Source organism: Kibdelosporangium aridum (assembly GCF_900176515.1).
GTDB classification, from domain to species: domain Bacteria; phylum Actinomycetota; class Actinomycetes; order Mycobacteriales; family Pseudonocardiaceae; genus Kibdelosporangium; species Kibdelosporangium aridum.
Map to the genome: position 1 here is coordinate 57672 of NZ_FWXV01000008.1, position 57671 is coordinate 115342.

Below are 57671 nucleotides of genomic sequence, written 5' to 3' on the forward strand. Positions count from 1 at the left end.
CGCCACGACCGTGAGACCGGCCAGCGGGTCCGTGGTGGTGGGGATGGAGCCGACCCGGAACGCGTCGGCGAGTGCTTTCTGGCCCTCGGTGAGCTGCCAGTCGGTGAACAGCATCGCGGCTGCGGGATTGCGAGCCGCTTTGATCAACCCGATTCCGTTGGGGCGCACCACGATCGGCTGTACCGGTTGGCCTGACTTCGGATGCCAGCTGACCGGCGCGCCCTTGTCGGCCGCTTTGTCGATGGTGTGGCTGTAGGAGGACACGGTGATCCCGAACTGGCCCGCGGACAGCAGTTCGCCCTGCGTGGTGTGGCCCTTGGCGATCTTCGAGTTCGCGGCGATCCGGGAGAACAGGTCACGGACCTCGGCGTCGGTCTTGCCCTGGCCGATGTAGTACTGGTACATCGCGGCGAACCAGTCGACGTCCCCGATCTCCATCGACACCTGGCCCTTCCACTTCGGATCGGCCAGGTCCTCGTACGACTTGGGCTCGTCGCCGGGTGCGACCTTGCTGGTGTTCCACCCGACGACGAAGACGTTGAACCTGGCCGCCGTCCAGCCGTCGGCCTGTCCTTGCTTGCGGACCTTGTCGCGCAGTTCGCCCTTGTACGGCGCGAGCAGGCCCTCTTTGTTCATGATGTGCAGTTCACCGGCGTTGGTGTCGATCACGTCGGTGCCGGGGTATCCGGCCTGCTGTTCCTGCAACACGCGCTGCAGCACGGTTTCCGAGTTCGCGCGGTAGACGCTGACCTCGATCCCGTACGCCTTCTGGAAACCCTCGACCAGCTTGTCGATGTCGGTGTTCGACGTGTAGACGGAGAGCTTGCCCTCCTGCTTGGCCAGTTCGACTAGCGTGTCGTGGCGCTGCGCTCCGGTGAGACCGTTGACCCGGTCGTACACAGCCTCGGCCGAACCACCGCCGCCGCGGTCACCGGATGCGGACGGCGAGGTGCCGCACGCGGAGAGGAGTAGCGCGGTGGCTGTCGTAGCCACCGCGGATAGGACGGCATGACGTCGCATGTGCGTCTCCGGCAAGGATCATCGGGCAGGCATCGTCGCCTGTCCGGGTGCACTGTTCCCCTGCTTCGTTCCCCAGTGCTGGTTCCCCCGCGTGGAGATCGCGGTGAGGAGGATCAGCCGGCGTCCGGGTCGCGAACCGGCTTGACGACCGAGTTGTGCTCGCTGATCCCGGTGTGCCCGCCGTGCACGGTCCCCTGCTCGATCGCGGCGCGCAGCAGTTCGGCGCCTTGGTCCGGGCTCAGCTGGACCGAGTGCCGCTCGATGTTGTGCAGGCGCATCGTGCGCAGCAGTCCGGTGTCCTGGATGGCGAGGTACCGGGACGTGTCGTTCTCGTCGAGGTTGAAGTGCTGGTGCCACGCCCATCGCGGCGGCGCGAACAGGGTGCCCTCCGACCACTCGACGACCTCGACGGGCTCGTCGTCGTAGTTGATCAGCGAGTAGCCGCTGCCCTTGACGATGTAGAGGTAGGCCTCGGTGGTGTGGCGGTGGCGCACGGACGCCGAGCCGGGCTTGAGCTCGGCGAGGTGAGCGTTGAGCACCTCGTAGTCGGCGAGGTCGAACCAGCGGCCGCGGTTGTTGCGCCACTTGCGCTCCGGAAGGTCCATCTTGCGAAGGTCATGCGGGACGACGAGGCCCTTGATCGGCGGGTGCTGCCGGTTGAACTCGTCCCGCGCGGCGATCTCGGACGCGTCGCGATTCTTCTTCTCGCTGGACAGAACGCCTTTTAGGTAGTCGTCGCGCACTATGGGCTCCTTCGGGTCGAGTAGATCTGAGTACACCTCAGCGGTGGACTAAAGGTCTAACCTTTTGACGGTAGGGTTACCGGAACGTTACCTCGATTCCTCGCCGTGCAATGGCCTGTCGGCGAGCAGGCCGGCCACGTCGGCGACAGTGATGCCGCGCATCACCTCGCGAGCGGTCTGTGCCATCGGAATGTCCATTCCGACCTCGTTGGCCAGTTCCGCGGTGTTCGCGAGGTCTTTCGCGTGCCACGTCAGGCGCATCCGTTCGAGCTCGCGCAGGGTCCGCGAGTCGGTTGGCCCGTCCATCAGCGCGCGGCGCAGTACCGGCACCGAGACGCCGCCGCGCCTCGCGAGTTCCAGCGCCTCGGTGATCGCGCAGATCTGCGCCCAGTGCACGAGGTTGTTGGCCGTTTTCCCGACCTGGCCGGCGCCAAGCGGGCCGAGGTGGTGCACGGCGGAAGTCCACGGTTCGAGCAGTGGGCGTACTCGGTCGAGTACCTCAGCGTCGCCGCCGACCAGAAGGTTCACCGCGCCCTCCTCGGCGCCGCGTACCCCGCCGGTGAGCGCCGCGTCGAGCACGTCGACACCGGGTGGTGCGGCAGCCGCCACTTTCGCACACGTTTCGGGTCGTAGCGAAGAGCAAAGCAGGACAACTGCGCCGTTTCGTGCGCCGGCGAGTGCGCCTGATCGTCCAAAGCAGACATCGAGGACATCTCGGTCGGTCGGCACGAACACTGCGATGGCGTCGGCTTGGCGCGCCGCGTCGGCCGCGCTCGCTGCCACGTGTGCGCCAAGCTCACGCGCGGCTTCACGCTTCGTGTCGTCGAGATCCTGGACGGTGACGTCGATTCCGGCGGCCAGAAGGTGCCGGGTGATCGGGAAACCCATCGCGCCGAGGCCGATCACCGCAACGGTTGCCGTCATGGGGCCACTCCTTTCTGGAGTGAGCTAAACATTATACCATTAATCCAATAGTGAGGAGGTGTCGTGCGGGCACGCAGGGCTGCCGGGCGCGTCTTTCGTTCTCTCGCCGTGCCCAACTACCGCTTCTTCTTCATTGGCCACGCGGTCAGCGTCGTCGGAACGTGGATGCAGCGAGTCGCCCAGGACTGGCTGGTGCTCGACCTGTCCGATTCGGCCGTGGCGCTCGGCATCGCGACCGCGCTGCAGTTCTTGCCCACATTGGTGTTCGGGCTGTGGGGCGGCGTTCTGGTCGACCGGCTCGACCGGCGCCGCACGATCATGGTCACGCAGGCAGTCAGCGCTGTGCTCGCCGCGGTCCTCGCCGGGGCAGTGCTGGGCGGGGTCGTGCAACTGTGGATGGTCTACGCGTTGGCGCTTGGCCTCGGCCTGGTGACGGTGGTGGATGTGCCGGCGCGGCAAGCGTTCGTCACCGAGATGGTCGCCCCACAGGACTACGTCAACGCGCAATCGCTGAACTCGACGGTCCACAACGCTGGACGCCTTGTCGGGCCTGCGATCGCCGGTGTGCTCATCGCGGCCGTCGACGTCGGCTTGGCGTTCGCGATCAACGCGGTCTCGTTCGCGGCTGTCCTCTATGGACTGGCTCGGATGGACACCTCGGCGTTGCATCGCGTGCCGCGGTCGACGCGGGCATCAGGCAAGGCGTTGCAGGGCATGCGTTACGTCTGGGAACATCCGGAGTTGCGAGCGTGCCTTCTGCTGGTGGCCGTGGTCGCCCTGATCGGCCAGAACTTCCGGGTCGTGCTGCCGCTGCTCGCGCGCGACACCCTCGGCGGCGGCCCGGAGGTCTACGGATGGCTCACGTCCGCGCTCGGCGTCGGTGCGGTGCTCGGGGCACTGGCCAGTGCCGGGCGCCGTGCGGTGACGTCGTGGTCACTGCTGCGCTGGACCTGGATTTTCGCGGGCGTCAACGCAGTCGCCGCGTTCGCGCCAGGGCTCGCCGTGGCGCTGGGCATGATGGTGGCGCTGGGGATCGCCAACATCTCGTTCAACACGCTCGCTCGCACCATGCTGCAGATCGGCACCCAACCGGAGATGCAAGGCCGGGTGATCGCCCTGCACAGCCTCGTGTTCCTGGGCAGCACGCCGATCGGCGGCCCGCTCACCGGATGGCTGTGCGAGCAGTGGGGTGCGGGCGCCGGGTTCCTGCTCGCCGGGGTGTCGTCCGCGGCAGCGGCGCTGGCGGTCACGCCGATGCTGCGCCGGTCCCGGTCGCTGAAGACGGATGTTCAGGAGGTCTGAGCGACGCGGTCCGCGGTGCGCTGCAGGTGCGTGCGCATGATCTCGGTCGCGGCCTCGACATCGCCCGCGGCGACCGCGTCGACGAACTTCGAGTGCTCAGTCGCGCCCTTGCGGCCCATCAGTGGTGCACGCGTCTTGGCTTCCTTGAGGGACATGAGCATCGGGCCGTGGAAGCTCTCGACCAGCATCTCGATAGCAGGGTTGTGGGTGCACGCCGCGACTTTGGTGTGGAACTCGGTGGACAGCGTGAGCGAGTAGGTGCCGTCCTTGAGCGCGGCCTTCTGCCTGGCGCAGATCTCGCGCAGCTCCTCGATGTCCTGCTCGGTGGCGCGCTCGACGACCATCGGCACGATGCCCAGCTCGAACACCATCCGCGCCTCGGTGACCTGCGCCGCGGTGAGCGGGCTGAGCCGAAGCAGGTCGGCGAGACCTTCACCGAGCCGCGAGTTGCTCGGCGTGGTGACGAAGGCGCCACCATGCGCACCGACTCGGATGGTGACCAGGCCGCTGGCTTCCAGCACGCGCAGGGCCTCGCGGACGGTCACGCGGCTGACGCCGAAGCGGCTGCACAGCTCACGCTCGCTGGGCAGGCGGTCACCGGGGTTGAGCTTGCCCTCGTGGATGAGCATCTTGATCTGGTCGACGATGACCTGGGAGACCCGCCCCAGTGAAACCGGACTGAACAGGTCAGGCTCCGTCGCCGGCTTGCCGGAGCTGGCCTTCTCCTCGACGGTCATGGCGCCCATCCTCCCTTATCGAGCCACATGGCGCGACGCTGGCTCGCGGTACGGCGGCTGGTGATCGCTCTTGACGACCTGGGGACTAACAACAACAATAATCATACCAATAGTCCAAATTTGGCTGGGGGATCTCTGAGAAGAACGCTCGCCTTGGCGTGTCGCATTCTGGCGAACGCCGGCCTGGCCGAGGACATTCTCGGCCATGTGAGCGTGCGTGTCGGCGACGACGCCATGCTCGTGCGTTGCCGAGGTCCTCGCGAAGAGGGCCTTCTCTTCACGCTCGACGAGGACATCCGCCAGGTCGATCTCAACGGTAGCGGTGCGGACCTGGGACAGTGGTCGGTTCCCGCGGAACTGCCCATCCACGCGGAGATCCTGCGGTCCCGTCCGGACGTGGACGCTGTCGTGCATTGTCATCCGCCGTCGGTGCTGGCTGCCGCGCTCGCCGGCGTCCAGTTGCGCCCGATCTTCGGTGCCTACAACATTCCCGCCGCCCGGATGGCGCTCGACGGAATTCCGATCTACCCGCGCAAGGTCCTGATCCGCAGCACGGAGCTCGGGCGCGAGTTAGTCGACGCGATGGGGGCAGGCGCCGGTCTGTGTGCTCGCAGGCCACGGCATCGCGACGGTCGGGTCGGGGGAGCACGCCGTCGAGCAGGCCGTGGTGCGCGCGCTGAACCTGGACGCGCTGGCCCGGGTCAATGTCGAGCAGGCGCTGCTCGGTGGCCGTGCATCTGATCTTGACGACGAGGACATCGCGGAACTGCCCGATCTGGGCTCGTCCTTCAACGACCTGAACCTGTGGCGCCATCACGTCGCGCGGCTGCGGCTCGCCGGGCTCGACCTGGACTGACCGAACACCACTCGCTTCACGTGGTTCCCGGACGGTCGTTCGCAAGGTATTATGGTTAGACCATTGGTCGTTCAGACGAGAGGACCCGACAGTGCCCAAGGTCACCTACGTCGCGATCGACGGATCGCGCACCACGATCGACGCGGTGGCCGGCGACTCGGTCATGTCGACGGCGGTCCGCAACGGCGTGCCCGGCATCGTCGGGGAGTGCGGCGGCAACATGTCCTGCGCCACCTGCCATGTCTACGTCGACGAGGAATTCACCGTGCGGGTCGGCCCGCCAGGCGACCTCGAGGACGCCACGCTTGACCTCGGCGTGTCCGATCGTCGCGCGACGAGCAGGTTGTCCTGCCAGATCAGCATGTCCGAGGAGCTGGACGGTTTGATCGTCGCCACTCCCGAAGAGCAGCCATGAACGGCGGGGCGCTGATCGTCGGCGCGGGCCAGGCCGGCGTGCAGCTCGCCGTGTCGTTGCGGGACAACGGATACGACCAGTCGATCACCCTGATCGGCGCGGAGCCACGGCATCCCTACCAGCGGCCACCGCTGTCGAAGGCGTTCCTCGCCGGTGCTGTGGACGACGCGTCGCTGGAGTTGCGCACCGAAGCGTTCTACAAGACACGGCGTATCAACGTGTGGCCCGCTGAACGGGTGACCAAACTGCACCTGCCCGCCGGGTCACATGGGGTTGTGCTGACCGATCACGGCTGCACCATGGTGTTCGACCGGCTCGCCCTCACCGTGGGCGCGCGGCCGCGACGGCTCGACGTGCCCGGCGCGGACCTCGACGGAGTCTGCTACCTGCGGACGGCCGACGACTCCGAGCGGCTCCGCGCACACCTTGCTTCGGCGAGCAACGTCGTCGTCATCGGTGGTGGGTTCATTGGGCTGGAAGTGGCGTCGGTGGCGCGCAAGCAAGGCAGCAACGTTACGGTCGTGGATGTGGCCGACCGGCTGATGTCCCGTGCGGTCGCGCCCGTGGTGTCGGAGTTCTACCGTCGAGCCCATGTCCGACGCGGCACCGCGGTGCGCCTCAACACTGGAGTCACCGCGATCGAAGGCGTGAACGGCCACGTCACCGGAGTTCTGCTCGACGATGGCACCCGCTTGCCTGCCGACGTGGTGCTGGTGGGCGTGGGAGTGGTGCCGCGGACCGAACTGGCCGAGCAATTGGGGCTGGCGTGCGAAGGCGGAATTGTCGTCGACGAATTCTCCCGCACCAGCGAACCTTCTGTCGTGGCGGCGGGCGACTGCACCGTCATGCCCAACCCGTTGACGGGACTGGGACTGGTCCGCCTCGAGTCGGCGCCCAACGCGATCAGCCAGGCCAGAACGGCCGCGGCGACGCTCATGGGGGCGCCGGCCCCCGAGCCCGAGGTGCCGTGGTTCTGGTCGGACCAGTACGACTTGAAACTGCAGATCGCCGGGATCGCCGACGGCTATGATCGGTACGAAGTGGACGGTGACCCGGACACGGAACGGTTCTCCGTGCGGTACTTCCGCGGCGAGAGGCTGCTGGCCGTCAACGCGGTCAACAGCGCAAGGGACTATCTGGTGGTACGCAAGGAACTCTCAGATCACCGCCGACTCGCATGACTCGGGCGCGAACAGCTCCTCGGGACTGAACAGTCGTTTCGACAGGCCCTGCGCGTGGTGATAACGCAGGAACGTCTCCAGTGTGTGACGGTCGGGACCGAGGCCGTAGGACCAGTAGTCGGCGCCCAGTTCACCGCTCGCCAGCATCTCCGCGAGCGTGCGTCCCGCTTCGATGCGCTCGACCTTGATACCGGGTGGCAGGTCAAGCGCCTGCTTCTCCACCCGTCCTTGCTGTTCCTGCCCGCCAGTCAGATGGGTCATCGAATCGACCGGGACACCGTGCCGCTCGGCCAGGATGCCCCGGATCCTGGTCATGTCACCTCGCAAGCAGCTTGTCGAGTCTCGGGTACACGCGCCGCGCGTTGCCCGCCATGATCTTCGCGCGGTCAACGCCGGACATGTCGAGATTGTCGATGTAGCGCTTGGTGTCGTCCCAGTGGTGCCCGGTCTCCGGGTCGATCCCCCGCACGGCACCGAACATCTCCGAGGCGAACAGGATGTTGTCGGCGCCGATCACCCGGTGCAGCAGGTCGATCCCGGCCTGGTGGTACACGCAGGTGTCGAAGAAGACGTTGGTCATCAGGTGCTCGGACAGCGGTGGGCGGCCCATCCGGTCGGCGAGCCCGCGATAGCGACCCCAGTGGTACGGCACCGCGCCGCCGCCGTGCGGGATCACGAACCGCAGCGTGGGGAACCTGCCGAAGAGATCTCCTTGCAGTAGCTGCATGAACGCGGTCGTGTCGGCGTTGAGGTAGTGCGCGCCGAGCGTGTGCGCCGCGGGATTGCACGACGAGGAGACGTGGATCATCGCGGGGACGTCGAGGTCGACCAGGGCCTCGTAGAGCGGGAACCAGTACTCGTCGGTGAGCGGCGGGGACGTCCAGTGCCCGCCGGATGGATCGGGGTTGAGGTTCGCTCCGACAAAACCCAGCTCCTCGACACAGCGCCGCAACTCGCTGACGGAGTCGTCGAGCGTCCCGCCAGGGGTCTGTGGCAGCTGGCACGCCCCGGCGAAGTGGTCTGGAAACAGCTCGACGACCCGGTGCACGAGGTCGTTGGACGCCCGTGCCCACTCCCGCGCGGTTACCGCGTCGGGCACATGGTGTTCCATGCCTGCCGCTCTAGGGGAGAAGATCATGAAGTCGCCGCCGCGCTGCCGAAGCATGGCGAGCTGCGTGGTCTCGATGCTGTCACGGATCGCGTCATCGCTGATCCGGGCCGGGTTCGGCGAGGGCATGCTCGGGTCGGCCAGCCGGGCGAGCTGCGCGTCACGGAACGCCTGGTGCTCGCCGGGCGCGGTGGTGTAGTGGCCGTGCACATCGATGATGAGTGCCGATGATTCGCTCGCAAGCTCGCTCATGCGTCCGGCTCCCCGTCGACGTATGTGAGTCCCTTGGCAGCGAGCCGGCCGCGCATGTCGGACACGTCGAGGCTCAACTCGCCCGCAAGGTAGCGGGCTCGTGACGCGGCTTCCTTCTCCTCGCGCGCTTTCGACGCGGTCAGGACGGTTTCGGCCGCACGCTGCGGGACGACCACTACGCCGTCGTCATCGGCCACGACCACATCACCCGGCCGCACCAGTTGACCCGCGCATACGAGGGGGAGGTTGACGTCGCCGAGCGTCTCCTTGACTGTGCCCGTCGCACACACCGCTCGTGACCACACGGGAAACCCCATCCGGGACAACTCTGCGACGTCCCGGCAACCCGCATCGATGACCAGTCCGCGTACTCCCCGAACCTGTACGGCCGACGCCAGCAACTCGCCGAAGTAGCCCGCGTCGGACGGCGATGTGGGTGACACGACAAGGATGTCGCCCTCCTGGCACTGCTCGACGGCCACGTGCAGCATCCAGTTGTCGCCGGGCGGAACGCTGACGGTGATGGCCGTGCCGCCGACGTGCGCGCCGGGGTAAATGGGGCGAAGCCGTGCCGCCATCAGACCGGTACGCCCCTGTGCCTCGTGGATCGTCGCCACGCCAAGGCTGCCAAGCTCATCCACAATGGACTTGTCGGTGCGGTGGACATCGCGGACGACGAGCCCGGTCACGGCAGCACCGAGACGTGAATCGCGTCCTCGTCGCCAGCACCTGCGACCGTCCTGATCGCACGATCCACATCGGATAGCCCGAAGGTGTGCGTTGTCAGGCGCTCCAGCGGGAACCGGCCGGACGCCAGCTGGGCCAGGGCGAGCTCGACGGCCCGATGGCTGTGCCCGCGTGCGCTCTTGATCGTGATGGCTTTCTCGGTGACCTTCTTGACCGGGAAGTCCGGGAACGCGGCGAGTTCACCTTGGATCACGAGGGTTCCCGCGCGGCGCTTGAGCGCTTCGATACCGAGCAGGACAGGGGTGGTGCCCGCGCCCGCGGTGCAGTCAAGGACAACGTCCACGCCCTTGCCGCCGGTGATTTCCCGGACCCTGGTGAGCGGGTCCTCCGCCTGCACGTCGATGACGTGGTCGGCGCCGAGCGCCTTCGCCAGTTCCAGGCGGGCGGCGTCCCTGGTCGTCCCGGTCACGATGATCAGCGAGGCGCCTGCCTGTTTGCAGGCGACCGTCTGCGCGAGCCCTTGCTGCCCGGGGCCTTGGATGAGCACTGTGGAGTCGTAGCCGACGCCCGCGTCGAACAGGGCCCACTCGATGCCGTTGGACATCGGGGTGACGATGCCCGCGAGCTCGGCTGACACGCCGTCCGGCACCTTGTGCACCACCGCGTTCCACGGCAGGTACAGGTGGCTGGCGAACCCGCCCCACAGGTGGTACTGGTTCTCCGCCGACGTGTAGCCGTAGCGGCGGGCGTCCGGGTTGGTCCGCCAGTCGGTCCACTCACAGTGCTGGTACTGGCCGAGGTGGCACCACTCGCAGCGCCTGCACGGGACGTAGTGCTGGATGAAGACCCGGTCGCCCTCTTGGAAGCCTTGGCGTTCGCGGAACGTGCGGCCTGCCTTCTCGATGACGCCGACGTTCTCGTGGCCCATGATCACCGGCTCGGTGATGACGGGCTTGGCGTACATCTTGACGTCCGTGCCGCAGATGCCCGCCACCTCGACACGCAGCAACGCGCCGTCGTCGGGGATCTCCGGCATCGGGTACTCGCGGTACTCCGTGGTGCTGGCGCCCGTGCGTACGGCCGCGAGAACGGTCTCAGTCATGGTCTTATGGTATAACAATTAACATGTCGAGGTCACCCGTTCTCAGGACTGTGACGAGAACTCAGGGCAACAACCGCGCCCTCAAGGACGGCGGTGTCACGCCACGCGGGTTCTCCTTCGAGTTCGAGGAGGTCCCTGTCCTCGTCGACGCGTTCCGCCGGATGGTGCGCGGCCTGGAGTTCGACGTCAGCGAGATGGCCTTCACCACCTACCTGTGCGCCAAGGCGTACGGCAAACCGATCACCGCACTGCCGGTGTTCCCTGTGCGCGGGTTCCACCACGGCGCAATCGTCCACAATGGAACCTCTGCTGTGTCCGAGCTCGAGGGCAGTCGCGTCGGTGTCAACCGGGGCTACACGGTCACCACAGGCGTGTGGGCACGCGGCATCCTGCAGGACTACTACGGCGTCGACCTGGACAAGGTGACGTGGGTACTGTCCGGCGACGAGCACGTCGCGGAGTACCGGCCGCCAGCCAACGTCGTACCCATGCCACAGGGCGGTGACCTGGCGTCGATGATGGCGTCGGGCGAATTGGCCGCAGCCATCGGGGTGAAGGGAGCCCCGCTCATCCCGGACGCGACCGAGGCGGCCTACGAGGCGCTGCGCCGCGACGGCCTGTACCCGATCAACCACTTGGTCGTCGTCCGTGACTCGGTTCTCGCGGAGCATCCAGGTCTGGCCGCTGAGGTGTTCGATGCGTTCGCGCAGGCGAAGCAGAAGTACGTGGCAGGCCTGGACACCATCCCGGACCCGGCACCGGCCGACGTGATGTACCAGCGGGTCAAGGAGATCACCGGTCGCGACCCGCTTCCGTACGGCATCGCGCCGAACCGCCCGATGATCGACAAGCTGATCGATCACGCACTGCGGCAAGGGATCCTCGACCGCAGGCCTGCCGTCGAGGACCTGTTCGCGGCCGACACGCTCGACCTGACAGCCTGAGGGGACATCATGCGTATCGCGATCGCGGCCGACCACAACGGCGTGCCGATGAAGAAGTACCTCACCGAATGGCTTGTCTCACAAGGACATGAGGTCGACGATCGCGGCACACACGACGTCGAAGTAGTGGACTACCCGCTGCTGTGCGCGGATGTTTGTGCCGAGGTTGTCGGCGGAACTGCTGAGCGGGCGATCGTGATCGGCGGCACCGGCGGCGGCGAGGCGATCGCGTGCAACAAGGTTCGCGGTATCCGCGCAGGCCTTGGCCATTCGGTGTTCCTCGCCGAAATCTCGGCTGCCCACAACAAGACGAACGTGCTGGTGCTCGGCGCGAAGGTGATCTCCGATCAGGACGCGGTGGAAATCACCAAGACGTGGCTGACGACCCCGTTCAAAGGTGACCGGCACCAGACGCGCCTCGACCAGATCGCGGCCATGGAAGCCGGGTTCTAAACCGAGCCGAGGAACTCCAGGATCCGTTTCGGCGCTGTCTGAGCCGTCTGCTCGGCGACTGGTGCGTCCCAGAACTCCGCGTGGGGCAAGCATTCCCGCAGATACCGCGCCGCCGACGGAGCGTGCGATACGTCCTCGCCCGGGACGATCAGCGTGGGAATGTCCAGCAGCATCAGGTCTTCCGGCTCAGGTCCGGGCACAGTGTCACCGTCGAACAGCAATCGCGACATACCCGTGACGATCACGGCGTACTTGGCGGCGTCGAGGGACGCGTAGTTCTCGGCGAACGCGGGATCCCGCCGGAGCACCGTGACCCATGGACCGACTCGCGGGTCCTGAGTGAAACTGCTGGAAGTGGTACGTGCCAACTCGACTACCGCCGCGAGACCGTGTTCGGCGACGTAAGCGAGGTGTCGGCCGAGGCGCGCGTGCTGGCCCATACGGTAGCGGGGACCGCCAGCGGGGGAGTAGAGCACCAGGCTCGACACTCTGCCGGGGTGGGCCACTGCCATCGTCGTGGCGATCGAGCAACCGATGCAGCCACCCATCAAGTGCGCTCTCTCGATGCCCAAGTGGTCGAGCAACTCGACGCCTTGCGTTGCATACGATGCCCAGCCGATGCGCTCGACGCGACCGCCTGACTCGCCCGTTTCCCGCTTGTCGAACGTGATGCACGTGTACCGCTCGGCCAGTTGGGGAAGCAGTTCGAGCTGCCGGTAGATGCCTTGCGTCCGCCAGGTTTCCAGCGATGCGTTGAACCCGCCTGGCGAGAACATCAACAACGGCGGCCCGTCGCCGACGATTTCGTAGCGGGTGAGGATCCCGTCGATGGTGGTTATGGGCACGGGTCACCTGCCCTTGATCTGGCGGCCACCGCGCACATCGTCGGCGTACGCGGTGATCGCGTCGAAGCTGATCCGCGCCACGTTGGCATAGGTGTCCCGGGGGTCGTCCAATCCGGACGCCGCGTAGCCGATTGCCGCGTGGGCCATCCGCATCCGGCCATCGAGCCACGGCCCGCCGCCGAAGCCGCCGACGACCGGGATGGACACCGCGCGGGCCACCTCGGCGCCGACGACCGGGCCCGAGTTGGTGAAGTTCAGCAGCACCGCCCCGGCCGCCTCGAGTGCTTTCGCCTCGGCGACGAGTTCCGCGGTCATCTCCTCCGGTACCTGCGCATTCGACGCTCCTGTGTACGGAACGCCATAGCGCAACGCGGTTTGCGGCGTGATGCCGAACTGGGCGAACACTGGAATGCCCGCGCGGGTGACTGCGGTGACAGCGTCGAGGTGGTCGGCCGCGCCGTCGAGCTTCACGAGATCGACGCCTGCCTCCTTGACCAGCCGGATCGCGGCACGCACTGCACTGTCCGGCCCTTCCTGCAACGGGCCGAACGGGAAATCGGCACTGACCAGCGCCCGCCGTACGCCCCGGCGAACCGCCTGGGTGACGATGATCATCTGGTCCATGGTCACTTCGAGCGGGTTCGCGTGGCCCCAGAGGTTGACGCCGACAGTGTCGCCGACCGAGACGATGTCGACGCCGGCCCGGTCGACGATCCTGGCCATCTGGTAGTCCCAGACCACCACGCCGACGATCTTCTGCCCGGCGGGCTTCATCGCCTGCAAGGCGGGCACAGTCACAGGATCCATTTCTCAGGCCCGCAACGCCGTGAGCACTTCGGACACGTCGTGCTCGTCGTAGGTCACCATGATCACTCTTGCGTGTGGGCGCAACGCCGACACGGCCGCCCCGGCGTCGTGGCCGCTGGCCAGCACAAGCCCGGCGGTCATGATCCCGCGCAGGGTGCAGGCGTCGCCGATCGCGGACGCCGCTGCGGCGCCGTCGTTCTCGGTCGCCACCATGACCGCCACGTCAGCGCCAGTGAGCACTTCGGACAGCCGCGACCGCGAGCCGTCCGGGGCGACCAGGACAAGGTCAGCGACATGCCCGTTGCCCGCCGGGGACTTGCACGTGAAGAACCGTGCGTCGGCCCACGGCTCCTGGGCGACGCGCTGGACCACGACTTCGGCGGCGTGGTCCAGCGCGACGACTCGGGTGGCGCGTGCCGGGGCGATCGGAGCGTCGATCCGGAACCGGGCCTCGGCTGTGGTCGAGGCACGCGCGCAACTGTTGAGCAGAATGGGTTTCATCGTCACACCGAGTGTTGCGGGACGCCGGGCTTGACAGTGACCGCGTCGCGGCTCGCTTCGAGGAACGACTCCTCCCGCGGCAGCAGAACGGCCGCGGACCGGACCCGGTGGTGCGCCGGATCGACGCCTGGCGGGGTGATGCCCTCGTCCCGTAAGGCGAGTGCGGCTTTCCGGAGTTTCTGACGTGCCTTGATGATGCCGCTGTCGGCGGCCACGAGTCGCTCCTTGCTGCGGTCGACGATCGGGCCAAGGCTCTCCTGCAATGACGCGTCCTGGATCGCGATCCCCCGTACACCCGAATAGTGCTCGCCGCGCCGCTGCGCGTCGCGGTCCATCTGGTAGTCGTTGTCCTTGTTCTGCACCGGGCGGTACGTGCCAGGGATGTTCTCGCTGTGCACCCCGAAACCGTCCATCATGGCCTGGCGCTCCGCGGGCGTCAGCGCGCGGACCGGGTGGTAGTCGAACGTGTAGACCCAGCAGTTCTCGTCGTCGATCGGTACCCAGAAGTGGCCGTGCACAGGGTGGTCACCGCGCGGCGGGACAAGCGTGAACGCCGGCATGACCCAAGGCGTGATGCGCCAGTAGTAGTTGCCGTCCTCGGCCGTGCGGCGCGCGCCGACGAACAGCCCGCCATCGGCCTCGGCGACTTCGAAGAACGGCTTGAGGTCGTTCATGTTGTACTTGTTGCCCTTGGCGCCCTTGAACAACGGGTCGCTCTTGAGTGCGCCGGAGTGCAGCCACGACACGTGGCTGGAGTCGATGCCGCCCTCCAGTGCCTGCAGCCAGTTGCTTTCCTGCCAGCGTTTCGAGGTGTAGGTCTGCTCCGGCGGGACGTGGATGAACTCGAACTCGGGCGGCGGTGGCTGCTTGGCCGGGTCGCCCATGTAGGTCCAGAGGATGTCACCGATCTTGACCAGCGGGTACGACGTCAGCTTGACGTTGGTGCAGAAGTTGCTGTTGTCCGGTTCGGACGGCACCTCGAGGCACTGGCCGGTGACGTCGTACTTCCAGCCGTGGTAGGCGCAGCGCAGCCCGCCTTCCTCGTTGCGGCCGAACCAGAGCGACGCGCCGCGGTGGGCGCAGAATTCGTCAACCAGGCCGTAGCGGCCGTTGCTGTCGCGAAAGCCGATCAGCCGCTCGGAGAGGATCTTGAGGCGCACCGGCGGGCAGTCGTCCTCCGGCAGTTCCTCGGCGAGGAACGCGGGGATCCAGTACTGACGGAAGAGGTCTCCCATCGGCGTGCCGGGCCCTGTCCGCGTCAACAGCTCATTGACCTCTCGTCTGAGCATGCTCGTTCCTCCCGACGCCTGAAGTGCTAACCGTCATACCATTAGACAATATCAGTCAACGGGCACGCGCACGAGAGCCTGTCTGGACCGGCCACGGTGGCTGGGTCGAGCCGGAGGTGCTCGGGCTCGACCGGTCACCTCACAATCCAGGCGGCTGCGCTGTCGGATTACTGCGACCACAGGAACCGCCGCCAGGCCAGCTGGCGGCGGTAGGTTTCCCGATGGAGGATCCGATGGCTTCGAACGAGTCCGGGCTCAGGACGTTCTTGGACAGCCGCGTCGATGCTTGCCAGACAAAGGACATCGACCGGCTCATGTCACACTATTCCGCCGACGTCGTCTATTACGATGTCGTCCCGCCGCTGCGGTTCGAAGGAACCGAGGAAGTCCGCCGCAACTTCGTGCGATGGTTTGACGAATACGACGGACCCATCGGCCTTGAAACGCATGAGCTGTCTGTCGTGGCCAACGGGGATGTCGCGTACGCGCACATGATCCACCTGGACAGCGGAACCCGCAAGAACGGAATCGACAGTGCGATATGGGTACGGTCGACCGTGTGTTGCAGGCGGTCAGGCGACAAGTGGTTGATCACGCACGAACACATCTCACTCCCGATTGACCCGGCCAACCTCCAGGCGTGGTTTTCACCGGGCCTGTGAGCCGGTAATCGGGTGGGACGGCGTGACGCCAATTATCGGGTTCCATTGCCGCAATGCGGTGACCGTCACCCCGGCAGTGGTGTAGTACGGGTCGGCAGCCATGATGGCTTCCACGCCCGCGCGGTCGGTGTCGAAGACCAGCAGTGCTCCGGAGTCGTCGTCCCACGGTCCGGCCATCGCCAGCATCCCATCGGCGTGCAGCGCAGCCAGCTGGCGTCGATGAGCCGGACGGGCGGCCAGCCGGCGCGGGTCCTCGTCGAAGGCCAATTCGAGTACGAACATGCCCGCGACCGTATGGCCACCGAAGGATCGAGCGCTGTATCAGGTGATACTGCCAATCATGACCGATCTGGACGCGTTGGCGGTTGTGCCCTTGTTCGCGTCGCTGGACCAGGAGCGATTGCGTGCGCTGGCGACACGGTCGACGACGCGTGTCCTGGACGCGGACTGTGTGGTGGCCGTGCGGGGCCAACCAGCGACTCGCCTGATCGTGGTGGAGAGCGGGACGCTGGCCGCCACCCACGACACTGCTGGTGGGCGGCGGCTGCGTCTGGGGGAGTTTCCGGGCCCGTGCACGGTCGACAAGGCGGCGGTGCTCGACGGCGGTGGTCACACCGCGACCTGGACGGCGGTGACGAGGGTGCACCTGCGGTTCGTGCCCGCTGGTGAGTTGCTGGCGGTCATCGACGACGTTCCGGCCGCGCGCCGTCATGTCTTGGCCTACCTTGCTCGCAACCTGCGCGATCAGCAGGACGAGCTGGTGCGTGCCGCATTCGCCGATGTCGTGACGCGGGTGGCCGTGTGGCTGGTGCGTACCGCGAAACGTTCCGGGACCACGGTTGTGTTGCCTGGCGCGCAGCATGGGTTGGCCGAGGCGATCGGCGCCACCCGAGTATCGGTCAACCGCGCGCTGAAGACACTGGCCGGGGAGGGGCTGGTATCAGTGGAGCCAGGTGCTGTGGTGATCCGCTCACCCGAACGGCTCGCCCGCCGCGCCAGCCGTGGCCAGCCTGACTGGTCCTGACCTATGTGGATCGACTGTCCTGCGCGAACAGGTTGAGTCCGACCATACTGGCGGAAAGCCCGTCCCAGGTGTGCACGTCCCATCCGGTGAGTTCGTGCCAGCGGGCCAAGCGGTACCGCACGGTGTTCGCGTGGATGTGCAGTGCGCGACTACGACGGTCCCTCGGTTGGCGCATCGCATCGTCCCTCGCCCGCCGCGGAAGTTGCCGCGCAGCGTGTTCAGGTCTTCGTCAGTCCATCCCACGGCGGACGAGCAGACGGCCTGGAATGTGCCCGCGGGGTCGAAGTTCAGCGCGTGGGCCAAATGCGTCAGGTCGCTGCCGGGTGAGGTGCCGGTGATGAGCCCGTCAAGAAATCGGTACGTGAGGTCCAGCTGAGCAGCATCCTGCGCGCGGACCGCCTCGCCGTACGCCAGATCGCGTGCTTGCGCTATTTCGTCCTGAGTGGGCGGTCTGCGCATGGCGAGTCCGGTGAGCAGGCCACGATATTCCTGTGTCACACCGCGTTCGTGCTCGGTGCGGTCAACCACGTGATATCCGGCGATTTCCTGCCTGATCCGGTCGGCGATCGCCGAGACAAGGCGTGGCAGGTCCGCGGCCACCGTCTGGCACAACTCGGCGACAGCTCGCCAATCGTCACGCGCCATCCTGCTCGCCTTTCTCCGGGCTGACAAGCCAAGGCTAGTCACGGTTTGTGGATTTCACAGCGCGGCTGGCTCGATGTTGTCGGTTCTCCGCATGACCGCGGCAGCTGTTCGCGCGGACGCTGGAATCATGAACTCATCAGCTGTGACCGTCGTGGAATACCTGCTGCGGCGCCTGGCCTCGCTTGGCGTCCGCCACTTGTTCGGCGTCCCAGGCGATTACAACCTCGCGATGTTGGACACCGTGCTGGCGCATCCGGACATCGAGTGGGTCGGCACGGCCAACGAACTGGGTGCCGCGTACGCCGCCGATGGCTACGCCAGGACGGTGGGATTTGGGGCATTGCTGACTACTTTCGGGGTGGGGGAGCTGAGCGCGATCAATGGCGTCGCCGGGAGCTATGCCGAGTACGTGCCGCTGGTCCACGTCACCGTTGGCCCTGCTGAAGCCGCGGAGCACAGAGGAGCCGTCGTGCACCACACCGCGGGTGACGGCGACTATGACCGATTTGCCCGTGCGCACGAACAAGTCACGTGCGCACAGGCCGTACTCCGCCGGGACAACGCCGCGGCCGAGATCGATCGGGTACTGGCAGCGGCGGTCCGGGAGAAGCGGCCCTGCTATCTCCGGCTGCCGTCTGATGTCGCATCCGCGCTTGTCGGGCCGCCCACCGGGTCGCTGCCCGATTCGTCCGATGTGGACGAGGTCAGTCTGGCCGCGTTCACCGATGTCGCCCGTGATCGGCTGGCGACCGCGACCACCGTGACCGTGCTGGCGGACTTCCTGGTCGACCGGTTCCAGGCACGCGATGAGCTGGCCGAGTTGCTCGCCGCAGGCGGTTTCCCCTACGCCACCTTGTCGATGGGCAAGACCGTCGTGGGCGAGGGCAACCCGCAGTTCCTCGGTGTCTACTCCGGCGCGTTCAGCGACCCGCGCACCCGGGTCGCCGTGGATGAGGCGGACCTGCTCATCCGTGCTGGCGTGCTGCTCGCGGACACCACCAGCGGTGGCTTCAGCCAGGGGTTCGACGTCCAGTCAGGTATCGACCTCGGCCCGCAGACGGCCACAGTGGACGGCAAACGGTTCGACCGGATTCCGCTCGCAGCCGCACTGGCCGCTTTGACCGAATTGGTTCACGGACGGGAGGCTGTTTCCCTTGCCGTGAGTCCCATGGAGGTGCCTCGCGGCGACGGGCCACTGACTCAAGATCAGCTGTGGGACATTGTGGCGGCCAGTGCAGTGCGGCCGACTACCACTGTGCTCGCGGAGCAAGGCACCTCCTTCTTCGGCGTGTGCACGCGGCGCTTTCCCGACGGGGCACGGTTCATCGGGCAGCCGTTGTGGGGCTCCATCGGCTACACGCTGCCCGCGCTACTCGGCGCGCAACTGGCCGACACCTCGCGACGTTGCCTGCTTCTCATCGGCGACGGCTCAGCGCAGCAGACCATCCAGGAGCTTGGCACCATCGCCCGGCACAAGCTCACTCCGGTCATCGTGCTCGTCAACAACAACGGGTACACAGTGGAGCGTGCGATCCATGGGGAACGCGCTTGCTATAACGACATTGCCACATGGGACTGGCCAGCCGTGCCGGCGGCACTTGGCGCGAAGGACGCACTGACCTTGCAGGCCCGCACGGCGAACGAACTCAGAGAGGCGCTCGCCGAAGCCGAACGTGTCACCGACCGTCTGGTCTTCATCGAGGCCCACACCGGTATGGACGACGTTCCCGAACTGCTCGGCCGAATCGCCGAAGGCGTCCAGGTCCGCAACAGCGGAGGAAAGTAGTCATCATCTCAGAGGAGTTCGTCGGCGAGTGCCTTGTAGACGGCGAACACGCGGTCGTCGTACACCTGGACCGTGATGTCCTTCGGCAGACCGGGGATCGTGGTGCGGTCGTTGGTCATCACCTGGATGGCGACATGATCGGCCCCGGCATCAAGGTGCTCAGTGAGTTTGCCGGCGACGGTGTTCACGTCGCCGTGTGCAACGAGCGCGTCGTAGAGCCGGTCGCTGCCGCGGCCGGTCACGTCCTCGTCGGTGAAGCCGACCCTGCGCAGGCTGTTCCGGTAGTGCCGCAGGTTGAGCATCGCCTCGATGTAGTCCCGATTGGTCTGCCGTGCGCGCACAGGGTCAGTGTCCAACACCACCTTGTGCTCGGGCGCGAGGATCCGGCGGGAACCGAGCGCGGCGCGGGCCCGCCGCGTGTACTCCGGCGTGACGCTGTACGGGATCGAGCCAACCGCCCGTTCCGCGGCCAGTGCGAGCATCTTCGGACCAAGCGCGGCAATTGCCCGGCCGTCAACCGGAACTCCTCCGGCGTCGAGCTCGTCGAGGTACTGAGTGATCGACGCCATCGGGGACTGGAACTCCTGGTTCTGTTCGGGATGCCCGGCCCCGATGCCGAGCAGGAACCGTCCAGGGAAACGCTCGGCCAGCCGGTGATACGAGGCCGCGGCGACCGTGGCGCCGCCGTGCCAGATGTTGAGGACGCTGGTGCCGATGACAAGCGACTCCGTCGCCTCGAGTAGCTCGTCGACACCGGCGAGTTCCGACGTCGCCCCGCTGACCCACAGGTTGCTGAACCCAAGACCCTCGACCTCGGCCGCCATCGCCGGAGTCGTCACCCGCAACGGCTGCCAGACACCGAACCTGCCCATCATGGTGGACTACCTCTCGCTGTGGCAAAGCTTGCGCCACCGATGGTGCCGACGAAAATTGGACCAGCAAGTCCACTTTTCGTGTTGTCCGTTTCCCGCTGCCGCGGTCGACGGGAAACCCCTCCCCGGCGCACACGCGGCCGCCACATGCTGGGCAGGACTGCGGACGACTGGAGGAGATCATGATCAGGAAAGTCATCGCCACGCTGGGGGTGGTGAGCGCGGCATTGCTGGGCGGGGTGGTGCCCGCTTCGGCACAGACACAGGCTGCTCCGCACTGCCAGTGGGGCAACACATACGGAACCATTGTCAAACCGCCCGTAGAATCGGTGTTCGCGGTGGTCGGAGGCGCCCGGGTCGGCTCCGTTGAGCTGTGCCGTGACAGCTCGTACAACTACTGGGGGTTCGCGATCTACGACACTCCGATGACAGCCAGCCAGTACGCGCAGGTCCTTCTGCAGATCTATCGGGACGGCGACTGGATCAAGGACGTCTCGTGCGACACCGATCTCGGCAACGGCAACAAGGGGAACGGTTACATAGCGCCAAACCAGACTCGGTGCTGGACGCCGAAGGTCGGCGGTGTCAGCGGCCACTACACCTTCCGTGCACGAACGGACAAGTACAGCAGCCACACCGGTGCGTTGCTGGCCTCGGGCCGGACCGTCGTCACCCGCTGACCCCCGCGGGGCAACCACGGCCGAGCGTGCTGTGGTTGCCCCGATCAGCGACTCACTGTCTACTTGGAACCCTTGGCACTCAGTGGTTCACGGCCGCAACCTGCCGGTGGTCAACACCCAGGCGGCGAGCACAGCCAGCGGGATGGTCGTGAGCGCCGTGACAGTCAGGACGCTCACGTCCGCCAGTAGGAACCCGACCAGCAGCGCAAGCACCATGTTGTTCCCGGCATGGGCCAGGCTCGCGGTCCACACGCTGCCGCTGCGCACGCGCAGCCAGCTCAGCAGAATCTCCTGGCACACGAACGACACCGTCCACATGGCGAGGCCTACCACGACGTTCTCGAACTCGATGTAGCCGACGAACGCGAGCGGGTAGTGCCACACGGCCCAGATCAGGCCGGTCGTCAGGGTCGCCGCAACCGGGCGGCCGGGGTACACGCGCTGCCTCAGATAGCTTGTCCAGCCGAACTCCTCGCCCCAGTAGATCGGCGTGAGCAGGGGGACGACGAGCAGCAGCACCGCGACCAGCGCCCATCCCGGCAGGCCGGCTATCTGGCCGTCCAATGTGGCCAGACGTGCGCCGGACAGCACAGCCACGGCAGCGGTGGCCGCGACGAGAGCGACCGGACCCAGCCATGCTGCAAGGTACTGCGGCCACGCCGCGCGTAGCCGCAACCGCAGTCCGGCGTCCGCGAATCCTTCGCCGGTCACCCACCGGCGCACGACGAAGGCGGCAATCGCGGGCGCGAAGGCGAACGGTAACTGCACCAACGGGTTCACCAACGAGAAGCCGAGCGCCCACGCGCCGATCATGCCCAGCCAGGCGAGGCCGAACGCGAGGCCGAGGAACACCGCCAGCCCGCTCATGCGGGTCTTCACCACGATCATGCCGCCAACAAGATCATCGCCAACGTGGTGTGGTCAGTGACAGCAAGGGGCCACTTGGAGGTAGTGGTAGGCATACCTCCCGACTATGGCGAGAGGGCGGGACGCGGCCGGTCGGCTCGGCTACCGTGGCCAAGGTGATCAGGGGGAAACAAAGAACACTGCGCGAAGCGCTGACCACAAGCCGGTTTCTGTTCAGTGCCTGGCCGTGGCGCGCCTACGGCCACATGCTCGGCACGCCGGTCGTCGCGTCCTTGGCGTTGGTGCCGCTGGCAGTACCGGCAGCCCCGTGGTTGCTTGCGGCGGCCGGTCTTCAGCGTCCGACGCCGATGTCATGGACGTGGGTGTTGGTGCTCACGCTCGTGGGCGCGCTGCTGCTCGCCGCGGCGCTGCCGTGGTTGGCCGCGCCGGTGGCTCGGCTGGAACGACGTCGCCTCCGGCTGGTCGACGGCCGTCCACTCGGTGACCAGCCACGCGGGCCGATCCAGTACACCGACCCCGCGACTTGGCGCGCTGTCGCGTACCTGGTCCTGCTCGTCACGGTGGGTGCGCTGCTGTCCGCGGCGACTTCTGGACTGCTGCTATTCCTTGTCCTGCTGGTCGTGTCGCCGTTCCTAGTGGACGGAACCTCGCTGGTATCGCTCGGGTTCGCGACCGTCGCAACCCCGGAAGCGGCAACTCCGTACGCGGTGGCCGCCGGTGTCGCCCTGCTGTTGTCGCCGTATCCGGTGGCTCTGCTGGCGTCGGCGCACGGCGCGGTGGCCCGTGCCCTGCTCCGCGATGACAGCGGGCCGCTGCGCTCCGAGTTGGTTGAGGTCGCGCGATCACGGGCCCGGTTGGTGGACCTGTTCGAGGCCGAACGTCGCCGCGTCGAGCGAGACCTGCACGACGGCGCGCAACAGCGGCTGGTCGGTCTCACCCTCCGACTTGGACTGGCCAAAGTGGACCTCGAGCCCGATTCACCCGCCTACGCGGAGGTGACGACCGCACACAACGAAGCCAAGGAGCTGATGACCGTGCTGCGCGAGCTGGTTCGCGGCATTCACCCCAGAGTGCTCACGGACCGCGGTCTGCCTGCGGCACTGGGGGAACTGGCCGACCGCGCGCCCATTCCGGTGAGCGTGCACGCCGATGTTCCCGGCCGCCTGCCCGCGGCAGTCGAGGCGATCGGATATTTCGTCGTGGCGGAGGCATTGACCAACGTGGCCAAGCACAGCGGCGCGGACACCGCCAGTGTCTCCGCTTCCCGGCACGCCGGGATGCTCGTGTTGGAAGTCGGCGACAACGGTGTCGGCGGCGCCGACCCGGTGCGCGGCACCGGGTTGACTGGGCTGGCCGACCGTGCGGCCGTGGTGGGCGGGCGGATGTTGCTGTCCAGTCCGCCGGGTGGTCCGACCGTGGTACGCGTGGAGTTGCCGTGTCAGTGATTCGTGTCGTGCTCGCGGAGGACGGTGTGTTGCTGCGAGCCGGGCTGGCCGGGCTGTTGGAGCGGTTCGGGTTCGAAGTGATCGCGCAAGTCGGCGACGCGGACGCGTTGACGGCGGCAGTCGCACAAACCCGACCGGATCTGGTGATCACGGACATCCGTATGCCGCCAGGGTTCACCGACGAAGGACTGCGGGCCGCCGTGGCGCTGCGCCGGGCCGACCCGAGGCTGGCGGTTGTCGCGTTGAGCCAATACGTGGAGCGCAGCTACGCGGCCGAGTTGCTGGACTCCGGCGACGGCGTCCGGGTCGGTTACCTGCTCAAGGACCGGGTTGTCGACGTGGAGGACTTCGTCGCGACGCTGCGCCAGGTGGTGGCGGGCGGCACGGTGGTCGACCCGCAGGTGGTCCGCCAGTTACTGGTCCGTCGGCGTGATCCGCTGGCCCGGCTGTCGGCACGCGAACACGAGGTGCTGGCCCTGGTCGCCGAAGGCCACTCGAACGCCGCGATCGCGGCCAAGCTGGTGGTCACCGAGGCGGCTGTCGGCAAGCACGTCGGCAACATCCTGGCCAAGCTCGACCTGCCACCGACCGAGGACACCAACAGGCGGGTGCTTGCCGTCCTGGCCTACCTGCGAGCCACAGCCTTTTGACGCCCAAGAACCGCGACACGACCCATTAGCTGCATTCGGATCCGACGTCAAGGCCTCGAACCCCCAGCTTGTCCGCGCAGGCAAGGGGGGTGTAGGGGGTTATAACCCCTGCGTTCCAGCAGGCATTCTGCTGGTCTCTTGGGGTGCGGTTTTGCCGTGCCCAACGAGGTAAATCGTGGGGGATGGGGATGCTGCGTACCGAACTGGTGCGGCCGTTACATGAAGTTGTTCGCGCACAGGCTTTGCGGTTCGGGCAGAAGATCGCTTTCCAGGATGACCGGCGTTCGGTCAGCTTCGCCGAATTGGAGCTTCGAACTCGTCGTCTCGCTGGACACTTGGCCGATCTGCGGGCCTATCCGGGCGACCGCGTGGCGATGTTGTTGGGCAACCGCGTCGAAATGGTCGAAAGTTACTACGCCGTCGCGCGCTCTGGAGCGATCGGCGTCCCGCTGAACCCGCGCTCGTCCGATGCGGAATTGGCGTACCTGCTGGATGACAGTGGTGCGAGCGTGATCATCACGGATTCGTTCCATGTCGATCGGGTCCAGCGCATGTCGCGGCCGATGACGGTTCTGGTCGTCGGTGACGCTCAGTATGGGAATTTGTCGTACGAACAACTCGCGACATCTGACCCGGTCTCGCCCGCTTACGACAATCTGGGGTTGGACGAGATCGCATGGATGCTGTACACGTCCGGCACAACGGGACAACCCAAGGGTGTTCTGTCCACTTCGCGTAACTGTTTGTGGTCAGTCGCCGCGTGTTATGCACCGGTGCTCGGGTTGTCCGAAGAGGACCGAGTGCTGTGGCCGCTTCCGTTGTTCCACAGTCTTTCGCATATCGCTTGTGTACTTTCCGTGATGGCGGTCGGTGCGACCGCACGAATCGTCGACGGCCTTTCCGCATCGGACGTCGTAGACATATGGAGCGATTCGCCTTTTACCGTCATCGCAGGTGTCCCGACCACGTATCACCATCTGCTCAGAGAGGCGGATGCCCGGGGGTTCACCGCGCCGGGTCTTCGCGTCGGCCTGGTCGGTGGGGCCATTACGACCGCGGCCCTGCGCCGGTCGGTTGAGCAGGCGTTCGGCGCGCCGTTGATCGACGCCTACGGCAGCACCGAGACGTGCGGGTCGATCACCATCAACTGGCCGTCAGGCGCCCGGGTTGAAGGCTCGTGTGGCGTGCCGGTCGTCGGCCTTGGCGTGCGGCTGGTCGATCCGCAGACCGGCCTTGACGTCGCGGACGGTACCGAAGGCGAAGTGTGGGTCCGCGGCCCGAACGTGATGGCCGGCTATCACAACCAGCCGGAGGCCACTGCCGAGGCGCTGCAGGGCGGCTGGTACCACACCGGCGATCTCGCCCGCCGCGACGAGGCCGGATACTTCACGGTCACCGGGCGGATCAAGGAACTCATCATCCGCGCAGGTGAGAACATTCATCCGGGCGAGGTGGAGAGCGTCCTGCGGACCGTGCCGGGCGTCGCCGACGTCGCAGTCGTCGGCAAGCCGCACGAGGTCCTCGGCGAGGTGCCGGTCGCTTTCGTCGTACCGGCCGCGGGTGGGTTCGACCCGGGTGAGGCGTTCGCGGCATGCCGAGATCGGTTGTCGTACTTCAAGATTCCCGAGCGGCTGTACGAGATCCGGGAAGTCCCGCGGACCGCGTCGGGCAAGATCATGCGCAGGCACCTGCTTGACGTGCCAACGCGGCTGTTGGCGGTGGGCAACTCGACCTTCGAGTCGCTGCTGCGGATGGATTGGGTTCCTCAGCCGACACGGCCCGATTCGGAACCGGGCAGTTGGCTGGCGCTTGGCGAACTGTCGCCCGAGACGCCCGCACCGGCCGCATTGGCGGACAGCCTGCCTGAGGTCGCGGTCCTGCAGATCCCGCACTCAGGCTCGGATCCGCGCGAGATCGCCGACCGGGTCACCGAATGCGTCCGGTGGGTGGAGACGTGGCTCGTAGACGACCGTCTCGCGGATTGTCTGCTGGTTGTGGCCACTCGTGGCGCGGTGGTGACAGACCTGGACGACAGCGCGGGCGATCCGGCACAAGCACCCTTGTGGGGATGGCTACGCGCGACGCAGGCTTCGTATCCGGGTCGGTTCGTCATCGCCGATCTCGATGACGAGCCCGCGACACAAGCGGTTCAGACGGCTGTCCGGTCGCGCGAACCCCAGTTCGCGGTGCGGTCCGGCGTCGTTTTGTTGCCACGGCTCACCCAGGTCGCTGTGGACACCGAGCGTGAGAACACCGCGTCGTTGGACAGCATTGACACGGTGATGATCACGGGCGCCGAGACCGAGCGCGCCGCGTCTGTGGCCCAGCACCTGGCAGGCACATACGGCGTCACCCGGCTCGTCTTGGTCACCGAACCCGGCAGCGGCGGGCTGGCAGGCGACTTGAGCGGCCACCTCGCGGACGCCGGAGCACAAGCGCCGGTTGTCGAGTGCGACCTCACCGACCCGCACGCACTGCGTGAGGTGTTCGCACGATTCAAGGTCAGTGCCGTCGTGCACGGCGTCGTGCCTGATTCGCTGGCCGCTGCGGTCACGAGTCTGCGTAACCTGGCCGAACTCGTGCCGGATCCGTCGGCTTTTGTGCTGTTCTCCGACGCCGTCGCAGTCACCGGGCGTGGCGACGTCGATAAGGCCGCATCTGCGGCGTTCACCGACGCGTTCGCTCATGACCTGCGCTCACAAGGCATTCCCACGCTGGCGCTGAGCTGGGAGTCAGACGACAACGCGACACTCAGCCGGCAGGAGGAACTGGACGCGTTCGACGCGGCTTTGACCTTGGGCCAGCCACATCTCGTCGCGATGGAGCTCGATCCGGCCGAGCTGCGCGGCTCGGTGCCACCGCCGATGCGAGATCTCGTCGAAGTCCCGACCGGCGTGACCGGCCACGATCGTGCCAGGCATCTGGTGGACTTGGTCCGCGAACAGGTCGCCGATCTCCTCGCGGTCTCCGATCCGCGATCGATCGCGGCCGACCGCGCGTTCACGGATCTGGGGTTCACCTCGTTGCACGCCGTGCAGTTGCGCGACCGCCTCGCGGTGGCGACCGGCCTGCGACTGTCGTCCACGTCGGCCTTCGACTACCCGTCGCCGCAAGCTCTTGGGCGGATGCTCGAGCGCAGGCTTTCCGGGAATACCGAGGACATCACCGAGCAGCCAGCAGCCCATGCGGTCGCGGCGGACGAACCGATGGCGATCATCGGGATGGCGTGCCGGTTCCCAGGTGGAGTCGCTGCCCCGGAGGACTTGTGGCGTCTCGTCGCCGAGGAGACCGACGCCATCACCAGGTTCCCGGATGACCGTGGCTGGGACCTGGAGAGGCTGTTCCACCCGGATCCGGATCACCCGGGCACCAGCTACGCAACCGAAGGCGGCTTCCTGCCGGACGCCGGGGATTTCGACGCCGGGTTCTTCGGGATCTCGCCGCGTGAGGCGTTGGCGATGGATCCGCAGCAGCGGTTGATGCTCCAGATCTCCTGGGAAGCGCTGGAACGCGCGGGCATCGACCCGAACACCTTGCGAGGCAGGAACATCGGTGTTTTCACCGGCGCGATGCACCAGGACTATGCGGACAGGTTGGCTGATCTGCCTGACGGTGTGGACAGCTACCTGATGACCGGTGGTGCGGGCAGTGTGCTGTCCGGCAGGGTGTCGTACTTCCTTGGCCTTGAAGGGCCTGCGGTCACTGTGGACACTGCGTGTTCGTCGTCGCTTGTGGCCCTGCATCTGGCGGCGCAGTCGCTGCGGTCCGGCGAGTCTTCGCTCGTGCTGACTGGTGGCGTAACGGTCATGACCCGTCCCGACTCGTTCGTGGACTTCTCGCGCCAACGAGGCCTCGCGCGTGACGGGCGGTGCAAGTCGTTCTCAGCAGCGGCTGATGGCACGGGTTGGTCCGAGGGCGCAGGTGTCCTTGTGCTGGAACGGTTGTCGGACGCGATCCGCAACAAGCGCAGGATCTGGGGAGTCATCCGGGGTTCGGCGGTGAATCAGGATGGTGCGTCGAATGGGTTGACTGCGCCGAGTGGTTTGTCGCAGCAGCGGGTGATTCGTCAGGCGTTGGCGAATGCTGGTGTTTCGCCGTCTGATGTGGATGTTGTGGAGGCGCACGGTACGGGTACGACGCTGGGTGATCCGATTGAGGCGCAGGCGTTGCTGGCTGCGTACGGGCAGAATCGGGATCGTCCGCTGGCGTTGGGTTCGGTGAAGTCGAATATTGGTCATACGCAGGCTGCTGCTGGTGTGGCTGGTGTGATCAAGATGGTGATGGCGATGCGGCATGGTGTGTTGCCGCGGACGTTGCATGTGGATGAGCCGTCGCCGGAGGTGGATTGGTCGTCGGGCGCCGTCGAGTTGTTGTCCGAGGCCAGGGAGTGGCCTTCGCTGGATCGTCCGCGTCGGGCAGGCATTTCCGGGTTCGGCGTCAGCGGCACCAACGCCCACGTCATCGTCGAGCAAGCGCCCGCGCAGGCGTCGGAGCACGAGGCACCCGGGGTGACCGGTGGGCTCGTGCCACTGGTGCTGTCCGCGCATGACCGAACGGCTTTGGCGCGGCAGGCCGACCGGTTGGCGGACTTCCTGCGGCAGCGCCCTGACGTTGACATCCCTGAGGTGGGACGGGCACTGGTCACCACACGAGCGACGCTGCCCCAGCGGGCCGTGGTGCTGGCATCCGATCGAGCCGAAGCCTTGACGGGCCTGGCGGATTGCGCACAGGACGGCTTCGCGCTCGACGAGGTCGTCGAGGGCCGCCTCGCCATCCTGTTTGCTGGTCAGGGTAGTCAGCGGGTGGGGATGGCTCGTGGGTTGTATGAGCGGTTCCCGGTGTTCCGTAAGGCCTTTGATGAGGTTTGTGGGTTGTTGGATGCGCAGTTGGCTGGTTTTGTGGGTCAGCGGGTTGCGGGTGTTGTGTTCGGGTCTGATGTGGTGGATCAGACGGTGTTTGCTCAGGCTGGGTTGTTCGCGGTGGAGTTGTCGTTGTTCCGGCTTGTGGAGTCGTGGGGTGTTGTTGCGGATTTTGTGGGTGGTCATTCGATTGGTGAGGTGACGGCGGCGTGTGTGGCGGGTGTGTTGTCGGTTGAGGATGCGGCGGTGTTGGTGGCGGCCCGTGGTCGATTGATGCAGGATCTGCCTTCGGGTGGCGTGATGGTGTCGGTTGCCGCGCCGGAGTCGGCGGTGTCGTCGTACCGGGTGGATGTCGCGGCGGTGAACGGCCCATCGTCGGTGGTGATCTCGGGCCCGGAACGAGATGTGCTTGACGCGGCAGGGAAGTTGTCGGCGGAGGGTGTCAAGACGCGTCGGTTGAACGTGTCGCACGCCTTCCATTCGAGCCTGATGGAACCGATGCTGGACAAATTCCGCGCGGTGGTAGAGAAGCTCGAGTTCCGGACGCCGAAGATCACCATTGTGTCCACTGTGTCTGGTGCGGTCGCTGATCCGGAACTGATGGCGTCACCGGAGTATTGGGTGGGCCAAGTTCGCAGGACGGTTCGTTTTGGCGATGCGGTTACGTCATTGCGTGCTGCGGACGTGACGACATTCCTGGAGCTTGGCCCTGACGGTGTGCTGTCGGGGATGACGGATGACGCTGTGTTCGTTCCGGCCTTGCGGCGCCAGGGTGATGATGTTCGATCGCTGATGACGGCGGTTGCGCGGTTGCATGCGCGGGGTGTGGACGTGGACTGGCTCGCGATCCTCGGCAAGAGCGCAGGACTGCCGGTGGAGTTGCCGACCTACGCCTTCCAGCGGCAGCGGTACTGGCTGGAGTCACCACGGGGTGCTGCTCCTGACCGACCTGCGGACGCGTTGTTCCGGATGGAATGGTCGGAATTCTCCCCACCAGAGGCAGCAGAGGCGGTCGAGCTTCTGTCTACTACGGAGGATATCGCTGGGGGAGCAGGTGCGGCGCTGGTCGACCTGACCGGCGACACCGCCGACGATGTCCGTGCCTTGACCACCAAGGCCTTGGCGTTTGTGCAGGCGTGGTTGACACACGCTGCGGCCGACCGGCGGCTGGTGGTGGCGACGCGGGAGATCAGCGATCCGGTGGCAGCCGCGGTTTGGGGACTGCTGCGGTCAGCGCAGTCCGAGCATCCGGATCGGTTCGTGGTGATCGCGACCGACGATCGTCAAGCAGCGGCACGACTTGTGCCGAGCGTGCTGGCATCCGGTGAGCCGCAGGCTGCGGTTCGTTCCGGTGTCGTATCGGTGCCTCGCCTCGCTCGGGTCGAAGCTGGACCGCACCAAGGACGCGTGCTGGACCAGGCGGGCACGGTGGTCGTCACTGGCAGCCCGCAGGGCCTTGGCGGACTGGTCGCCCGGCATCTGGCTGAACACCACCGGGTGCGCAACCTTGTGCTGGCAAGCCGCCGTGGACCTGATGCACCAGGCGCGCCGGAGCTGATCACACATCTGTCGGAGCTGGGAACGACAGCCAGGGTCGTGGCTTGCGATGTAGCGGACCGGGACGAAGTCACGGCGCTTCTGAACACAGTGGACACTCCGTTGACCGGTGTGGTGCATACGGCGGGCGTCCTCGACGACGGCGTGATCACCGCGTTGACACCCGAGCGGTTGGACACCGTCTTCAAGGCGAAGGTCGACGCGGCACAGGTGTTGGACGAGTTGACCCGCGACCACGACTTGGCGGCATTTGTGCTGTTCTCGTCGGCGGCAGGCACGTTCGGCAACCCAGGGCAGGGAAACTACGCAGCGGCGAACGCCTTCATGGACGCGCTAGCGGTGCGAAGGAACGCCATGGGCCTGCCAGCGACGTCGATCGCGTGGGGACCGTGGGCCACCGGCATGACCGAACACCTCACTTCCAACGACCTGGAACGCGTCAAGCGCTCGGGTTTGTCCCTGATCTCCCCGGACTTCGGGATGGCGTTGTTCGACGAAGCCCTGCGCAGCGCCGAGCCCGCCGTGGTCGCGGCCAAGCTCGACCCGGCCGCGCACGTGGAACTTCCATTGCTGCGTGGGTTGTTGCCGCAAGGCCAACCCGTCGCGAACTCCGGGAGCGACACATCCCTGGCCCAGCGTGTCGCCGCGATGCCCGTGCACGAACAGGATCAGACGCTCCTTGATTTGGTGACCGCTCATGCCGCGCAGACGCTAGGACACTCCTCACCGGACAGTATTGGGGCATCGCGCCCGTTCCGGGACAACGGGTTCGACTCGCTCACATCGGTCGAACTGCGCAACCGCCTCAGCGCCGCGACCGGTCTGTCGTTGTCCGCCACGCTGCTCTACGACCAGCCCACACCCGCCGCACTCGCCCGATACCTGCGGGATGAATTACTGGGCGCACAACCGGTTCAGCCGGTCCCGGCTGCGGCAAGTGTCGACGAGCCCATCGCGATCGTCGCGATGAGCTGCCGCTTTCCTGGTGGCGTCGGCAGTCCTGAAGATCTATGGACGCTTGTCGCGGGCGGAGTGGACGCGGTCGGCGACTTCCCCGGCGATCGCGGCTGGGACCTGGACGCCCTCTACGATCCCGACCCCGACCACCCGGGCACGTCGTACGCCCGGCGTGGTGCGTTTCTCGACGATGTCGCCGGGTTCGACGCGGAGTTCTTCGACATCTCGCCACGTGAGGCGTTGGCGATGGACCCTCAGCAACGACTGTTGCTCGAGGTGTCGTGGGAGGCCTTCGAGCGAGCGGGTATCGACCCGACCAGCCTGCGAGGCAAGGACATCGGCGTCTTCGCGGGCGTCAACACCCAGGACTACGCGCTGCGCCTGCACCAGATGCCCGACCTGGTCGAGGGACATCGCATCACGGGCGCGTCCAACGCGGTGATATCCGGGCGGATCTCGTACACGCTCGGCTTGGAGGGGCCGGCGATAACGGTGGACACGGCGTGCTCGTCGTCGCTGGTCACGCTTCACCTGGCAGCGCAGTCACTGCGGTCTGGCGAGTGCTCGATGGCATTGGCCGGTGGCGTGACCGTGATGACCGGCCCGGACGCGTTCGTGGACTTCTCGCGTCAGCGCGGGCTCTCTCCTGACGGGCGGTGCAAGTCGTTCGCGGCGGCCGCGGACGGCACGGGTTGGGCTGAGGGCGTGGGTGTTCTTGTGCTGGAGCGGCTTTCCGATGCCGTCCGGAACGGGCATCAGGTGCTTGCGCTTGTTCGTGGTTCGGCGGTGAATCAGGATGGTGCGTCGAATGGGTTGACTGCGCCGAGTGGTTTGTCGCAGCAGCGGGTGATTCGTCAGGCGTTGGCGAATGCTGGTGTTTCGCCGTCTGATGTGGATGTTGTGGAGGCGCACGGTACGGGTACGACGCTGGGTGATCCGATTGAGGCGCAGGCGTTGCTGGCTGCGTACGGGCAGAATCGGGATCGTCCGCTGGCGTTGGGTTCGGTGAAGTCGAATATTGGTCATACGCAGGCTGCTGCTGGTGTGGCTGGTGTGATCAAGATGGTGATGGCGATGCGGCATGGTGTGTTGCCGCGGACGTTGCATGTGGATGAGCCGTCGCCGGAGGTGGATTGGTCGTCGGGCGCCGTCGAGTTGTTGACCGAGGCCAAGGATTGGCCTTCGCTGGATCGTCCGCGTCGAGCCGGTGTGTCCGGGTTCGGTGTCAGCGGCACCAACGCGCATGTGATTCTCGAAGAAGTACCGGCTGCGCCAACGATGAACTCCACCGAAAGTGTCCCTGCCTTGGCGTGGCTGATATCCGCGAAGAACGCGGACGCGATACGTGGTCAAGCAGCGAGACTGGCTGCCTTCGCCCACCGCGAGCAAGGTGACGACCTGGGCATCGCGCGTTCGCTGGTGACGACCCGTGCGATGTTCGAACACAAAGCCGTGATTGTGGGTGCGGATCGCAGCGAACTTCTGGCGGGGCTGGACGCACTCGCCCAAGCCACCGTGCTGCCGGAAACTGTCGCCCACGGCGTCTCGACCAAGGCACGCCTCACGTTCCTGTTCTCGGGCCAGGGCAGCCAGCGCATCGGAATGGGCCGGGATCTCTATAGTCACTACGCACAGTTCCGCGAGGCATTCGACAACGCATGCACCGCACTCGACCGTCATCTGCCGGGCGAGATCCCCTTGCGCGATGTCGTGTTCACAGCCGACGCCGCGCTCCTCGACCGCACTGTCTACGCACAAGCCGCGTTGTTCGCTGTGGAAACCGCGCTCTTCCATTTGTTCGGTTCATGGGGCGTCCGGCCGGATGTGGTGGCCGGGCACTCCATCGGGGAGTTGACCGCGGCGCACGTTGCCGGAGTGCTGTCGTTGGACGACGCCTCCGCTTTGGTCGCGGCGCGCGGCGCGCTGATGCAAGCGGTGTCCGCCGACGGAGCAATGATCGCGATCGCGGCGGCCGAAGCAGACGTCGCTCCCTACGTCGACGCCGAGCAGGACAAGGTGTCCATTGCCGCCGTCAACGGGCCATCCTCCGTTGTGGTGTCCGGTGACACGGAGGTTGTCGCCGCCATCGCTGAAGAATTCGCCTCACGTGGGCACAAGACGCGGCGCCTGCAGGTGAGCCACGCGTTCCATTCACCGCATATGGACCGTGTTCTTGAAGAGTTCCGCGCGGTGGCGACAAGGTTGACTTTCCGACCACCGGAGATCCCGGTCGTCTCGAACGTCACCGGCGAGTTCGCCACGGCCGAGCAGTTGTGCTCCCCCGGCTACTGGGTGGATCACGTCCGCCGGACAGTTCGGTTCGCCGACGGGATCACGACACTCGACGGTGACGTCACCGTGTTCCTGGAACTGGGACCGGGTGGCGCGCTCACCGCACTCACACAGCAGATGACAGACACCTTGGCGGTCGCGTCCTTGCACCGGGAGCGGAACGAAGCCGTCGCGGTCGTCACGGCGCTCGCGCAGCTGTCGGTGCACGGGGTTCCGGTGGACTGGACGAGCGTGTTCGGAGGTTCGCCTGCTGGCCGGACCGACCTGCCGACGTACGCCTTCCAGCACAGTCGCTTCTGGGTGGACGCGGACCTGAGCATGTCGCCTCGTGTGCTCGAACCTCGCGCCGCCGAACCGTTGCCGCTCGCCGGCAAGTCCACGGCTGATCAGCACCAGGTGATCCTGGAGTTGATCCAGGAGCATGTCGCCGCGGTCCTCGGGCACACCGACCGGATCGACACCGGCCGGACGTTCCAGAGCCTCGGGTTCGACTCGCTGGCCGGTGTCCGCCTGCAGCGCAGGCTGCGGGACGCCCTCGGTGCGGACCTGCCCGCGACGATCGTCTTCGACTACCCGACACCGGACGAGCTCGCCGGATTCCTGCTGGCCGAACTGAATGGCGAAGGCACTACCAGCACCGCGCCCGCCGCGCGGGTGCACGCTCCGGACGAGCCGATCGCGATCGTGGGGATGGCGTGTCGTCTGCCGGGTGGTGTGTCGTCGCCGGAGGACTTGTGGCAGCTGGTTGTGTCCGGTGTGGACGCTGTTTCCGGGTTCCCGACGAATCGTGGCTGGGACCTGGAGAACATCTACCACCCGGATCCGGACCACGCCGGAACGACCTACACCCGCGAGGGCGGCTTCGTCCATGACGTGGGGGATTTCGATGCCGCGTTCTTCGGGATCTCGCCGCGTGAGGCGTTGGCGATGGATCCGCAGCAGCGGTTGATGCTGGAGATCTCGTGGGAGGCGCTGGAACGGGCGGGCATCGACCCGGCATCGCTGCGTGGCCGCAACGTGGGCGTCTTCTCCGGAATGGCCAACCACGAGTACACATTGCGTACTCGGGCTGTCTCGGCCGACGGCGTCGAAGGTTACCTGATGACTGGTGGGGCGGGCAGTGTGCTGTCCGGCCGGGTGTCGTACTTCCTCGGTGTGGAAGGGCCGTCGGTCACAGTGGACACGGCCTGTTCGTCGTCTTTGGTGACGTTGCACCTGGCGGCGCAGTCACTGCGGTCGGGAGAGTCGTCGCTGGCGCTTGCCGGAGGCGCCACAGTGATGGCCGGTTCCGACGCGTTCATCGAGTTCTCCCGTCAGCGGGGCCTCGCGCCGGATGGCCGGTGCAAGGCGTTCGCCGCAGCCGCTGATGGCACGGGCTGGGGCGAAGGGGCCGGAGTTCTGTTGCTGGAACGGCTTTCCGACGCCGTCCGGAACGGGCACCAGGTGCTTGCGCTTGTTCGTGGTTCGGCGGTGAATCAAGACGGTGCGTCGAACGGGTTGACTGCGCCGAACGGTCCGTCGCAGCAGCGGGTGATTCGTTCCGCGCTGGTGAACGCCGGTGTTTCGGCGTCCGATGTGGACCTGGTGGAGGCACATGGCACCGGCACCGCTCTGGGCGACCCGATTGAGGCGCAGGCGTTGCTGGCGACATACGGGCAGGACCGCGATCAGCCGTTGTGGCTTGGCTCGGTGAAGTCGAACATCGGTCATACGCAGGCTGCTGCTGGTGTCGCAGGCGTCATCAAGATGGTGATGGCGATGCGTAACGGCGTCATGCCCAAGACGCTGCACGTCGACGAGCCGACACAGCAGGTCGACTGGTCCGCAGGTGCGGTGGAGTTGTTGACCGAACCGCGGGAATGGGCCGTCACAGGTCGACCACGTCGGGCTGGTGTGTCCGGGTTCGGGATGAGCGGCACCAACGCCCACGTCATCCTGGAGCAAGCCGTCGACCAAGCAGCGCCCAGCACCGAACCAGGCTTGACTGACGACCACATCGCCGCCTTGGTTGTGTCCGCGCGTGGGGAAGCCGGGTTGGCAGGGCAGGCTGGGCGACTGCGGTCGTTCCTTGAACAGTCCGATATGGACATCGCAGACACCGCGCGATCCCTGGTCGCGGCCCGGAGTTCGTTGCCGGATCGGGCGGTTGTGGTCGCGGCGGACCGCCGCGAGGCGCTGGCAGGCCTGGACGCCTTGGCACGCAGGGAAGCGGCACCCGGTGTCGTGGTTCCCACGAGTGGCTTGGTCAAGGGACGTACCGTCTTCGTGTTTCCGGGACAAGGTGCGCAGTGGGCGGGAATGGGTGCCGATCTGCTGGCTTCCTGTCCGCTGTTCGCGTCCAAGATGGACGAATGCGCGAACGTGCTCGACGAGCTCACAGGCTGGTCGCTGCTTGATGTGGTCCGTCAGGCCGAGGGTGCGCCGTCGTTGGCCGCGGTGGACGTGGTGCAGGTGGTGACGTTCGCGGTGGCGGTGTCGTTGGCCGCGGTGTGGCAGGCGAGCGGTGTGTCGCCGGATGTCGTGGTCGGTCATTCGCAGGGCGAGGTGGCTGCCGCGTGTGTGGCCGGAGGCTTGTCGTTGCGGGACGCGGCAACCGTGGTGGTACTGCGCAGCCGGGCGATTGCCAAGGGACTGGCTGGCCGGGGCGGCATGGTGGCTGTCGCGGCGAGTGTCGACCGGGTTCGCGAACTGCTTGTGACCGGTGTCGAAGTGGCAGCGTTGAACGGCCCATCGTCGGTCGTGGTGTCCGGCGATCCGGCCGCGCTGCAGGAGTTCGTCCAGCGCTGCGCGGACGAGGGCGTGCGAGCGCGGCAGGTCCCCGTCGACTATGCCTCCCATTCCTCCGCTGTGGAGGCGATCGAGGACGAATTGCGTCAGGCGCTCGCCGATATCACGCCTCAGTCAGGGACCGTTCCGTTCTATTCGACTGTGGCCGGTGGCTTGTTGGACACGGCCGAGCTGACCGGGGACTACTGGTACCGCAACTTGCGTCAGACCGTGCAGTTCGAACAGGCCATCCGCGAGCTTGCCACCACTCACCGCGCGTTCGTGGAAGTCAGCTCACATCCCGTGCTCGTTCCGGCGATGGACGAGATCATCGGCGACCGCGTGAACAACCCGGCCGTCATCACGGGCACGCTGCGCCGTGACGAGAACGGGCTGCGTGAGCTGCTGACGGCACTGGCGACCCTGCATGTCCACGGAGTTCCCGTTGGCTGGCGGACCGTGCTGGGTACCGGTGCACCCGTCGACCTACCGACCTACGCGTTCCAACGTCAGCACTTCTGGTTGGAGGAATCGGAGAACGCGGCTGGCCCTGCGGCTATCGACGATGCTGACGCCCGATTCTGGGCTGCCGTCGAGAGCGAGGACTTCGCCTCGGTGGCCACCATGCTGGATGTCGATGCGGACTCCGTCAACAGCACCGTCGGCATGCTGGCGTCGTGGCGGCGCGGGCGCAGCGAAAAGACGAAGGTCAGCCGCCTCCGCTACAAGGCTGCGTGGACCCCGGTCCGACCGGCCGCCGCCGCTGCGGGGTCTTGGCTGGTGGTGGTGCCACCCGACGTGGCGGCGGATCACCCGATCGCCCGGATCGCGCAGGCGATGGACGCCCGGATCGTGGAGTTCAGCGAGGCCACGCAAGCCGGTTTCGCCGACGAGGTGGCGAAGATCCGGGCCGACGACCCCGCTGTCACGGGAATGCTGTCGTTGCTTGCCCTGGATGATCGGCCACGGCCGGAGTCGGCAGCGCTGACGCAGGGAACCGCCGCGTCACTGGCCCTGCTGCGCACTCTCGGCGACATCGCGGCCGGAATTCCCTTGTGGTGCGTGACGCGAGGCGCTGTGAGCATCGGGCCCGCCGACCGTCTGCGGTCACCGGAACAAGCGGCCATATGGGGCTTGGGCTTCGCGACTGCGCTGGAACACCCCGACCGATGGGGCGGGCTGGCCGATCTGCCGGAGGTACTAGACGACCGTACCGTGGCGGCGCTGCGGTCGGCTGTGTCCGGGCCGAGTGGCGAGGACCAGCTCGCGATCCGGTCGGCGGGTGTGTTCGCCCGGCGGCTGGCTGAAAGCGGCCTGCGGGCCGATCCGCCGCGCCGCAGTTGGCGTCCACAAGGGACGATACTGGTCACCGGCGGCACCGAGAGCCTGGGTAAGCACGCCGCGAGGTGGCTGGCGCAGTCGGGCGTCGCACGCCTGGTGCTGACCTCCGGATCAGACCACCACGACCCGGCATTCCTCGCTGAACTGGCCGAGCTCGGCACCACGGCGACAGTGACCACTGTGGACATGACACGGCGCGACGCCGTCGCCGAGTTGATCGCTGGCACACCCGAGTTGTCCGGTGTTGTGCACGCGGCCGATCTCGCGACGTCCCTGCCGGTCCGGTCCAGCGACGTCACCGATCTGACCGAGGTCCTGTCAGTCAAGTGCGACACCGCGATGCACCTCGACGAACTGCTCGGCGACGTGGACCTGTTCGTGGTCTTCTCCTCGGCGTCCGGAGTGTGGGGCGGTGGCGGGCAAGGTGTTGCCGGAGCGGCCAACGCCGTACTCGACGCTGTGATCGAGCGACGTCGTGGACGTGGCCTGCGGGCGTCCTCGGTGGCATGGGGTGCGGTCGCCGGGATCGGCGTCGCGGCCGATCCTGCCGCAGAGGAGCAGTTGCGCCGATGGGGTTTGGCGGCCATCTCGCCGGACTCGGCGATGGCAGCCCTGTCGGCCGCTGTCCAAGCCGACGACACCGTGGTCGCGGTGGCGGACATCGACTGGCCGAGCTTCGTTCCCGCGTTCACATCGGCCCGGCTCAGCCCGTTGCTCGGCGACCTGCCCGCGGTCCGGGAAGTCGTCGAGGCCGCGCTCGTCTCCGACAACGAGGCGGAATCAGGTTCCCAGCTCGCCCGCACCTTGGCGGAGGCGAGTGAGGCCGAGCAGATCCGCGTCCTGCTCAAGCTGGTCAGGGAACGCGCCGCGGCCGCACTGGGCCACACCGGCTTGGACGATGTCAAACCACGGCAGGCCTTCCAGGAGCTGGGCTTCGACTCACTGGCCGCGGTGACCTTGCGCAACACGCTGTCCTCGGCAGTCGGCAGCACACTGCCCGCCACCGTGATCTTCGACTATCCCACCCCGATCGCCCTGGCCGAGTACTTGCGGCTGGAACTGGTCGGCAAGCTGGCCGACCAGACGGACATCGACGACGAGAAGATCCGCGCAGCGCTGGCCGCCGTCCCGTTCGACCGTTTCCGGGAGGCAGGCATCTTCGACGCGCTGGTGTCACTGGCCCGCTCGCAGCCGGCCGAGACGGCGCCACAGCAGCAGGACGAGGCCGAGGAACTGGACCTGATCGACGCGATGGACGTGGCCGATCTGGTGCAACGAGCGTTGGGCAGTGGCCAGTCGTGAGGGACGAGGGAACAGCGCAGATGGCTGAAGTGCAGAACCAGCAACTGGTGGACGCGTTGCGTGCCTCGTTGAAGGAGAACACGCGGCTGAAGCACGAGTACGACCAGGTGGTGGCCGCTGGTCGCGAGCCGATCGCGATCGTCGGAATGGCGTGCCGGTTCCCCGGTGGGGTGTCCTCTCCTGAGGATCTGTGGGACCTCGTCGCCTCAGGGACCGACGCCACCACCCCCTTTCCGGCCAACCGGGGTTGGGACCTGGAGGATCTTTACCACCCGGACCCGGATCACCCCGGCACGTGCTACGCGAGGGAAAGCGGGTTCCTGCACGACGCGGACGCGTTCGACGCCGGGTTCTTCGGGGTTTCGCCGCGTGAGGCGTTGGCGATGGATCCGCAGCAGCGGTTGATGCTGGAGATCTCGTGGGAGGCGCTGGAACGTGCGGGCATCGACCCAGCGTCCTTGCGTGGCGCGCCCGTCGGTGTCTTCTCCGGCCTGGCGTTCCACGACTACGGCACCGACTTGCAGCAACCTCCTGACGGCATCGAGGGCTTCATCCTGACCGGTGGTGCGGGAAGTGTGCTGTCCGGACGGGTCTCGTACCTGCTCGGCCTGGAAGGGCCCGCGGTCACGCTGGACACGGCGTGTTCGTCCTCGCTGGTGGCGTTGCACCTCGCGGCGCAGTCCCTGCGGTCCGGTGAGTCCTCGCTCGCACTGGCCGGTGGCGTGACCGTGATGGCCACGCCGAGTTGCCTGATCGCGTTCTCCCGGCAACGTGGGCTCGCGGCGGACGGGCGGTGCAAGTCGTTCGCCTCAGCAGCCGACGGCACCGGATTCGGCGAAGGCGTCGGCGTGCTCGTGCTGGAGCGGTTGTCGGACGCGATCCGCAACAAGCACCGGATCTGGGCTGTGGTCCGGGGTTCGGCGGTGAATCAGGATGGCGCGTCGAACGGGCTGACCGCGCCGAACGGCCCGTCGCAGCAGCGGGTCATTCGGCAGGCGCTGGCCAACGCGGATCTTTTGCCGTCCGAGGTGGACGCTGTCGAGGCGCACGGTACCGGGACCACGCTTGGTGATCCGATTGAGGCGCAGGCGTTGCTGGCGACGTACGGGCAGAACCGGGACTGCCCGTTGGCACTGGGATCGCTGAAGTCCAACATCGGCCACGCCCAAGCGGCTGCCGGGGTCGGCGGCGTGATCAAGATGGTGATGGCGATGCGGCATGGTGTGCTGCCGCAGACGTTGCACGTGGATGAGCCCACGCCGCAAGTGGACTGGTCGACGGGTGCGGTGGAGTTGTTGACCGAGACCAAGGATTGGCCTTCGCTGGACCGCCCACGCCGGGCAGCCGTCTCCGGGTTCGGGGTCAGCGGCACGAATGCCCACGTGATCCTTGAACAAGCACCGCAGCAGGCACCACCACGCACCGACGACAAGCCCGGGGCGTTGGACCGCACCCTCGTGCCGCTGTTGCTCTCGGCACGTGGTCAGACGGGTTTGGCTGCTCAAGCGCGGAGTCTCGAGGCATTTCTGGCTCAACGGCCGGACTTGGACGTACTGGAGATCGCGCGTTCGTTGGCGGGCACGCGCGGGGCTCTGAGTGATCGTGCGGTGGTCCTCGCCGCGGACCGCGAAGAAGCCATGGCGGGCTTGGCGGCGTTGGCGCAGCGCACATCCGCGACCGGTGTCGTGGTTGGCGAAGCCGTCCAGGACAACCAGTTCGCCATCCTGTTTTCTGGTCAGGGCAGTCAGCGGGTGGGGATGGCTCGTGGGTTGTATGAGCGGTTCCCTGTTTTTCAGAAAGCTTTTGATGAGGTTTGTGGGTTGTTGGATGCCCAGTTGGCCGGGTTTGTGGATCAGCGGGTTGCGGATGTTGTGTTCGGGTCTGATGTGCTGGATCAGACGGTGTTCGCTCAGGCTGGGTTGTTCGCCGTGGAGTTGTCGTTGTTCCGGCTTGTCGAGTCATGGGGTGTCGGCGCGGATTATGTTGGCGGGCATTCGATTGGTGAAGTGACCGCGGCGTGTGTGGCGGGTGTGTTGTCGGTTGAGGACGCGGCGGTGCTGGTGGCAGCACGCGGCCGGTTGATGCAAGCCCTGCCGCAAGGTGGGGTGATGGTGTCGGTAGCGGCGCCGGAGTCGGCCCTGTCGTCGTACCGGGTGGATGTCGCGGCTGTCAATGGTCCTGAGTCGGTAGTGATCTCCGGGACTGAGGATGCCGTGATGGGTATGGCGGAGGAGTTGTCAGGGCAGGGGTTCAAGACCCGGCGGCTGAACGTGTCGCACGCGTTTCATTCCCGGTTGATGGAGCCGATGCTGGACGAGTTCCGCGCTGTGCTGGACAAGTTGGACTTCAAGTCGCCGCGGATCGCGATGGTGTCCACTGTGTCTGGTGCGATCGCCGATCCGGAACTGATGGCCTCGCCGGATTATTGGGTTGATCAGGTCCGGCGGACAGTGCGTTTTGGGGATGCGGTTGCATCGTTGCGTGCCACGGATGTGACGACGTTCCTGGAGCTTGGCCCGGACGGTGTGTTGTCCGGGATGGGCGCGGAGTGCGTTGAGGACGCCGCGTTCATTCCGGCGTTGCGGCGCGACGGCGATGAGACACGGTCGCTCGTCGCCGCTGTGGCGCAGTTGCATGTGCGTGGCGTGAATGTGGACTGGTCCGCGATTCTCGGCGAAAGCGCGCGGTGGCCGGTGGAGTTGCCGACATACGCGTTCCAGCACAACAGGTATTGGCTCGTATCCGGCAGTTCCACCGGGGCTCCGGCAGAGCTGGGGTTGACCGAGACAGACCACCCGATGCTCGGCGCGGTGACGGAAGTCCCCGCGACGGATCAGGTTCTGTTCACGTCCCGATGGTCTCGGTCGTCACATCCGTGGCTGGCTGATCACGGTGCCGCGGGGGCGATCCTGGTGCCGGGATCGGCCTTCGTCGAGCTCGCGGTCCGGGCAGCCGACCAGGTCGGCTGCGGCCTGCTGGCCGAACTGGTCATCGAGAACCCACTGGTGCTGCCCGATCAGCGCGGTGTGCAGGTCCAGGTCGGTGTCGGCGCGGCCGACGAGGCCGGGCACCGCCAGGTGCAGATCCACGCCCGGCCGGAGGACGCCGAGCCAGGTACGGGCTGGGTCCGGCACGCGACTGCCCGCGTGGCACCGGAAACCGGTGACGCGGAGTTCGACCTGGAGGCCTGGCCGCCCCCGGGCGCGACCGAGGTGCCGGACGCCGTCGCACAGGTCTACGAAGGTCTGGCACACACAGGGTACGGCTACGGGCCGTCGTTTCAGGGCGTTCGCGCGGTGTGGACCCGGGGCGAGGAATTGTTCGCCGAGGTGGCCCTGCCGGAGCAAGCGGGCGGAGCCGATGGCTTCGGACTGCACCCGGCGCTGCTGGACGCCGCATTCCACGCCGGGTACTTCCGGATGGATCTCAGCGATGAGGACCGGGCGCTGATCCTGCCGTTCGCGTGGAACGACGTCCGGATCCACGCCACCGGCGCGACCGCTGTCCGGGTACAGCTGGACATCCAAGGCGACACGGCGCGGCTGAAGGTCGCCGACATGCAAGGCAAGCCCGTCGCGAGTGTGGGTTCGGTGGTGGCGCGCCCGATCGCGGATGAGCTTGCCGGGACAGCCGAACCGGCCTCCCACATGTTCCACGTGACCTGGGAACCGACATCGATCAAACCAGCGGACGCCAGGCTGGACTCGGCGCGGGTCTCGACCGCTGAGGACGTACGCGCCCTCGCGTCGGCGCAGAACGCACCGAACGTGCTGCTGCTGGAAGCTGTTGGCGGGCAAGACGTGCACGGGTTGCTGGCGTCGGTGCTGACGGTCGTGCAGGCTTGGCTGGCCGAATCGGCGTTGCAGGACAGCCGACTGGTGGTGGTGACTCGCGGTGCGGTCGCGGTCCGGCACGCGGTCGAGCTCACCGACCTGGCCGCTGCCGCGGTATGCGGTCTGGTGCGATCGGCACAGGCCGAGAACCCCGGCCGAATACTGCTGGTCGACATCGACGACGATGCCGAACTGGCATCCGTGCTGGCCAGTGACGAGCCGCAATTGGCTGTGCGGGAAGGAGTCTGGTACGCACGCAGGCTGGCAAGGCTGTCTTCCCGGAGTGCGCTGGCCGTTCCCGCGGACGTGCCGGCGTGGCGGCTCACGCCCAGCACGGACGGGACATTGGAGAACATGGCGTTGACCGCCGCGCCCGATGTCACCGTTCCTCTCGCCCCTGGCCAGATCCGGATCGATGTCCGCGCGGCGGGACTGTACCTGCGCGACATCATGATCGGGCTGGGGATGTATCCCGGCGCGGCGGTACTCGGCAACGAAGGCGCCGGTGTGGTGTCCGAAGTAGGCCCGGGAGTGTCCGATGTGGTCGTCGGCGACCGGGTGATGGGTATGTTCACCGGTGCCGCAGGCTCGATCGCGGTGTCGGATGTCCGTACAGTGGTGCGGATTCCGTGCGGTTGGACGTTCGAAGAGGCCGCGTCGGTCCCGATGGCGTTCCTCACCGCCTACTACGCGTTGCACGACTTGGCCCGCGTGCGACCTGGCGAGTCAGTGCTCGTGCATGCCGCGGCTGGTGGCGTGGGAACGGCGGCGGTGCAGTTGGCCCGGCATTTCGGGGCCGAGGTGTACGCGACCGCGAGTCCCGCCAAATGGCAGGCCGTCCAGGTCGACGGCACGCGCATTGCCAGCTCACGGACCACGGATTTCGAGCAGCAGTTCCTCGCCTCGACCGACGGACGTGGCGTCGATGTGGTGGTCAATTCCCTGACCGGGGAGTTCGTGGACGCGTCGCTGCGACTGCTGCCGCGGGGCGGCCGGTTCGTGGAGATGGGCACCGTCGATCTTCGTGATGCCAACGAGATCGCGCGGCGGCACCGTGGCGTCACGTATCACCCGTTCGTCCTGCCCGAGGTCGATCCCGACCGGATCAAGCAGATGCTGGCCGAACTGGTGACCCTGTTCGAACAGGGCGCGCTGACATTGCCGCCCATGTCCACGTGGGACATCCGGCACGCGCCTGCGGCGTTCCGATACATGAGCCAGGGCAAGCACGTCGGCAAGAACGTGCTGGTACTGCCGAGGGCGCTGGATCCGGAAGGCACTGTGCTGGTGACCGGTGGTACCGGATCGCTCGGCAGGATAGTGGCCAGGAGACTGGTCACCGACCATGCCGTGCGCAACCTGGTGCTGGTGAGCCGCCGTGGGCGCGCAGCCGAAGGCGTCCCGGAGTTGGAGGCCGAACTCGAACAGCTCGGTGCAAAGGTGCGGACAGTCGCGTGTGACGTGGCTGACCGGGATGCCATGGCCGGAGTGCTCGCGTCGATCGACCCGCCGCTGACCGGTGTGGTGCACACGGCAGGCGTGATCGATGACGGCGTGATCACCGGTTTGACCCGTGAGCGCCTGGACTTGGTCTTGCGACCCAAGGTTGATGCCGCACAGGTGCTGGACGAGTTGACCGGCGATCTGGATCTGGCCGTGTTCGCGGTGTTCTCGTCGGCCGCCGGTTCCTTCGACGCGCCAGGCCAAGGCAACTACGCGGCGGCGAACGCGTTCCTGGACGCGCTGGCGCAGCACCGCCGGTCACGCGGACGGCAGGCTGTCTCGCTCGGCTGGGGACTGTGGTCGCAGACCACGCACATCAGCGAGCACCTGAGCGACACCGACCAGAAACGGCTGGCACGTGGCGGAATGGCCGGTCTGACCAGTGCAGAGGGCCTTAGGCTGCTCGACATCGCCCTGGGGGCACCGGACGCCGTAGTGGTTCCGGCCAAACTGGACTTCGCGGCGCTGCGGACCCAAGCTCGCGACGGGGCGCTGCCCGCGTTGCTACGCGGCCTGGTCACCCCGGGACGGCGTACGGCACAGAGCGACTCGGTGAGCGCCGACAGCCTGTCCGGCCGGCTTTCCGCGATGTCACTGCAAGAGCAGCGAGAATTCCTGCTCGACTTGGTCCGGCACGAGGCCGCGATCATTCTCGGGTTCTCCTCGGCTGAGGAGATGGAACCGGACCGCGCGTTGCACGACGTCGGCTTCGATTCCCTGACCTCGGTGGAACTGCGCAACCGGCTGTCGGCGCTGACCGGGTTGCGGCTGCCGGCCACGTTGATCTTCGACTATCCGACGCCCGCCGCACTGGCCGGTCACCTTCGTGACGAGGTGGCAGGCGAACCCGCCGACGAACCGGATGCCGAAGAACAGGAGATCCGCACGCTGCTGGCGGGCATCCCGATCAGCAGGCTGCGCGAGGTCGGCGTGCTGGACACGTTGCTGGCGTTGGCCAGGCCGGGAGCGGCCGTGGCGGACAGTGGGGAGCTCGACTTGATCGACGAGATGGATGTCGCCGGTCTCGTGCAGCGGGCGCTGGGTGGTGGCCAGTCTTGACGGAGGAGCGGACGAACCCGATGACGGATGTGCAGAACGGCCAGCTTGTCGACGCGTTACGGGCTTCGCTGAAGGAGAACGCGCGTTTGCAACAGCAGTACGACCAGGTCGTGGCTGCTGTCTCCGAGCCGATCGCGATCGTCGGGATGGCGTGCCGGTTCCCCGGCGGGGTGACCTCGCCCGAAGGGTTGTGGGACCTCGTGGCGTCCGGAACCGATGGCGTCACAGGCTTTCCGGAGAACCGGGGATGGGATCTGGAGAACCTCTTCCATCCTGACCCTGACCACGCGGGCACGAGTTACGCGAGCGAAAGCGGGTTCCTGCACGACGCGGACGAGTTCGACCCGGCTTTCTTCGGGATCTCGCCGCGTGAGGCGTTGGCGATGGACCCGCAGCAGCGGCTGATGCTGGAAATATCCTGGGAGGCGCTGGAACGGGCCGGTATCGACCCCGCGTCGTTGCGGGGTAAGGAAGTCGGCGTGTTCACCGGGTACATGTACCACGATTACGCGAAGGGCAACACCGACGAGTTCGGCGGCGCGCCGCAAGGCGTCGAGGGCTATTTGATGACCGGTGGTGCCGGCAGCGTGCTGTCCGGCCGGGTCTCTTACTTGTTCGGCCTGGAAGGCCCTGCGGTCACAGTGGACACCGCGTGCTCCTCGTCACTGGTCACGCTGCACTGGGCGATCCAGTCGCTGCGGACCCGGGAGTCCTCGCTGGCTTTGGCCGGTGGTGTGACGGTGATGGCCGCGCCGGATGTCTTCGTCGACTTCTCTCGTCAGCGTGGGCTCGCACCGGACGGCCGCTGCAAGGCGTTCGCGGCGTCGGCGGACGGCACAGCATGGGCCGAAGGTGCCGGTGTCGTGGTCGTGGAGCGGCTGACCGATGCTGTCCGAAATGGACATAAAGTGCTCGCGGTGATCCGGGGTTCGGCGGTGAACCAGGACGGCGCGTCCAACGGCCTGACCGCCCCGAACGGTCCCTCACAGCGCAGGGTGATCCGGCGTGCGCTGGCGAACGCGGGCCTGTCGGCCGGTGACATCGACGTGGTGGAAGCGCACGGCACGGGCACACCGTTGGGTGATCCCATTGAGGCGCAGGCGTTGCTGGCCACGTACGGCCAGGACCGGGACCGGCCGCTGTGGCTGGGGTCGCTGAAGTCGAACATCGGCCACACCCAGGCAGCGGCCGGGGTCGCCGGTGTGATCAAGATGGTGATGGCGATGCGGCACGGAGTTCTGCCGCGTACCTTGCACATCAACGAACCCACACCGCAGGTGGACTGGTCGGCGGGCGCGGTGGAACTGCTGACCGAGGCGAGGCAGTGGCCCGCGCTCGACCGTCCCCGGCGGGCCGCGGTGTCGTCCTTCGGTGTCAGTGGCACCAACTCGCACGTTGTGCTTGAGCAAGCGCCGCAGCAGCTGTCGCGGCCAGAGCAGCCTGGTGTTTTCGGCACGGGACTGGTGCCGCTGTTGGTGTCCGCACGCGGCCAGGACGGCCTGGCGGGCCAGGCGGAGAAGTTGCGTTCGTGGTGGTCTCAGCGTGATGACCGGCTGGTCGACGTGAGTCGGTCTCTTGTTGCCACGCGAAGTGTGCTGCCGGACCGTGCCGTTGTTGTCGCCGATGAGCGGGAGGCTGCCCTCGTTGGGTTGGCCGCCGTGGCGGACAAGGTTCCCGCAGGGGACGTCGTGACCGCGGCGGGCAGTCTTGTGCAGGGCCGGACGGTTTTCGTGTTTCCGGGCCAGGGTGCGCAGTGGGCCGGGATGGGTGCGGATCTGCTGGACTCGTGTCCGGTGTTCGCGTCCAAGATGGACGAGTGCGCGGCTGTTCTCGACGAGCTGACCGGCTGGTCCTTGCTTGACGTGATCCGGCAGGCCGAGGGCGCGCGATCATTGGGCGACGTCGATGTGGTGCAGCCGGTCTCGTTCGCGGTCATGGTGTCGCTGGCCGCTGTGTGGCAGGCCTGTGGCGTGACCCCGGACGCCGTGGTCGGCCATTCCCAAGGCGAGGTCGCCGCCGCGGTCGTGGCGGGCGCATTGTCCCTTCAGGACGGCGCGACGATCGTGGTGAAGCGCAGCCTGGCGATTGCCGCGAGCCTGTCCGGCCGCGGCGCGATGGTGTCAGTGGCGGCGAGTGTCGACCGGGTCAGAGAACTGCTCGAAGACGGACTCGGCGTGGCCGCGGTCAACGGCCCGTCGTCGGTCGTGGTGTCCGGTGCGCCGGAAGCGGTACAGGCGCTGATCCAGCGGTGCGCGGATCTGGACGTGCGCACGCGGCAGGTGCCGGTCGACTACGCGTCCCACTCGTCCTTTGTCGAGGGCATCGAAGCAGAACTGCTGACCGCGCTCGCATCCATCAAGCCGGTTGCGGGCTCCGTACCGTTCTATTCGACGGTCACCGGTGGCCTGTTCGACCCCACTGGCCTGGATGCGGAGTACTGGTACCGCAACCTGCGGCTGAGCGTGGAATTCGACGCGACTGTCCGGGAACTGGCTAAGGCGGGGCACCGGGCGTTCGTGGAAGTCAGCCCGCACCCGGTGCTGGTGCCGGGAATCGAGGAAACCCTCGCGCAAGCCACGAAGAGCGCGGTCGTGGTGACGGGGACGTTGCGCCGTGACGAGAACTGCGTCCGCCGGTTCCTCAACTCGTTGGCCGTGGCCCATGTGCACGGGGTCGCCGTGGACTGGCGAGCCGTCGTCGGCGAAGGCCCTGGATGGCCGGTGGATCTGCCGACGTACGCGTTCCAACGCCAGCGTTACTGGCTGGAGACCGGGACCGGGGCGAACGATCCGGCAGGTATCGGACTGGGCGCTGTCGACCATCCGATGCTGGACGCGGTGACCGAGATCCCTGGTGCCGACCAGGTGCTGTTCTCCTCCCGGCTGTCGTTGTGGTCGCACCCGTGGCTCGCCGATCACGCCGCCGCGGGCGACGTTCTGGTTCCGGCGACCGTGTTCGTCGAGTTGGCTGTGCGCGCGGGGGATGAGGTGAACTACCCGGCGTTGAGCGAGTTGGTGCTCGAGAACCCGCTCATCGTGCCTGCCGAAGGTGGCGTCCAGCTCAGGGTGAGTGTCGGTCCGGCCGAGGATTCCGGTCAACGGACAGTTCAGGTGCACTCCCGCGCCGAGGACGTCGAAGCGGAATGGATCCGACACGCGTCCGGCCGGTTGACAGCGGAGGCCGCACCGGCGGACTTCGACCTACGGCAGTGGCCGCCCGACGGCGCCGTTTCGATCGACGATGCCGCGGCGCGCGCATACGAGGGCCTCACAGACACCGGATACGGCTACGGACCCGCTTTCCAAGGCCTGCGTGCGGTATGGCGACGCGGCGACGAGACCTTCGCCGAGGTTGTCCTGCCCGAGGACGCGGGCAAGGCCGTCGGATACGGGTTCCACCCGGCGCTGTTCGACGCGTGTCTGCACGCTGGAGTCTTCGGTGCGACGAGGGACGAGCTCGTCCTGCCCTTCGCGTGGAACGACGTCCGCTTGTTTGCCTCCGGCGCCACGTCCGTGCGCGTCCACATCTCGCCCGCGGGTGACGACACGGTCAGCCTGCGAATCGCCGACCCGCAAGGCATTCCGGTCGCGACAGTCGGAGCGTTGACGTCCAGGCGGATGGCCACCCGGCCGGCGAGCACGACATCGCTGGACGACTTCTTCCGCGTCAGCTGGGACCGGTTGGCCTCAGCACCCACTGAGGTCACTGCGGAGCGTGTGGTGACCGCCGAGGACGTACTGATCCTGGCCAAGGCGTCGACCGTACCCGACGTGGTGCGTGTGGACATTGAGCACGACCGCTCCGACGACCGCACTGACCCCGATGTAGTCGGATCGGTGACAGTACGGATGCTGCAGATCCTGCAGACCTGGCTGACAGAGACGGCATTGCAGGACAGCAAGTTGCTTGTGGTGACCCGTGGCGCGGTCGCTGTACACCACGGTTCCGAACTCACCGACCCGGCTGGTGCGGCGGTCCGAGGCCTGGTGCGATCCGCTCAGGCTGAGAACCCAGACCGAATCGTGCTGCTGGACACTGACAACGACACCGATCCGTCGGTGTGGTGTGCCGACGAGCCGGAGTTGGCTCTGCGAGAGGGCGTCTGGTACGCGCGTCGGCTGGCGCGTGTGGGCTCACGGACCGAACTGGCGATCCCACCCGACGCGCATATGTGGCGGCTGGTGGCCGGTGCCGACCGGACGCTGGACGGGATGTCACTGGTGCCCGCTGACGTCGAACCCCTCGCGGCGGGGCAGGTCCGGATCCAGGTACGGGCGGCGGGCCTCAACTTCCGGGACGTGATGATCGGGCTCGGGATGTACCCGGATCCCGGGATCCTGCTGGGCAACGAGGGCGCCGGGGTGATTTCCGAGGTCGGCCCGGACGTGCCGGGTCTGGCAGTCGGTGACCACGTGATGGGCGTGTTCCCCGGTGCGATCGGCTCGAGCGCGGTGTCGGACTTCCGGACTGTGGTGCGAATTCCCTGTGGCTGGTCGTTCGAGCAAGCCGCTTCGGTCCCGACAACGTTCCTGACCGCGTACTACGCATTGCACGATCTCGCCGCACTGCAGCCAGGTGAGTCGGTGCTCGTGCACGCGGCGGCCGGTGGTGTGGGACTGGCCGCGCTGCAGTTGGCGCGGCATTTCGGGGCTGAGGTGTATGCGACAGCCAGCCAAGGGAAATGGGAATTCCTACAGGCTGAAGGCGTTGCCGCGGACCGGATCGCGAACTCTCGTGCACTGGATTTCGAACAGCAGTTCCTGGCTGCCACGAACGGTCGCGGCGTCGATGTGGTGCTGAATTCCCTGACCGGGCCGTTCGTGGACGCGTCACTGCGGTTGTTGCCGCGTGGTGGCCGGTTCCTGGAGATGGGCCGGATCGACGTCCGTGACCCAGAGGCGGTGCGGCAGCAGCACGCCGGGGTCTCGTATGAGGCGTTCGTGCTCGCCGACATGGATCCCGAACGGATCAGGCGGATGCTCACCGATCTGGTGGCCTTGTTCGAGTCGGGTGCGCTGAGGTTGCCGCCGATATCCGCATGGGACGTCGGCAAGGCACGCGAATGCTTCCTGTACGTCAGTCAGGGCAAGCACATCGGCAAGAACGTCGTCGTGCTGCCGAAGGCACTGGATCCGGACGGTGCCGTGCTGGTGACCGGCGGGACGGGATCGTTGGGACAGTTGGTGGCCCGGCAGTTGGTCACCGGCCACGGCGTCCGCGATCTGGTCCTGGTCGGTCGTCGTGGGCGCGCCACGGCCGGTGTCGCCGAACTGGAGCGCGAACTCGGCGAGCTCGGGGCCCGAGTCCGGACGGTCGCGTGTGACGCCGCTGACCGGGCTGCGCTGGCCAAACTGATCGGTTCGATCGAGCCGCCGTTGACCGCCGTGGTGCACACAGCCGGTGTGATCGACGACGGTGTGATCACCGCCCTGACCCCCGACCGGCTGGACGCGGTGTTCGGTCCGAAAGTCCGGGCAGTGGCCAACCTGCACGAGCTCACCGCCGGACTCGATCTGTCCGCGTTCGTGGTGTTCTCGTCCGCCGCCGGTTCTTTCGCCGCGCCAGGGCAAGGCAACTACGCGGCGGCGAACGCGTACCTCGACGCGCTGGCCCAGCACCGTCGTGCCGCGGGGCTGCCCGCGGTGTCGTTGGGCTGGGGCCTCTGGTCACAGACAACGGACATGAGCGCGCACCTGACCGACGTCGACCAGAAACGGCTGGCCCGTGGCGGCATGATCGGGTTGTCCGTACCGGAGGGAATGGCCCTGTTCGACGCGTCCTTCCGGGCGTCCGACGCCGCGGTGATCCCGGCCAAGCTCGACTTCGCCGCGATGCGCTCCCAGGCCGCGGCGGGATCGCTGCCGCCACTTATGCGGGGCCTCGTCGCCGCGACCCGTCGCAAGGCGCAGAACGCGGCCAAGGGTGAGGACCTCACAGCGCGGTTGTCCCAGGTGTCCCCGGCTGAACAGGAACAGCTCCTGCTCGCCATGGTGGGGCGGGAGGCCGCGGCGATCCTCGGCTTCGGGTCGGCCGACCAGCTCGACCCCGGCAAGGCGCTGCACGAAGTCGGCTTCGACTCGCTCACGTCAGTCGAGCTGCGCAACCGGTTGTCCGGCCTGACCGGGTTGCGGTTGCCGGCCACCTTGATCTTCGACCACCCGACGCCGCTGGGGCTCGCCGGATATCTGCAGCGGGAACTCGGGGTCACGGTCGACGGTGTGGAAGCGGTGATGCGCCAGCTCGACAGCCTGGAGACGGCGCTGGCCACGATCGGGCCGCGGGACTCGGCTTTCAGCCACGTGACCACCCGGCTGCGGACGCTGGCCGGCCGATGGGCGCAAAGCCCCGAGACGTCCGATCACGACGAGTTCGACGTCGAGTCCGCGTCCGACGACGAGATGTTCCGGCTGATCGACAGCGAGTTCGGTGTGACACAGGAAGGCGACGGCGGATGAGCGAGCAGCAGCTTCGCGAGTACCTCAAACGCGTTCTCGCCGACGCCAGGCGGCTGCAGAGCCGGGTCAAGCAGCTGGAGGACGCGGCATCGGACCCGATCGCGATCGTCGGGATGGCGTGCCGTTTTCCCGGTGACGTCGGCTCGCCGGAGGATCTGTGGCAGCTGGTCGCCGCTGAGACCGATGCCATCACCGAGTTTCCGGCCGACCGTGGCTGGGATTTGGACGCGCTGTTCGACCCCGACCCGGACCACCCCGGCACGTGCTACACCCGTGAAGGCGGCTTCCTCACCGACGTAGGCGACTTCGACGCGGGCTTCTTCGGGATCTCACCGCGTGAGGCGCACGCGATGGATCCCGAACAACGGTTGATGCTCGAGCTTTCGTGGGAGGCGCTGGAACGAGCGGGCATCGCGCCGGACTCGGTGCGCGGCAGGGACGTCGGTGTGTTCACAGGAACCGGCGGCGGCGACTACAACGCTGAATCGCACGAGAGCGGCGGCGTTGACGGTTATGTGATGACCGGCGCGCTCAGCAGCGTCATCTCAGGACGGGTGGCGTATGTTCTCGGCCTCGAAGGGCCGGCTGTCACTGTGGACACTGCGTGCTCGTCCTCGTTGGTGGCGTTGCACTTGGCCGCACAGTCACTGCGGTCGGGGGAGAGCTCGTTGTCGCTGGCCGGTGGCGTGACGATCATGTCAGCGCCGTACACGCTGATCGGATCGGCCGGGCAACGGGGACTGTCGAGTGACGCGCGGTGCAAGGCCTTCGCGGCAGGCGCCGACGGCACAGGACTGGCCGAAGGTGCGGGTGTTCTTGTCCTCGAACGTTTGGCTGACGCGGTGCGCAATGGGCACCACGTCTGGGGTTTGCTGCGCGGCTCGGCGGTGAACCAGGACGGTGCGTCAGCCGGCCTGACCGCACCGAACGGACCATCGCAGCGGCGAGTGATCCGTGCGGCGCTGGCGAACGCGCGCCTCACCGCATCCGATGTGGACGCTGTGGAAGCGCACGGAACCGGCACCGCACTGGGCGATCCGATCGAGGCTCAGGCCGTGTTGGCGACCTACGGCAAGGGAAGGGATCCCGAGCGTCCACTGTGGCTCGGGTCGATCAAGTCGAACATCGGTCACGGGCAGGCGGCCGCGGGGATGGCCGGCGTGATCAAGATGGTGATGGCGATGCGGCACGGCGTGCTGCCGCGCACATTGCATGTTGACGAGCTGACACCGCAGGTCGATTGGTCGGCTGGTGCGGTGCGAGTGTTGACCGAGTCCCGCGAATGGACGGCCGTGGATCGCCCGCGCCGTGCCGCCATATCCGGCTTCGGCATCAGCGGCACCAACGCGCATGTCATCGTCGAACAAGCACCTGAACCGCCTCAGCCCGGTGAACCGACACCCGGACTGTTCGGTGACGCAGTTGTGCCGCTGGTCATCTCAGCGCGAGGAGCGCAAGGGCTGGCTGGACAGGCCGCCAGGCTGGCGTCGCTGCTGTCGCAGCCCGCGGATCTTATCGAGGTGTCCCGGTCGCTCGTCCACACCAGGGCTTCGTTGTCTGATCGTGCCGTTGTAGTCACGGCGGACCGCGACGAGGCGGTAGCCGGACTGGAAGCGCTTGCCCGTGCCGAAATCACGCCGTCGGTCGTTGCCACGACGGGTCCGAGTGCGCCAGGCCGGACGGTTTTCGTGTTTCCGGGTCAAGGTGCGCAGTGGGCCGGGATGGGTGCGGATCTGCTGGACTCGTGTCCGGTGTTCGCGTCCAAGATGGACGAATGCGCCGCTGCTCTTGACGAGCTGACCGGCTGGTCGTTGCTTGACGTGATCCGCCAGGCCGACGGCGCACGGTCGATGGAGGCACTCGACGTCGCCCAGCCCGTGCTCTTCGCGACGATGGTGTCGCTGGCCGCGGTGTGGCAGGCCAGCGGGGTGGTTCCCGATGCCGTCGTCGGTCATTCACAGGGCGAGGTGGCTGCGGCATACGTCGCCGGTGGCCTTTCGTTGCAGGACGCCGCCGCTGTGGTGGTGGCACGCAGCAAGGCGATCGCGGGCGGCAAGCCGGGCCAGGGCGGCATGGTCTCCATTCTCGCCAGTGCCGACCGGGCGAAGGAACTCATCAAGGGCTGGCCGAACGCCATTGAGATCGCAGTCGTCAACAGCCCTTCCTCGGTCGTCGTCGCCGGTGATCTCGAAGCGTTGCGGGAACTGGTCGAACACTGCCAAACCGTGAGTGTCAAAGCGAAACTGCTGGTGCTGGCGAACGCCGCCGGGCACACCGCGCAGATGGAGAGCATCGAGAACGAGGTGCGCTCGGCCCTCATCGGTATCAAGCCACAGGCTGGTTCCGTGTCGTTCTATTCGACAGTGACCGCCGGTGTACTGGAGACCACCGAGCTGGACGGCGCCTACTGGTACCGCAACCTGCGGCAAACGGTCGAGTTCGACGCGGCGGTGCGGGCTTTGGCCGACAGTGGGCACCGGACGTTCGTAGAGGTCAGTGCGCATCCCATCCTGACTACGAATGTCCAGGACGTGTTGGCGGACTGCGACGCGGGCCCGGCCGTGGTGACGGGCACACTGCGGCGTGACGAGAGTGGCCCGCGCCGGTTGCTGATGTCGTTGGCCGAGTTGTACGTCCACGGCTTCGACGTGGACTGGCGGACAGTTGTGGGCCGCAGTGCGGCGCAGCCCGCCGGGCTGCCCACGTACGCGTTCCAGCGGAAGCGGTACTGGCTGGAGCCCAGCCAGAAATCCGGTGACCCCACGCGATGGGGACTCGGGGTGGTGGACCACCCGTTGCTGGGAGCGGTGACCGAGGTTCCGGGATCGGGCCAGGTCGTGTTCACGTCCCGGTTGAGCCGCCGAGATCACGCCTGGCTGGCGGAAACCCCTGAACTGCCTGCCGCGGTCCTCCTCGAACTGGTCGGCCGGGCGGGCGACGAGGTGGACTGCGACCTGGTGGTGGAACTACGCGTGGAGAATCCGCTCGTTCTTCCAGCCGAGGGCGCCGTACAGATCCGTGTCACGGTCGATCCGGCTGACGAAGCCGGGCAACGACAAGCGACGGTCCACGGGCGCGCGGAAGAAGCCGGATGGCTTCTCCTTGCCACCGCACGGCTGGCAACAGATGAGGCAGGTGGTGACTTCGATGTGCTGCCAGGCGACGAGGCGGCCACCTCGGTCGAGTTGCCTGGGGAGCCCGAAGGTTACCGGTTGCACCCGGCATTGCTCGATACCGCGCTGCGGGCCGCGTTCCCTGAGGACGAACCGATGTTGGCCGTCTCCTTTGCCGATGTTCGGTTATTCGCGACCGGTGCCGGTGCCCTGCGTGTGCACGTCGTGCCGCGTGGACCTGATGTCGTGGGCGTTCAGCTGGTAGATCCACGAGGCGCCGCTGTGGCTTCGTTGGGTTCGGTCACGTTCCGGCCAGAGTCGGAGCGAACAGTGACCGCCACGGGTTCCGAGTGGCTGCGCGATACCTTGTTCCGAGTCGGCTGGCCGGAGATCACACTTCCGGATGCGAGCGGCGCACCGGCATACGTGTCCACTGTGGAGGAAGCAGCCACCGTCGATACGACGGCGCTGACGGTTCAACGTGATGTCGCCCATGCCTTGGACATGGTCCAGGGTTGGCTTTCCGGACCGGCTGACCGGCGTCTTGTCGTCGTGACCCCGGAGCTGGGCGATCCCGCGGCCGCCGCCGTGTGGGGCCTGGTGCGGTCGGCGCAACTGGAACACCCCGATCGGTTCGTCCTGTTCGCCGCCGACGACATCGCGGCCGCGAAAGAACTGGCAGCGAGCGTCTTGGCCTCGGGTGAACCGCAAGTCGCACTGAGCGAAGGCGTTATACGCGTTCCTCGGCTCGCTCGTGTCACACCCGTGCCGGACGAGTATGCGCCGCTGGAACCAGGTGGCACCGTTCTGGTGACCGGCGGAACCGGGACGCTCGGCCGTCTTGTAGCTCGTCATCTGGTCGAACGGCATCAGGTGAAGAGCCTTGTGCTGGCCAGCCGTCAGGGTGAGTCGGCGCACGGAGCCGCGGACCTGGCAGCGGAACTCGGTGATCTGGGGGCACGAGTACGAATCGTGGCCTGCGATGTGGCAGACCGTGACGCTGTGGCTGAACTGCTCACGCAAGAACCCGTGACGGCGGTCGTCCATACCGCTGGAGTCCTGGACGACGGTGTGGTCACAGGCTTGCGGCAAGACCAGCTGGCGGCCGTGTTGCGGCCGAAGGCCGACGCCGCGGTCGTCCTCGACGAGCTCACGCGTGATCTGGACCTCTCGGCGTTCGTGCTGTTCTCATCGGCCGCCGGTGTGTTCGGCAGCCCAGGCCAGGCGACACTCGCCGCAGCGAGTGCGTTCGTGGACGCGCTGGCGGCCCGGCGGCGAGCGGCCGGGCTCCCAGCGGTCTCCGTGGCGTGGGGGCCGTGGACTGAGAACAGTCTCAATCGGACGGAACACGCCGGGTTGAGCGTGGCACAGGGCCTGGAGGTGCTTGACCGGGCGCTGCACGCGTCGGAGCCGGTCCTGGTCGCGGCCAAGACGGACTTCGCCACGCTGCGGGCCCGAGCGTCCTCGGTGGGCAGTTTGCCAGTGCTGATGCGTGGCCTGGTGAAGATCCGGCGGACGGCGGCCTCTGCCGCGGACCCGGTGAGCATCGTCGAACGGCTCAGGACCATGTCCCAGGACGAGCAGGACAAGTACCTGCTCACCATGGTCCGCACCGCCGCGGCAGCCGCGCTCGGCATGGCGTCAGCCGCCGAACTGCCCCCGCACCGCGCCTTCGTCGCTGCGGGTTTCACGTCGCTCACCGCAGTCGAATTGCGTAACCGTCTTGCCGAGCAGACCGGGCTGCGGCTGCCGAGCACGCTGGTCTTCGACCACCCGACGCCCGCTGTGCTGGCGCGGTACCTGCGGGACGAGATGTCCAGCACGTCCACTGAGGACACGATATCGGCCGAGCTGCGCCGGCTCGAACAGGCAGCTGACGGCCTGGACGCCGAGCAGATCGAGAGCAGCAGGATCGTCGCGAGGCTCAAGGCACTGGCGGCCAAACTGGCTCCGGTCGGCGCCGATGCGGACGAAGGCGTCACGACGAAGCTCGAATCCGCCTCCGCGGCCGAGGTTCTCGCCTTCATCGACGAGGAATTCGGAAAGGTCTGAGGCGCGTGACAGACAACGTGGTGCACGACAACGAGACGCTCGTCCGGTACCTCAAGCGGGTGACGGCCGATCTGCATCATGCCCGCGGCCGGATCGCCGAACTGCAGAGCACCGAGCCGATCGCGATCGTGGGAATGGCCTGCCGGTTTCCCGGGGGAGTGGCTTCACCGGAGGACTTGTGGCGGTTGGTGGTGTCCGGCGGTGACGCCGTCTCGGGCTTCCCGGTGAACCGGGGCTGGGATGTGGAGGGTCTGTACCATCCCGATCCCGATCACGCGGGCACGACGTACACCCGTGAAGGCGGGTTCCTGCACGACGTGGGGGATTTCGACGCCGGGTTCTTCGGGATCTCGCCGCGTGAGGCGTTGGCGATGGATCCGCAGCAGCGGTTGATGCTGGAGATCTCGTGGGAGGCGCTGGAACGCGCGGGAATCGATCCTGATTGCCTGCGCGGCAAGAACATCGGTGTGTTCACCGGTGCCACGGCAAGCGACTACGCCATCGGCAGTCCGAGTGTCCCGGAAGGTGTCGAAGGGTTCCTGATGACAGGGGCCCTCGGCGGCGTCCTGTCTGGCCGGGTGTCGTACTTCCTTGGCCTGGAAGGGCCTGCGGTCACTGTCGACACCGCGTGCTCGTCCGCGCTCGTCGCCTTGCACCTTGCGGCGCAGTCGGTTCGGTCGGGCGAGTCGTCGCTGGCGCTCGCGGGTGGCGTGACGGTGCTGGCTGGAGGGAGCGCGTTCGTTGGATTCTCCCGTCAGCGAGGTCTGGCCCCGGATGGAAGGTGC

At 66.9% G+C, this 57671-nt stretch carries 32 protein-coding genes and 2 pseudogenes (2 of these 34 cut by a window edge); 18 read left to right on the top strand and 16 right to left on the bottom strand.

Annotation, left to right across the window (positions count from 1 at the left end):
* The 3 genes from B9C43_RS36385 to B9C43_RS36395 form a co-directional block, all read right to left on the bottom strand.
* On the bottom strand, window positions 1-993 hold the 5' portion of the coding sequence (locus tag B9C43_RS36385; protein WP_200825854.1) for an ABC transporter substrate-binding protein. Its footprint begins 87 nt before the window's first position; only the first 993 of its 1080 coding nucleotides appear in the window; the start codon lies at window positions 991-993; its stop codon lies beyond the left edge, outside the window.
* 140 nt (window positions 994-1133) lie between these two features.
* Window positions 1134-1763 carry a cupin domain-containing protein gene (locus B9C43_RS36390; protein ID WP_051897212.1) on the bottom strand — a complete coding sequence of 210 codons (630 nt, stop codon included), beginning with the start codon at window positions 1761-1763 and terminating at the stop codon, window positions 1134-1136.
* Window positions 1764-1850: 87 nt separating this feature from the next.
* Window positions 1851-2687: an NAD(P)-dependent oxidoreductase gene (locus B9C43_RS36395; RefSeq protein WP_084431312.1), complete on the bottom strand. Its 837-nt coding sequence runs from the start codon at window positions 2685-2687 to the stop codon at window positions 1851-1853.
* A gap of 63 nt (window positions 2688-2750) precedes the next feature.
* On the opposite strand from B9C43_RS36395, the gene B9C43_RS36400 reads away from it, so the two are divergent.
* Window positions 2751-3989 carry an MFS transporter gene (locus tag B9C43_RS36400; RefSeq protein ID WP_084431314.1) on the top strand — a complete coding sequence of 413 codons (1239 nt, stop codon included), beginning with the start codon at window positions 2751-2753 and terminating at the stop codon, window positions 3987-3989.
* Here B9C43_RS36400 and B9C43_RS36405 read toward each other — a convergent pair.
* Window positions 3977-4726 carry a FadR/GntR family transcriptional regulator gene (locus B9C43_RS36405; RefSeq protein ID WP_033390864.1) on the bottom strand — a complete coding sequence of 250 codons (750 nt, stop codon included), beginning with the start codon at window positions 4724-4726 and terminating at the stop codon, window positions 3977-3979. The two genes, B9C43_RS36400 and B9C43_RS36405, sit on opposite strands and share 13 nt — an antisense overlap.
* 27 nt (window positions 4727-4753) lie before the next feature.
* Between B9C43_RS36405 and B9C43_RS58880 the strand changes: the two are divergent.
* The 4 genes and pseudogenes from B9C43_RS58880 to B9C43_RS36420 all read left to right on the top strand — a co-directional run.
* Window positions 4754-5260, top strand: a pseudogene (locus B9C43_RS58880) (class II aldolase/adducin family protein); the annotation flags it as partial.
* Between the two features lie 70 nt (window positions 5261-5330).
* Window positions 5331-5582, top strand: a complete 252-nt coding sequence (locus B9C43_RS58885) for a hypothetical protein (RefSeq protein WP_235039089.1) — start codon at window positions 5331-5333, stop codon at window positions 5580-5582.
* A gap of 91 nt (window positions 5583-5673) precedes the next feature.
* Window positions 5674-5997, top strand: coding sequence for a 2Fe-2S iron-sulfur cluster-binding protein (locus B9C43_RS36415; protein ID WP_033390862.1), 324 nt, complete (start codon window positions 5674-5676; stop codon window positions 5995-5997).
* On the top strand, window positions 5994-7178 hold the full coding sequence (locus B9C43_RS36420; RefSeq protein WP_084431316.1) for an NAD(P)/FAD-dependent oxidoreductase: 1185 nt from the start codon (window positions 5994-5996) through the stop codon (window positions 7176-7178). The genes B9C43_RS36415 and B9C43_RS36420 overlap by 4 nt, the downstream gene beginning before the upstream one ends.
* On the opposite strand, the gene B9C43_RS36425 is transcribed toward B9C43_RS36420, so the two are convergent.
* Genes B9C43_RS36425 through B9C43_RS36440 form a run of 4 tightly spaced genes read right to left on the bottom strand, consistent with a single transcriptional unit; the run spans window position 7155 to window position 10327 of the window.
* Window positions 7155-7493 (bottom strand): hypothetical protein, encoded by a 339-nt coding sequence (locus tag B9C43_RS36425; RefSeq protein WP_084431318.1) that lies wholly within the window; start codon window positions 7491-7493, stop codon window positions 7155-7157. The genes B9C43_RS36420 and B9C43_RS36425 overlap by 24 nt on opposite strands.
* A gap of 1 nt (window position 7494) precedes the next feature.
* On the bottom strand, window positions 7495-8538 hold the full coding sequence (locus B9C43_RS36430) for an amidohydrolase family protein (protein ID WP_084431319.1): 1044 nt from the start codon (window positions 8536-8538) through the stop codon (window positions 7495-7497).
* On the bottom strand, window positions 8535-9227 hold the full coding sequence (locus tag B9C43_RS36435) for a 4-carboxy-4-hydroxy-2-oxoadipate aldolase/oxaloacetate decarboxylase (protein ID WP_084431321.1): 693 nt from the start codon (window positions 9225-9227) through the stop codon (window positions 8535-8537). Before B9C43_RS36435 ends, B9C43_RS36430 begins: the two co-directional genes overlap by 4 nt.
* Complete coding sequence (locus B9C43_RS36440) at window positions 9224-10327, bottom strand: zinc-dependent alcohol dehydrogenase (protein WP_084431323.1); 1104 nt, start codon at window positions 10325-10327, stop codon at window positions 9224-9226. The genes B9C43_RS36435 and B9C43_RS36440 overlap by 4 nt, the downstream gene beginning before the upstream one ends.
* 50 nt (window positions 10328-10377) lie before the next feature.
* Between B9C43_RS36440 and B9C43_RS36445 the strand changes: the two genes are divergently transcribed.
* Together B9C43_RS36445 and B9C43_RS36450 are read left to right on the top strand one after the other, a co-directional pair.
* Window positions 10378-11271 carry a substrate-binding domain-containing protein gene (locus B9C43_RS36445; RefSeq protein ID WP_200825855.1) on the top strand — a complete coding sequence of 298 codons (894 nt, stop codon included), beginning with the start codon at window positions 10378-10380 and terminating at the stop codon, window positions 11269-11271.
* A gap of 9 nt (window positions 11272-11280) precedes the next feature.
* Window positions 11281-11724: an RpiB/LacA/LacB family sugar-phosphate isomerase gene (locus B9C43_RS36450; RefSeq protein ID WP_143446852.1), complete on the top strand. Its 444-nt coding sequence runs from the start codon at window positions 11281-11283 to the stop codon at window positions 11722-11724.
* Here the strand turns inward: B9C43_RS36450 and B9C43_RS36455 are convergent.
* The 4 genes from B9C43_RS36455 to B9C43_RS36470 are packed head-to-tail and all read right to left on the bottom strand — an operon-like array spanning window position 11721 to window position 15166.
* Window positions 11721-12569 carry an alpha/beta fold hydrolase gene (locus tag B9C43_RS36455; protein WP_084431327.1) on the bottom strand — a complete coding sequence of 283 codons (849 nt, stop codon included), beginning with the start codon at window positions 12567-12569 and terminating at the stop codon, window positions 11721-11723. The two genes, B9C43_RS36450 and B9C43_RS36455, sit on opposite strands and share 4 nt — an antisense overlap.
* Before the next feature lie 3 nt (window positions 12570-12572).
* Entirely contained in the window at window positions 12573-13361 is a 789-nt protein-coding gene (locus B9C43_RS36460; RefSeq protein ID WP_200825856.1) for a 3-methyl-2-oxobutanoate hydroxymethyltransferase, read from the bottom strand.
* A gap of 18 nt (window positions 13362-13379) precedes the next feature.
* Window positions 13380-13877 carry a hypothetical protein gene (locus B9C43_RS36465; RefSeq protein WP_200825857.1) on the bottom strand — a complete coding sequence of 166 codons (498 nt, stop codon included), beginning with the start codon at window positions 13875-13877 and terminating at the stop codon, window positions 13380-13382.
* Between the two features lie 2 nt (window positions 13878-13879).
* Window positions 13880-15166 (bottom strand): aromatic ring-hydroxylating dioxygenase subunit alpha, encoded by a 1287-nt coding sequence (locus B9C43_RS36470; protein WP_084431333.1) that lies wholly within the window; start codon window positions 15164-15166, stop codon window positions 13880-13882.
* A gap of 233 nt (window positions 15167-15399) precedes the next feature.
* Here B9C43_RS36470 and B9C43_RS36475 point away from each other — a divergent pair, with 233 nt between their 5' ends.
* A complete protein-coding gene (locus tag B9C43_RS36475; RefSeq protein WP_084431335.1) occupies window positions 15400-15828 on the top strand; it encodes a YybH family protein in 429 nt (142 codons plus the stop codon).
* Here B9C43_RS36475 and B9C43_RS36480 read toward each other — a convergent pair.
* Window positions 15814-16110 (bottom strand): YciI family protein, encoded by a 297-nt coding sequence (locus B9C43_RS36480; RefSeq protein ID WP_084431337.1) that lies wholly within the window; start codon window positions 16108-16110, stop codon window positions 15814-15816. The genes B9C43_RS36475 and B9C43_RS36480 overlap by 15 nt on opposite strands.
* Window positions 16111-16168: 58 nt before the next feature.
* On the opposite strand from B9C43_RS36480, the gene B9C43_RS36485 reads away from it, so the two are divergent.
* Entirely contained in the window at window positions 16169-16852 is a 684-nt protein-coding gene (locus B9C43_RS36485; RefSeq protein WP_160096925.1) for a Crp/Fnr family transcriptional regulator, read from the top strand.
* Here B9C43_RS36485 and B9C43_RS60470 read toward each other — a convergent pair.
* Window positions 16799-17497 carry an RsbRD N-terminal domain-containing protein gene (locus B9C43_RS60470; RefSeq protein WP_235039064.1) on the bottom strand — a complete coding sequence of 233 codons (699 nt, stop codon included), beginning with the start codon at window positions 17495-17497 and terminating at the stop codon, window positions 16799-16801. The genes B9C43_RS36485 and B9C43_RS60470 overlap by 54 nt on opposite strands.
* 127 nt (window positions 17498-17624) lie before the next feature.
* Here B9C43_RS60470 and B9C43_RS36495 point away from each other — a divergent pair, with 127 nt between their 5' ends.
* On the top strand, window positions 17625-19283 hold the full coding sequence (locus B9C43_RS36495; RefSeq protein ID WP_084431865.1) for an alpha-keto acid decarboxylase family protein: 1659 nt from the start codon (window positions 17625-17627) through the stop codon (window positions 19281-19283).
* An 8-nt stretch (window positions 19284-19291) separates the two neighbouring features.
* On the opposite strand, the gene B9C43_RS36500 is transcribed toward B9C43_RS36495, so the two are convergent.
* On the bottom strand, window positions 19292-20158 hold the full coding sequence (locus B9C43_RS36500) for an LLM class F420-dependent oxidoreductase (RefSeq protein WP_084431343.1): 867 nt from the start codon (window positions 20156-20158) through the stop codon (window positions 19292-19294).
* A gap of 179 nt (window positions 20159-20337) precedes the next feature.
* On the opposite strand from B9C43_RS36500, the gene B9C43_RS36505 reads away from it, so the two are divergent.
* Entirely contained in the window at window positions 20338-20835 is a 498-nt protein-coding gene (locus tag B9C43_RS36505; protein WP_084431345.1) for a hypothetical protein, read from the top strand.
* 87 nt (window positions 20836-20922) lie between these two features.
* Here B9C43_RS36505 and B9C43_RS36510 read toward each other — a convergent pair whose 3' ends face one another.
* Window positions 20923-21723 (bottom strand): CPBP family intramembrane glutamic endopeptidase, encoded by an 801-nt coding sequence (locus B9C43_RS36510; protein ID WP_084431347.1) that lies wholly within the window; start codon window positions 21721-21723, stop codon window positions 20923-20925.
* 134 nt (window positions 21724-21857) lie between these two features.
* Between B9C43_RS36510 and B9C43_RS36515 the strand changes: the two genes are divergently transcribed.
* The 7 genes and pseudogenes from B9C43_RS36515 to B9C43_RS36545 all read left to right on the top strand — a co-directional run.
* Complete coding sequence (locus B9C43_RS36515) at window positions 21858-23147, top strand: sensor histidine kinase (RefSeq protein ID WP_200825858.1); 1290 nt, start codon at window positions 21858-21860, stop codon at window positions 23145-23147.
* A complete protein-coding gene (locus tag B9C43_RS36520; RefSeq protein ID WP_084431868.1) occupies window positions 23147-23797 on the top strand; it encodes a response regulator in 651 nt (216 codons plus the stop codon). The genes B9C43_RS36515 and B9C43_RS36520 overlap by 1 nt, the downstream gene beginning before the upstream one ends.
* 188 nt (window positions 23798-23985) lie before the next feature.
* The gene (locus B9C43_RS58895) at window positions 23986-38871 is read left to right on the top strand and encodes a type I polyketide synthase (protein ID WP_084431874.1); all 14886 of its coding nucleotides are present in this window, start codon (window positions 23986-23988) and stop codon (window positions 38869-38871) included.
* Window positions 38872-38900: 29 nt separating this feature from the next.
* Window positions 38901-45266 (top strand): type I polyketide synthase, encoded by a 6366-nt coding sequence (locus B9C43_RS36530; protein WP_407657148.1) that lies wholly within the window; start codon window positions 38901-38903, stop codon window positions 45264-45266.
* 29 nt (window positions 45267-45295) lie between these two features.
* Window positions 45296-51721, top strand: a complete 6426-nt coding sequence (locus tag B9C43_RS36535) for an SDR family NAD(P)-dependent oxidoreductase (RefSeq protein ID WP_407657150.1) — start codon at window positions 45296-45298, stop codon at window positions 51719-51721.
* A gap of 35 nt (window positions 51722-51756) precedes the next feature.
* Window positions 51757-56886 (top strand): annotated as a pseudogene (locus B9C43_RS36540) (SDR family NAD(P)-dependent oxidoreductase); the annotation flags it as partial.
* Between the two features lie 5 nt (window positions 56887-56891).
* Window positions 56892-57671, top strand: partial view of a type I polyketide synthase gene (locus B9C43_RS36545; protein ID WP_200825859.1) — the 5' end (the start) only. It continues 4560 nt past the right edge of the window; only the first 780 of its 5340 coding nucleotides appear in the window; it begins with the start codon at window positions 56892-56894; its stop codon lies beyond the right edge, outside the window.

Bases quoted from the DNA above. Each gene is read 5' to 3' on its own strand.
- B9C43_RS36395 (WP_084431312.1), bottom strand. From the start codon at position 2,687: ATGACGGCAACCGTTGCGGTGATCGGCCTCGGCGCGATGGGTTTCCCG.
- B9C43_RS36405 (WP_033390864.1), bottom strand. From the start codon at position 4,726: ATGACCGTCGAGGAGAAGGCCAGCTCCGGCAAGCCGGCGACGGAGCCT.
- B9C43_RS36420 (WP_084431316.1), top strand. From the start codon at position 5,994: ATGAACGGCGGGGCGCTGATCGTCGGCGCGGGCCAGGCCGGCGTGCAG.
- B9C43_RS36425 (WP_084431318.1), bottom strand. From the start codon at position 7,493: ATGACCAGGATCCGGGGCATCCTGGCCGAGCGGCACGGTGTCCCGGTC.
- B9C43_RS36430 (WP_084431319.1), bottom strand. From the start codon at position 8,538: ATGAGCGAGCTTGCGAGCGAATCATCGGCACTCATCATCGATGTGCAC.
- B9C43_RS36440 (WP_084431323.1), bottom strand. From the start codon at position 10,327: ATGACTGAGACCGTTCTCGCGGCCGTACGCACGGGCGCCAGCACCACG.
- B9C43_RS36450 (WP_143446852.1), top strand. From the start codon at position 11,281: ATGCGTATCGCGATCGCGGCCGACCACAACGGCGTGCCGATGAAGAAG.
- B9C43_RS36465 (WP_200825857.1), bottom strand. From the start codon at position 13,877: ATGAAACCCATTCTGCTCAACAGTTGCGCGCGTGCCTCGACCACAGCC.
- B9C43_RS36470 (WP_084431333.1), bottom strand. From the start codon at position 15,166: ATGCTCAGACGAGAGGTCAATGAGCTGTTGACGCGGACAGGGCCCGGC.
- B9C43_RS36475 (WP_084431335.1), top strand. From the start codon at position 15,400: ATGGCTTCGAACGAGTCCGGGCTCAGGACGTTCTTGGACAGCCGCGTC.
- B9C43_RS36480 (WP_084431337.1), bottom strand. From the start codon at position 16,110: ATGTTCGTACTCGAATTGGCCTTCGACGAGGACCCGCGCCGGCTGGCC.
- B9C43_RS36485 (WP_160096925.1), top strand. From the start codon at position 16,169: ATGACCGATCTGGACGCGTTGGCGGTTGTGCCCTTGTTCGCGTCGCTG.
- B9C43_RS60470 (WP_235039064.1), bottom strand. From the start codon at position 17,497: ATGGCGCGTGACGATTGGCGAGCTGTCGCCGAGTTGTGCCAGACGGTG.
- B9C43_RS36495 (WP_084431865.1), top strand. From the start codon at position 17,625: ATGAACTCATCAGCTGTGACCGTCGTGGAATACCTGCTGCGGCGCCTG.
- B9C43_RS36500 (WP_084431343.1), bottom strand. From the start codon at position 20,158: ATGATGGGCAGGTTCGGTGTCTGGCAGCCGTTGCGGGTGACGACTCCG.
- B9C43_RS36505 (WP_084431345.1), top strand. From the start codon at position 20,338: ATGATCAGGAAAGTCATCGCCACGCTGGGGGTGGTGAGCGCGGCATTG.
- B9C43_RS36510 (WP_084431347.1), bottom strand. From the start codon at position 21,723: ATGATCGTGGTGAAGACCCGCATGAGCGGGCTGGCGGTGTTCCTCGGC.
- B9C43_RS58895 (WP_084431874.1), top strand. From the start codon at position 23,986: ATGCTGCGTACCGAACTGGTGCGGCCGTTACATGAAGTTGTTCGCGCA.